47 protein-coding genes (2 of these 47 cut by a window edge) are annotated in these 57,671 nt (G+C 44.3%); 19 read left to right on the top strand and 28 right to left on the bottom strand.

Annotated elements, in window-relative coordinates; all coding sequences use genetic code 11:
* From ACZ5R2_RS23390 to ACZ5R2_RS23365, 6 genes are all read right to left on the bottom strand, one after another.
* A protein-coding gene (locus ACZ5R2_RS23390; protein WP_464900602.1) for a hypothetical protein crosses the window boundary here: on the bottom strand, nt 1–438 show its 5' portion. 354 nt of this gene lie to the left of the window's left edge; the window shows 438 of its 792 coding nt (coding positions 1–438); it begins with the start codon at nt 436–438; its stop codon lies off the left edge, out of view.
* Nucleotides 407–784 (bottom strand): H-NS family histone-like protein, encoded by a 378-nt coding sequence (locus tag ACZ5R2_RS23385; RefSeq protein ID WP_464900601.1) that lies wholly within the window; start codon nt 782–784, stop codon nt 407–409. The genes ACZ5R2_RS23390 and ACZ5R2_RS23385 overlap by 32 nt, the downstream gene beginning before the upstream one ends.
* Nucleotides 785–788: 4 nt before the next feature.
* Nucleotides 789–1,721, bottom strand: a complete 933-nt coding sequence (locus tag ACZ5R2_RS23380; RefSeq protein WP_464900600.1) for an EAL domain-containing protein — start codon at nt 1,719–1,721, stop codon at nt 789–791.
* Nucleotides 1,722–1,881: 160 nt separating this feature from the next.
* Nucleotides 1,882–2,331, bottom strand: a complete 450-nt coding sequence (locus ACZ5R2_RS23375; protein WP_464900599.1) for a hypothetical protein — start codon at nt 2,329–2,331, stop codon at nt 1,882–1,884.
* The gene (locus ACZ5R2_RS23370; protein ID WP_464900598.1) at nt 2,318–3,103 is read right to left on the bottom strand and encodes an OmpA family protein; all 786 of its coding nucleotides are present in this window, start codon (nt 3,101–3,103) and stop codon (nt 2,318–2,320) included. Before ACZ5R2_RS23370 ends, ACZ5R2_RS23375 begins: the two co-directional genes overlap by 14 nt.
* Nucleotides 3,104–3,223: 120 nt before the next feature.
* On the bottom strand, nt 3,224–7,672 hold the full coding sequence (locus tag ACZ5R2_RS23365; protein WP_464900597.1) for a conjugal transfer protein TraG N-terminal domain-containing protein: 4,449 nt from the start codon (nt 7,670–7,672) through the stop codon (nt 3,224–3,226).
* 308 nt (nt 7,673–7,980) lie between these two features.
* Here ACZ5R2_RS23365 and ACZ5R2_RS23360 point away from each other — a divergent pair, with 308 nt between their 5' ends.
* Nucleotides 7,981–9,696 carry a hypothetical protein gene (locus tag ACZ5R2_RS23360; protein WP_464900596.1) on the top strand — a complete coding sequence of 572 codons (1,716 nt, stop codon included), beginning with the start codon at nt 7,981–7,983 and terminating at the stop codon, nt 9,694–9,696.
* An 88-nt stretch (nt 9,697–9,784) separates the two neighbouring features.
* Here ACZ5R2_RS23360 and ACZ5R2_RS23355 read toward each other — a convergent pair whose 3' ends face one another.
* Nucleotides 9,785–11,386: a conjugal transfer protein TraH gene (locus tag ACZ5R2_RS23355; RefSeq protein WP_464900595.1), complete on the bottom strand. Its 1,602-nt coding sequence runs from the start codon at nt 11,384–11,386 to the stop codon at nt 9,785–9,787.
* An 11-nt stretch (nt 11,387–11,397) separates the two neighbouring features.
* Complete coding sequence (traF, locus tag ACZ5R2_RS23350; protein ID WP_464900594.1) at nt 11,398–12,468, bottom strand: conjugal transfer protein TraF; 1,071 nt, start codon at nt 12,466–12,468, stop codon at nt 11,398–11,400.
* Nucleotides 12,469–12,903: 435 nt separating this feature from the next.
* On the opposite strand from traF, the gene ACZ5R2_RS23345 reads away from it, so the two are divergent.
* The 17 genes from ACZ5R2_RS23345 to ACZ5R2_RS23265 all read left to right on the top strand — a co-directional run bounded on the left by ACZ5R2_RS23345 (nt 12,904) and on the right by ACZ5R2_RS23265 (nt 34,012).
* Nucleotides 12,904–13,692 carry a hypothetical protein gene (locus tag ACZ5R2_RS23345; RefSeq protein ID WP_464900593.1) on the top strand — a complete coding sequence of 263 codons (789 nt, stop codon included), beginning with the start codon at nt 12,904–12,906 and terminating at the stop codon, nt 13,690–13,692.
* Nucleotides 13,693–13,719: 27 nt separating this feature from the next.
* Nucleotides 13,720–14,664 (top strand): hypothetical protein, encoded by a 945-nt coding sequence (locus tag ACZ5R2_RS23340; protein WP_464900592.1) that lies wholly within the window; start codon nt 13,720–13,722, stop codon nt 14,662–14,664.
* A 21-nt stretch (nt 14,665–14,685) separates the two neighbouring features.
* Nucleotides 14,686–15,282: a hypothetical protein gene (locus tag ACZ5R2_RS23335; RefSeq protein WP_464919485.1), complete on the top strand. Its 597-nt coding sequence runs from the start codon at nt 14,686–14,688 to the stop codon at nt 15,280–15,282.
* A gap of 3 nt (nt 15,283–15,285) precedes the next feature.
* Entirely contained in the window at nt 15,286–18,684 is a 3,399-nt protein-coding gene (locus ACZ5R2_RS23330) for a TraI domain-containing protein (protein WP_464900590.1), read from the top strand.
* 6 nt (nt 18,685–18,690) lie between these two features.
* Complete coding sequence (gene traD, locus ACZ5R2_RS23325) at nt 18,691–20,613, top strand: conjugative transfer system coupling protein TraD (RefSeq protein WP_464900589.1); 1,923 nt, start codon at nt 18,691–18,693, stop codon at nt 20,611–20,613.
* A 2-nt stretch (nt 20,614–20,615) separates the two neighbouring features.
* On the top strand, nt 20,616–21,272 hold the full coding sequence (locus ACZ5R2_RS23320; protein WP_464900588.1) for an IncC plasmid conjugative DNA transfer DtrJ family protein: 657 nt from the start codon (nt 20,616–20,618) through the stop codon (nt 21,270–21,272).
* A gap of 280 nt (nt 21,273–21,552) precedes the next feature.
* The gene (locus tag ACZ5R2_RS23315; RefSeq protein ID WP_464900587.1) at nt 21,553–21,936 is read left to right on the top strand and encodes a hypothetical protein; all 384 of its coding nucleotides are present in this window, start codon (nt 21,553–21,555) and stop codon (nt 21,934–21,936) included.
* A gap of 68 nt (nt 21,937–22,004) precedes the next feature.
* Nucleotides 22,005–22,307: a type IV conjugative transfer system protein TraL gene (locus tag ACZ5R2_RS23310; RefSeq protein WP_464900586.1), complete on the top strand. Its 303-nt coding sequence runs from the start codon at nt 22,005–22,007 to the stop codon at nt 22,305–22,307.
* Nucleotides 22,308–22,315: 8 nt separating this feature from the next.
* A complete protein-coding gene (locus ACZ5R2_RS23305; protein ID WP_464900585.1) occupies nt 22,316–23,056 on the top strand; it encodes a TraE/TraK family type IV conjugative transfer system protein in 741 nt (246 codons plus the stop codon).
* Between the two features lie 24 nt (nt 23,057–23,080).
* A complete protein-coding gene (locus tag ACZ5R2_RS23300) occupies nt 23,081–24,331 on the top strand; it encodes a hypothetical protein (RefSeq protein ID WP_464900584.1) in 1,251 nt (416 codons plus the stop codon).
* An 8-nt stretch (nt 24,332–24,339) separates the two neighbouring features.
* The gene (locus tag ACZ5R2_RS23295) at nt 24,340–26,007 is read left to right on the top strand and encodes a TraB/VirB10 family protein (RefSeq protein ID WP_464900583.1); all 1,668 of its coding nucleotides are present in this window, start codon (nt 24,340–24,342) and stop codon (nt 26,005–26,007) included.
* Complete coding sequence (locus tag ACZ5R2_RS23290; protein ID WP_464900582.1) at nt 26,007–26,507, top strand: hypothetical protein; 501 nt, start codon at nt 26,007–26,009, stop codon at nt 26,505–26,507. The genes ACZ5R2_RS23295 and ACZ5R2_RS23290 overlap by 1 nt, the downstream gene beginning before the upstream one ends.
* A 2-nt stretch (nt 26,508–26,509) precedes the next feature.
* Nucleotides 26,510–27,346 carry a hypothetical protein gene (locus tag ACZ5R2_RS23285; RefSeq protein WP_464900581.1) on the top strand — a complete coding sequence of 279 codons (837 nt, stop codon included), beginning with the start codon at nt 26,510–26,512 and terminating at the stop codon, nt 27,344–27,346.
* On the top strand, nt 27,343–28,029 hold the full coding sequence (locus ACZ5R2_RS23280; RefSeq protein WP_464900580.1) for a TraV family lipoprotein: 687 nt from the start codon (nt 27,343–27,345) through the stop codon (nt 28,027–28,029). Before ACZ5R2_RS23285 ends, ACZ5R2_RS23280 begins: the two co-directional genes overlap by 4 nt.
* A 225-nt stretch (nt 28,030–28,254) precedes the next feature.
* A complete protein-coding gene (locus ACZ5R2_RS23275) occupies nt 28,255–30,879 on the top strand; it encodes a TraC family protein (RefSeq protein WP_464900579.1) in 2,625 nt (874 codons plus the stop codon).
* A 62-nt stretch (nt 30,880–30,941) separates the two neighbouring features.
* Nucleotides 30,942–31,649 (top strand): HD-GYP domain-containing protein, encoded by a 708-nt coding sequence (locus ACZ5R2_RS23270; protein WP_464900578.1) that lies wholly within the window; start codon nt 30,942–30,944, stop codon nt 31,647–31,649.
* A 794-nt stretch (nt 31,650–32,443) separates the two neighbouring features.
* A complete protein-coding gene (locus ACZ5R2_RS23265; protein ID WP_464900577.1) occupies nt 32,444–34,012 on the top strand; it encodes a ParB/RepB/Spo0J family partition protein in 1,569 nt (522 codons plus the stop codon).
* Between the two features lie 161 nt (nt 34,013–34,173).
* Here the strand turns inward: ACZ5R2_RS23265 and ACZ5R2_RS23260 are convergent, their stop codons facing one another.
* Nucleotides 34,174–35,364 (bottom strand): DNA polymerase III subunit beta, encoded by a 1,191-nt coding sequence (locus ACZ5R2_RS23260; RefSeq protein ID WP_464900576.1) that lies wholly within the window; start codon nt 35,362–35,364, stop codon nt 34,174–34,176.
* Nucleotides 35,365–35,679: 315 nt separating this feature from the next.
* Here ACZ5R2_RS23260 and ACZ5R2_RS23255 point away from each other — a divergent pair, with 315 nt between their 5' ends.
* The gene (locus tag ACZ5R2_RS23255; RefSeq protein WP_464900575.1) at nt 35,680–36,600 is read left to right on the top strand and encodes a hypothetical protein; all 921 of its coding nucleotides are present in this window, start codon (nt 35,680–35,682) and stop codon (nt 36,598–36,600) included.
* Nucleotides 36,601–36,735: 135 nt separating this feature from the next.
* Here the strand turns inward: ACZ5R2_RS23255 and ACZ5R2_RS23250 are convergent, their stop codons facing one another.
* From ACZ5R2_RS23250 to ACZ5R2_RS23160, 19 genes are all read right to left on the bottom strand, one after another.
* Nucleotides 36,736–37,002 carry a hypothetical protein gene (locus tag ACZ5R2_RS23250; RefSeq protein ID WP_464900574.1) on the bottom strand — a complete coding sequence of 89 codons (267 nt, stop codon included), beginning with the start codon at nt 37,000–37,002 and terminating at the stop codon, nt 36,736–36,738.
* A gap of 68 nt (nt 37,003–37,070) precedes the next feature.
* Complete coding sequence (locus tag ACZ5R2_RS23245; RefSeq protein ID WP_464900573.1) at nt 37,071–38,795, bottom strand: DUF6884 domain-containing protein; 1,725 nt, start codon at nt 38,793–38,795, stop codon at nt 37,071–37,073.
* Nucleotides 38,788–39,378, bottom strand: a complete 591-nt coding sequence (locus ACZ5R2_RS23240; RefSeq protein WP_464900572.1) for a hypothetical protein — start codon at nt 39,376–39,378, stop codon at nt 38,788–38,790. The genes ACZ5R2_RS23245 and ACZ5R2_RS23240 overlap by 8 nt, the downstream gene beginning before the upstream one ends.
* Nucleotides 39,379–39,647: 269 nt before the next feature.
* On the bottom strand, nt 39,648–39,929 hold the full coding sequence (locus ACZ5R2_RS23235; protein WP_464900571.1) for a hypothetical protein: 282 nt from the start codon (nt 39,927–39,929) through the stop codon (nt 39,648–39,650).
* Nucleotides 39,930–40,193: 264 nt separating this feature from the next.
* Nucleotides 40,194–41,141, bottom strand: a complete 948-nt coding sequence (locus ACZ5R2_RS23230; protein ID WP_464900570.1) for an IS30 family transposase — start codon at nt 41,139–41,141, stop codon at nt 40,194–40,196.
* Nucleotides 41,142–41,251: 110 nt separating this feature from the next.
* Complete coding sequence (locus ACZ5R2_RS23225) at nt 41,252–41,446, bottom strand: hypothetical protein (protein ID WP_464900569.1); 195 nt, start codon at nt 41,444–41,446, stop codon at nt 41,252–41,254.
* Between the two features lie 53 nt (nt 41,447–41,499).
* Entirely contained in the window at nt 41,500–41,859 is a 360-nt protein-coding gene (locus ACZ5R2_RS23220; protein ID WP_464900568.1) for a hypothetical protein, read from the bottom strand.
* A 207-nt stretch (nt 41,860–42,066) separates the two neighbouring features.
* Nucleotides 42,067–44,175, bottom strand: coding sequence for a replication initiator protein RctB domain-containing protein (locus ACZ5R2_RS23215; RefSeq protein ID WP_464900567.1), 2,109 nt, complete (start codon nt 44,173–44,175; stop codon nt 42,067–42,069).
* Nucleotides 44,176–48,008: 3,833 nt separating this feature from the next.
* Nucleotides 48,009–48,812 (bottom strand): PRTRC system ThiF family protein, encoded by an 804-nt coding sequence (locus tag ACZ5R2_RS23210; RefSeq protein ID WP_464900566.1) that lies wholly within the window; start codon nt 48,810–48,812, stop codon nt 48,009–48,011.
* Between the two features lie 84 nt (nt 48,813–48,896).
* Nucleotides 48,897–50,147: a hypothetical protein gene (locus ACZ5R2_RS23205; protein WP_464900565.1), complete on the bottom strand. Its 1,251-nt coding sequence runs from the start codon at nt 50,145–50,147 to the stop codon at nt 48,897–48,899.
* Entirely contained in the window at nt 50,144–50,923 is a 780-nt protein-coding gene (locus ACZ5R2_RS23200) for a hypothetical protein (RefSeq protein WP_464900564.1), read from the bottom strand. Before ACZ5R2_RS23200 ends, ACZ5R2_RS23205 begins: the two co-directional genes overlap by 4 nt.
* A gap of 114 nt (nt 50,924–51,037) precedes the next feature.
* On the bottom strand, nt 51,038–52,093 hold the full coding sequence (locus ACZ5R2_RS23195) for a hypothetical protein (RefSeq protein WP_464900563.1): 1,056 nt from the start codon (nt 52,091–52,093) through the stop codon (nt 51,038–51,040).
* Between the two features lie 236 nt (nt 52,094–52,329).
* A complete protein-coding gene (locus tag ACZ5R2_RS23190; RefSeq protein ID WP_464900562.1) occupies nt 52,330–52,557 on the bottom strand; it encodes a hypothetical protein in 228 nt (75 codons plus the stop codon).
* Between the two features lie 12 nt (nt 52,558–52,569).
* A complete protein-coding gene (locus tag ACZ5R2_RS23185) occupies nt 52,570–52,791 on the bottom strand; it encodes a PRTRC system protein C (RefSeq protein ID WP_464900561.1) in 222 nt (73 codons plus the stop codon).
* A gap of 13 nt (nt 52,792–52,804) precedes the next feature.
* On the bottom strand, nt 52,805–53,296 hold the full coding sequence (locus ACZ5R2_RS23180) for a hypothetical protein (RefSeq protein WP_464919484.1): 492 nt from the start codon (nt 53,294–53,296) through the stop codon (nt 52,805–52,807).
* A 357-nt stretch (nt 53,297–53,653) separates the two neighbouring features.
* The gene (locus tag ACZ5R2_RS23175) at nt 53,654–54,748 is read right to left on the bottom strand and encodes a hypothetical protein (protein ID WP_464900559.1); all 1,095 of its coding nucleotides are present in this window, start codon (nt 54,746–54,748) and stop codon (nt 53,654–53,656) included.
* Between the two features lie 3 nt (nt 54,749–54,751).
* Nucleotides 54,752–55,978, bottom strand: a complete 1,227-nt coding sequence (locus ACZ5R2_RS23170) for a ParA family protein (RefSeq protein WP_464900558.1) — start codon at nt 55,976–55,978, stop codon at nt 54,752–54,754.
* Between the two features lie 490 nt (nt 55,979–56,468).
* Nucleotides 56,469–57,023: a hypothetical protein gene (locus ACZ5R2_RS23165; RefSeq protein ID WP_464900557.1), complete on the bottom strand. Its 555-nt coding sequence runs from the start codon at nt 57,021–57,023 to the stop codon at nt 56,469–56,471.
* Nucleotides 57,024–57,290: 267 nt separating this feature from the next.
* Nucleotides 57,291–57,671: the final stretch of a ParB/RepB/Spo0J family partition protein gene (locus tag ACZ5R2_RS23160; RefSeq protein ID WP_464900556.1), read on the bottom strand. Its footprint extends 1,443 nt past the window's final position; only the last 381 of its 1,824 coding nucleotides appear in the window; its start codon lies beyond the right edge, outside the window; it ends in the stop codon at nt 57,291–57,293.

The following is a 57,671-nucleotide window of genomic DNA, read 5'->3' as shown; positions in this document are numbered from 1 at the left end:
CGCGTACCAAATAAACTCCTCCAGCCTATCCACAAACAGAATTATGTCGAAGTCTGGCCAACACACAACTGTGATGAGATACGATGCGCCAAGGCCTGCTGGTATCGGCGCTAAACCTATGAACAGCTGACCCACAACCTGGTAAAAAGATGTAGTGTCATAACTGTGCTCAACAATACCAAGTTGGCCATTTTGCTGAGGGTAAAATAGGTCTACTCTATGCACTTGGTGATTGAAAAGCTTACATGCAATGTAATGGCCCATCTCATGAACCCCCACACCAATACCACTGAGAACCAAGACAAAAGGCTTGCAGCCGCGCAGAAGCATAACCCGCCAAAAATAATTTGTGGTCAGCTGAAGGATAACAAAACCAATTACTACGACAGCTAGAGGCGATGCCCAGTTAGGCATTGCTGATAGCGTTTTGAAGTACATCTAACGGTACTCCCAGCTCCTTTGCTTGCTCAAGCAATTGTTGAGCCTTATTTTCTTGTGCCTTACGTAGCTCTTGCTCTTCGACCTCTTGATGGAACTTCGTTTCATAAATGGTCTGAAGTTGGTCGATCACCACTTTGATCTCGGATGAGCTCAAGGCTTTGGTCTGCCTAGTCAATAGTGGCTTGCTGTTGAAAATGGTCTTCTCTGCTGATGAACCACGCTTGAGACTACGTTTCTTCGCTGGTGTAGTAGAGCTTTGCTCTAAGTTTTCCCCAACAACCTGGGCCGTTGACAGCTCAATATCTGTGGTACCTGCTTGCACATTGTTATCTACATTATCCATTCTGCTAAACTCCCATCATCTGCGCTTCGAAATTACGTAGTGGCGTTGGACGGCCAAACAAATAACCCTGACCAATCGAAACGCTATTCTTGGTTAAGAAATCCATTTGCTCCTGATTTTCTATACCTTCCACTACGAGTTGAACACCTGCCATCGCATTAACCCAATCGACCATTGATAGGAGCATTTTAGTCGCAACCAACTTCTTCTCCGGATCATCTGCATAGAAAGCACTATTGATCAAAGAACGGTCGATTTTTATCTCATTTGGACAGAGGTAGGTCAAATAGCCAAGGATTGTGGTACCAGAGCCGAAGTCGTCGAGGCTAATAGTCATACCCAGGTTCTGGAGTTTTACGATATTCTTGTGGGCAGGTGAGTTGTTCTTGATAATGCCGGTCTCAGTAATCTCTAAGCGAAGTCTCGACAAATCAAATTTCCATTCGTCCTGGATACGCGCTATGAAGTCATAGAACAGCTCGCCACTTAATGACTCCGCATGAACATTAACGGAGACAGAGAGCTTATTAGCATTGTCGATTGTCCAGCGCTCTAAAATCTCACACGCTTGCGTGAGCATATAGAAATCAAGTTCAACACCCAAACCAAAGTGACTAATCGCCCCCAAAAACTGGTACGGCTGCAATAGTCCCAACCGGCTATGCTCCCAACGACATAGGAGCTCGACACCTATAGGTGCCTGACCCTTTAGATCATAAATTGCCTGCGAGAATGGAACGAACTCTCGATCGCTCATACCGCGCAGCAGTTCGTCACGCGTCAAATACTGGTCACTTAGGTTGGGTATTACTATCCTGTCCGTCAAGTTACATTGGGCAGTCCTCGTATGGCGAGCCCCGCCGGCGACACTAAAGCTAAAACCAGTGAAAGACTCGCAGTTTCGCTCGAGGAGCGTTTGAACAGATTCAGAAGACATTGCTGTCTCTATTGTGACCGTCACTACTTTCTCTGAAGAGCTGATCACAGATACAATATTTGTCGCCAAAGAGTCTAAATAGCTTATTACCTTATCGAACAAATCCTCGCGAGAGTCTGTCGAAGGCAAAATGCATGTAATGAGGACGACATCGACACCGCTAGCCAATATAGGCTTGCACGATAGCGCGCTGCTTTGCATTTAAATCACCTAATCCAATATTTACATCAGCAAAACGCAAGGTCGAATAATAGCGTTTTGATTTTTTCCCGCTTTCTTTACTCAGTTCTGGTTCGCCTGAGACTTTTAGAATCGTATGGCGAGTAGGAAACAGTGTTTCGTTGAAAAAACGCCAACCATACTGAAGCTCAAATGAGCCATTGCCGAACTTCTTTAACCGCAAACACCGGTTGAGGGGTAACAGGAGCACCGGTACCACAAATATCAAAAGTCCAGACCAGAAAATTGGGTAGTCATTAGCAAGTGCACGGTTAACACCCGACATTGATATGATCAAAGCTACCCACAAGATAAGACTATTTTTAACGCAATATTTATGAATGCATAGTGTATCACTACCAGCCTTATTAACTACGTTAACGTCGCTCATAATTCAACTCTGCTATGCGAAACTCTTGACCAATGCCACTATTCTTGGATCCAGACCAACTTACGTGAATTCGATCACGTGGAACGCCCTGAGCTACTAGAAGATCTACGACTGACTGAGCTCGTCGTCGGCTCAAGTCACGATTGTATCGATCCGCCCCAGTGGCGTCTGCCCGGCCTAAAATCACCAACCTTTGTGTCGGAAAGGCGTCCAGAAACTCCTTTACTCTTCGAACGGTAGTAACCTGAGAAGCCTTTACGTCACTTGAATCAAAGTCGAAGAAAACTTGATCATCACCCGGCATGCCGTCCGACCGACCATCAGACAAAATACTATTAAATTTCTTACGATCATAACTGTCCCTGTGAGAGAAGTTTTGATCGTGAAATTCGTTTACGAACATCGGTGATGTGCAGGTAACGTACTCCCCATCACAATGAGTATAATGCTCACCAAGGGCGACAAAGAGCCAGTCATCATAAGGCCGACTTCGTAGCATAAAGCCGTCATCGTGGTGAGGCTCGAGATGCACTAGCATTGAGCCCTCAACCATCACAAAGCTTGGTGTGAAGTAGATTTTGTCTAGATTACGATAACGTGTAAAAAGGTTTTCGTAACCTGTTAAATTTCTGGGTGGCGCGTAGGCCGTGACTCTATTAATTTGCTCTAAAGCTTCAGCAGAATACCCAATACTGCGGCCAGTCTCATTACAAGCCATTGGGTCATTAGGGTCAGCTGCACAAGCAGTTAGCAAAATTGATGTGAGAGCCATTAGCGCCTGGTGTTTGTTTGGTCGCATAATGTTCATAATTAGTAAAGTTTCGAATTCATAATAACAATACGGCTTGAGAAAAACCACATCCCTCTCAAGCCTTATTAGCGAAAAGTGAAATTAATAGAGCGGATTTACTTTGTGGACTTTAGTGTCAACATTTACGCCTGAATAGGTCTTTATAAATTGCTGCTCAGACGCAGGCAATGCATCTAAGGCATTTGAAGAGCCTTTTTCATAAACATCGGCTATATACTGGTCAGTGAGCTCATTTGATTTCAACGCTTGATCTACCATACGGTCTTTCATATCGTACGTTACAGGTGAACTAAGCCCACCTCCAACGACGGTAGCTTGAGTCCCATTTGAAGATCGTGAGTAAAGCACTTGTGTGTTTCTGTCAGGGTCATTATAGACCATAACATCTCTACCATCCGGGCCTGAAGCATCAACACTCTCAAACATCTCCATGTCTCTTCTGTACTGTTGCACTGTTCTAGCTTGGTCTTCTGACAGCATACTCAAGTCATCAGAACTGCCTCTAATATAGTCATTAACTTGACCTTCAGCTTGAGGTGACAAGTCCCACTTTTCACGTTCTGTACCAAACCCTGCAACTATCGTTGGCATTTCCGAGAAGCTATTCGTTATACCATCTAGTGCTTTGAAGAACTCTCCATCATGTGAGTAAGCCATAAAAGCTTTATCGCGCTCTGACTGCAACCTATCTCTAATCTCATATTTTGAGTCATCTGACAAATCACCATTTGCTGCAAATTCCGACTGTATTTGTGATAGTAGTTTAGTATCACCACCCTGAGTTGAGCCCATTAGCAAAGACGCCAACTGCTTAGATTGCTGGTTCTGCTCCAGTGCATCCGATGCATTTAGGGCTTCATGACCCAAACGTTCAAGTTCATCAAACCGCTCTTGACCTAGCGATTCAATTAGCGAATTCTTATGTTCGTCGTTACCGTTAACAATGTAGTCGTGAGCATTCGCTGCTACTTCCTGTCTAATAGCTCGATCAGATGAAATACCCTCATCATTAGCTATTCCAGTGAGCTCACCATTGATAAAATCATTGAAATCTGAGACTTTAGTAATTGCTTCCAATGCCTCTCCTACCGCTTGTTTGCCCATAAGTTCGACTTGATCCCTGTTACTATGTGAGTGATCTAGCCAATCGCCGATCATCGAATTAGCGGCACCGAAAGGAAGTGCCTTATCAATGTCAGTGCGGATTGCCTTACCACCATCGCGCACCCCATCCTCAATCCTTTCCGCAAGCGCAGCCATATAGGCCTCTTTATCTTCATATCTACCCTTAGGATCATTTCCTTCCGGATCTTGCATCGCTTCACGAAGTTTGGATGTTAAAGTAGATAACTGATCAGCTTTCGGAACATCGCTTAACAACTTATCAACTTCAGCTCTCTGAGCATCCATTCTTTCCCGAGAAACAACACCCTGAGCCATATTCTCCTCGGCTTTTTTCGCAACAGACTGATCGCCAAACGCTACATCATTCTGTGCGCGAAGCCTCATTCGCTCAAACTCATTCTGTGGGTCGTCCCCTATCTCTTCGATAGAACGAGGTTTGTATGCAGAATCTACATCTTCATACGTTAACTGGTTTAGGGCATTTCCAAATGACGCCAATTCTGACTGTTGACCACCATTCTCAAGCGATTTCTCACCCGCACTCTTAAAGAACGCTGAAGCACCTTGTAGTCCGGCAGTACCATTTTCACCATAAAGTCCTGCATTGTTAGCTTGCTTTGTCATTCCGTTAAACGTATCCATCAGTAATTGACCACGGTCACTACGCATTTTTTGATGATCCAGAGGACTTACTGTCCCAACCACAGGCTCTCTTAGAAGGCTATCTAGGTCATCTTCAGTCAGTTGCTTACCTGTTAAAGCAGAAATCGTTTCTGCTTTCGATGATTGTTTCAAAGAGGTAGTGCCATCGGCAGGATTATCTACCGACTTAAATATCCCTGCTTGCTCCAACTCAGCAACCTGAGATTCACTCAGCGTATCATGCAATTTCTGCAATTGCTCACTCGACATGTTTGCCACATCGATGCCTCCATCTCCGAAAACCTCACTACGCTGATCTTCAGATAGAATTGAGCCTACATAAGCATTCGCTCGATTATCAAAGTTACTTTGATCGAGTATCTTCGCTGAATCATAGCCATTCATTGATGCGGCGCGTACTGAACTGTCAATTTGATTAGAGAACGACACACCTTGTTGGCCAGCATTTTGAATTTTCTGTTGGCGCGAGAGAGCCTCTTGGTGCGTTTCGACGGCTTGCTTATGCTCTTGAATTGCTTCAGATTTTGAAACTTGGTCTGTATAAGAATCCTGATCTGTCACTCCAGTAGATACAGACTTAAGTGCCGATACAGTGTTCTGGATACTATTAGAGGTACTTTCACTAATTCCTTCCATTTCTTTCCAAGAAGAGCTTTCCGAATCAGCGTTTCGATATTCTACTTTTCCACCAGCACCAACTTTTACATCTGCTGAGATCGGGCCTTTATCACCAGCTATCTTCCCTACATGTTGTAATATAGAGCCAAAACCACCCATCCCCAACGTAGCAGCTGCTGCTGACAGTTTACCGACGTCACCTGAAATATTTACTGAACCATCAGCACCAAAGGATAAATTTTTACCAAAGTTCTTTACGAACTCGTCTGCTGTAGCCTTGTCCATTTTCATTGCACTTGCAAAAGCGTAGGCGTTGGCATCATTCTCTGTGTATCCTAACGACCTCATCTGGTTAATAACGTGACCTGACGACTGACCTTGGACCTCTTGATACGCATGAGTCTCTGCCCGGGAGACATTTTCAGCCGCTGAAGTAACGCGCTGCTGTGCCGCTACGTCTGCAATAGACTGACTAGTCGACATATCAGCTTTCATGGTGCCAAAGTTAGCATTAGCATCAGCAACCTGGTTAGTACTTGATAGTACGACCCCGCCACCACTACCTGTAAGAGTGGCTGTGTTCAAGCCTTTTGTATGCACGCCGTTTTGACCAGATGCTGAAACATTACCTCCCATATGAGCCTGACTTGCGCCCGCAGACCCTGCAGCACCAGCCATTCCCATTAGAGTGTGTACACCGGCAAAGAGAATGAACATGGCCAATGTCGGAACCATGGCTTGTGCCGTCCCTGCAAATGCAATGAATGACTCCAAATCTGTCCAAGCAGAAGTCTGAGAGGAGACTGAGACTAAATTGTAGCCTGTTTCGCTATTCGCTAATCGAGCAAGGAATCGGTTAAAGTAGACAGATAAGTAGACATCGACAGCTACCTGACACACGGGCATAAGCACTACCCAAACCAAAGCAGTGAAATACTTCGCCGCCATGGACAACCCTTTCACACCGAGCAGCAAAATCACAAAGATTATAAAAGGGCTTACCAGATAAACAAAACCCTCCATAAACGTTACCATTGGTAACATCATTTCCTTGAATCCAGCGCTCTTAGATGCCTCGATGTTTCTACGAGATGTGACTTGATCCAACTGAGCAGAGCACATTTGCATCTCTTCTACTGAAGGAAGAACCGATTGAGAACAGTTACCTTTGATGAGCGTTTCTACAAAAGCATTTTCTTGTAATTGTCCTAACCTCGCGCTACCTGCAACACCCATATCACCCATGTCATGCATAAATTCAAGTACCTTCTCCTTTCGGTCAGCAAGAGTTGAGTCTGAATCTCTCTCGGCTAACGTTGATGCAAGCTGAGTCTCGGCAATTTCTTCTGCGCGTTCTCGAAGTACTGTTTGGATAGCAGCATGAGCTGAATCACAAGAATAATTTCCAACCGCACCGTTTAGCGTCAATTGAATTGACCATGGGGTATGGACTGCGTAAGTGCTCCAAGCATCAAGTGCGTTAGATCCTCGGCCAAGCTCCATTTTTGGCTGGCCATTGATTGCAGCTAACCTGTTGTAACGAAGTACGCAGTCAGCAAAATAGGCACCAATTGCAACATGCAAATTACTTGATGTAGCTCCAGGGTCATCTGAAGTAGGAAGATCACCATTTCTCAGGAACGAATCGTCCTCCCTCGCTTGACGCATTTTTAGGAGAGCGTTAAGGGGGTCAAGACCATACTCTGTGATCAACAGCTTTTGCGATTCAGCGTTACCGAACCCAAAATTTGTTGCTACTACATTATCTCTAAATATATTAGCTAGTTCTTGCCCCATCAAAGACACATAGGATGCAGGTGCAAGGATGCCTATTGGCACTTGACCAGCTATTACACGAGGAGCTTCACCATGTTTTTCAAGTATTGGCGTTGCTGTGGGACTGAAGAATGCCAAATACACGAAAAGGGATACCCAAAAGTTGGTCAACAAACCACTTTTTTGATCCATTATGTATTTGAGAATACAGGCCAATGCATTAAGAAGTAGTGCAATTTTAAAGGCTGTAAATATCGAGCTTGATTGTTTGTTGAAGACATGTCCCAAGCCTGTCAATATGGCTTCAAGAAAAGCCATGTCGCCGCTAATGTAGATATGTAAATCCATTCGTAATCCTGCAACTTGTTCCCGCTTGATTTTTCTCCGCCTTTGCAACCACCGTCACATCTCGTCGGCTCAGAAAGAACTTATCCGTTAAAATCAATTAGTTATATCTAAAAATGAGCATACTAGAGCTAAAGGGTAGCCCATTATAATAGTGCGCCAAAACAGTGTTTTTCAGCGACTTGTTGGAATTCTTCGTTAGTCTATCAGAATTGACTAAAGATTACACTCTGATCATAACTCTCTAAAAAGTTGAAAAGTTATAATGTGTGATAACCTAGTTTTAAAACTGATACTGATAGGGTTTAAGTGTGAAAACAAGAAAAAATAGAATCGCCATTATGCTAAGCAGTGCCCTGCTTTCGTCTTTATGTTTACCTATTGCGACCTCTGTTGCTGCTGCGGTTGAAAAACCTACTGCGATTGTTCGAACACAGGCCCATAGTGTGACTTACATGGCCGGGGAGCGTGAGAGTCTTACTTCAGCACGAATTGGTGCCATGGAGAAATTCAAGCGTGAAATCGTTGACCTGTTGCCTACTTACGTTTCTTCAGTAAAAAAGCTGTCCGGCTCTGAGTATACACAAGAAATTCAATTTCTTGTTGGATCACTTATTGAAATCCATAGTGAAGAATACAAAATCGACACCGAGTCAGGATCTATGAAGGTGCAGTTGACCGCAAAATACCAATTTGATGAAAAAGAGATTGAGCGTAACATTGACAACCTGAAGCAAGATCAGCAGACCAAGAACAAGATATCTGATTTGCTTGCCGAGACTAGAGAGGTTGAAGGTCGGATTGCACATATTCGGCACTTGTACAAGCGTAGCAATTCCGAGGATTTAGCGTCGACTCTAGATAGCCAAATAGAGACCCTAACCGCAATCCAGCACTCCAAACAATTGTCTCTTACTATTATAGACTCAACTGACATCAGAAAACAGGTAGAGTCAGCGAGAAAGAATAAGGTCATAGAAGAACGTGAAGCTGCTATACAAAGTAGACTAGAAGCGGAAGCAAAACATAGACAACGGGTTATTGCGTCTCTATCACAACTCAGTCACCAAGAGTTGGTTGTTAGGGAGGCAGCAGCGGTCTATGCTCTTGCTCACTATGAGTATCTACAACAAGAAATAATGGCTCCAAGAACATTAAAGCTAGTAGAAACAACTAAGACTGGTGCTTCGTTTCAAATCGTTCGTATCGATGGTAAGCCACCATTGACGCAGTGGCAGCACTCTGGAGACAAAGGCCTTGCAAGAGCTTTTGACAACTACCCATATGCAGATTTCACTGATAACCTCTGTTCATATGTGGTTCTTGATCATGTGAACAACACTATTTCGAAATACCGATATGACTTTAAAGGTGCTCGTGAGCTTCTTCCAGTTGATGACTACGAGGTAACCAATCGTCACGATGGTAGGTCTTCTAGTCTGAAAGGTACGATATTGCAAAAGAGTCAGCCTTGGTACGCGCACAGCGCGATGTACACGCCGCCATATTCTGATTTTGAGAGACGAGTACATCCTCGGTATAGCTTAACTGCTGCAATGCCATTTCTTATCTATCACGTAGATGGGGAGCGCCGCGTTCACCATGTTGATTATACCCAAGGTGGAAAATATGAATTCCCTGCTTATGACTATAGAGTAACTATCGGCAACAAAGAAATAACTCAGCCGTTCTTCTTCCATCGCCCAAAAGGGTACTGGAGTAAGTCGGACAGAAGAATAGATCTAGGCTTGGAAGACTGGTGGAAAGAGTTTATTAAGACTAAAGGAACGAGCTATCTACGACAGAAAAACGATCTTGTTTTCTGGACAACCAAAGACCACAATAACCCTGGAGAAGAGTATGCAAACAACCGTAATGCCATGCAACGGCACATGCTTGACCCTGAGACACCACCCTACATTCACTGTAACGATGAAATTATCACTGCTCCGAAAGAAATATTTCTTACTAATGAGCAGTTAGAAAAAACGGACCAAATTAAGATCGATATCGTAAGAAGAAATTAGTTCATTACATAGTAGAATTTGGCTAGTCATCTTCAGGCATATATCATAGAAAATGACTAGCCACTAATCAGGCTAGTAACAACTCCTTTTACTCATTGCTCTTGCTTTCAATATTATTCCGACGCTGAGTTTGAAACCGTGCTCGAGTACGGTTCTCGAGTGACTTAAGTACCGCTTCATACTGAACTATCATACCTGTTGGGATTCTTGGGTTAGTATAGAGTGACTGAATCGCGATCGATGTATTAAAGAAACTACCATCTTCAATAGCTTGAACCACTTGCTTCAAACGCTCGTAGGCAACATTGAAGGCTGCACCGCAGCTAAAATCTTGACCATGAATTGAGTTTATATATTCGCCCTTTTCATTTAGTTTATACAAATCAAAAGAGTATTTCTGACCCATTATCGATACTAAATAACTTTGTGTTGGTGTCAAAGGCTCCGTGCTCAGACTCAACATCTTATAAAATAGACTATTGCTATAGGCTGTATTGATACCATTTAACTCACACACCTTATTCACATCTGGAAGGTTAGTATCCTCCGTTAAACTCCCCTCACCAAAAAAGTCTTGATATATCTGTGAGACGACAGCTCTTACTGAACCACTAGTAGAGACAGGGTTACTGACATCGAACTTACAATAGTGTCTTTCTGCTCCACCTGTGCCGTCTAACTCCGTGCTTATTATGGTATTACACTTTGGTAAGTCAAATTTGTCTAACCGCTTCCCATCTTTATCTGTTTCACCATGGATGAGTGAGAACATATCCCACTCCATCTTATCAGCTACAGAAACTAAACCACAGAATACACCCTCTTCCTGCTCGTTCTCCATATCAGCGCAAGATTTGCCTTGACTTAACAAGCGCCACATCGTTGCTTTAGCTACGGAGTTATTGGATGGACTATCGATATCGTATGTTCCATTCTCTACAAGCCAAGGCAAAAGATACATTGGAGCATAAGTGTTATATGCGATCACGAACCCAACATCAGACTGAGAATGCATAAAGTTAGCATCTTCTTTAGCTAGGTCGTCTTTAGCGTCAGCTCCTTTCTTTTTCTTCAGTAGCTCTAACCAACTCCCGTATTGAGGCACTTCTCCATCGGCACCAACGAGTAACGGGTTATTAGTAAGTTTATCAGAAACCTTATTCATCGCCGAATTAGAATTCCATTTTTTTGCGTTTTCAGGATCGTACCAAGACTCCATGACTTCTAGGGCCTGGGAACAACTCGTCTTCGCCATTTTGTTTATCGCATCGACTGTATTTTGAATCGACGTCATTATGCTGTTACACGAAGCACAGACCGAATTTAGAGCAAGCTTAAAAGCGTAGACCGTGGCAGCAGATGCTATATTCCTACCTGCTTGGATTAGCTCATCACGACCAGCAAATGACAACGAACCCGCAAAAAAATCTATACCACCACAAGAAACTGACGCACTTGGAGCCCTAAAGCTGATTGCCTGAATAGGCCGCTGTTTGAAACGCAGAGAAGCTGCACCTCCTGCAAAAACATGACGTCCTGTATTGCTCGTATATGTCGACCCACTAGAGTGAGTGAAACTTCCATAAATACCATCCGTTATTTGTCTCAGCGTAAGGGCCGCCTCTGCTGGAGTTATTGATACAATTCCAATTGAAAGGCCAACTACCATCGCTAGTTTTTTTATTCGCACTTGTACATCCCCTAAAAGTCAGAAAGTTCTTGTTTTCTACCATTGGAGGGAGTAGGTAGACGGTCAGAAATAATTGAGTCTTCAGCATTAAGATAACGCTCATTGAAGACATTACGAAGTTTGTCAGCGAGGTAGTCTGGATTATCGTATAGCTCTTGCTCATTAACAACCAAGTCGCTTCCATCTGTTGGTATTAAGTAGACATCACGAACCGCCTGGGTAAGCTGAAATTCCTGCTCAGTAATTACACCAGTTTCATGCATAGCTAGAAATGATGTCAGCAGCAAATCTTCTGAGGTTATATACCCTTTTGATATTACGCCTGCCTCATATGTTTCTTTATTGAAGAGATAAAACGTAGGTGTTACCTCTACCGGCATCATACTTGTGAGCGTACCATCGTCATAGATAGTAATCTCTTCTAAATCTGGAGCATTAGGTAATGGAAAACCATCAAGCGAAACCGGCAATATATCTAGTTTGTATAGTTTAGAAAGACGACGAATGTGATCGACCATTGCGATACAGTACTCACAACGACTTTCGAAGAAGAAGAAGATACCAACTTTACTGTACGTTGCCTCGAGTAACTTTCTTCGATTTTCCATAAGCTGAGCTTTATGTACCTGCAACTCCTGGTTATTATCAGGCCTGCGTAACTTCTCATTCAATGCTAACTCATTACGATAAACACGCTCAAAAGTCTTAGCAAACAGTGACGCTCTGTCTACAGCGATACGTTGCGCATAGTGATACCTCCGAACATTCTCATAGGTAGGTTCATCTTGTGCTGCGTCGAGCAGCAAGGGGAGATTTTCACGCAGCCATGCAGACGTGATTTTTACTTCTACTGGCGCCACTTCTTCCTGTTCATCTACAGGTTTCTGTGGCACAAAAACTTGCGGCTCCGGCTCTTCACTTTCTTCAATCTCAACCACAACTGGATCGCGGTAAAAATACCAACCATCCGGTTCGTAGGTCTGATTAAATCCGTAGCCACTATTGGCTAGCGAAACGCTAGGCATGGTACCTAACAAAAGTGCAATTCCAGGAACCAGCGAACGCATGAGTGTGCGCAACATCGGCTAGTCCTTTAGTTTTGAATATGAGGTTTCATGCTTATTTTAACACCAATTTTAAGCTGATCATAGGTTCAGTTATTTAAAAAAGTGATGACCAGAAATGGTTAAAGAACGAGCAAATAAAGGGTGGTTCTGTGATATATGTTTGACATAATAGATGACAAACAAGAATAGTTACCATTATGTAAAACATTTATTTGTTTCCCATAAAGGGACAACAATCTTTTGTTTGCCCTTAGAACCCATATATAAATTTATTCATCCAAAATCCTTTTAACCAACTCCTGCTCAATAATTAGATTTTGAACCGTTGCCACTGCCCCGCTTCTTTGCTAGTCTGATCTCGAAACCACAAAAACCAAGCTTTTTGCCATTGACGGCGATAATAGGCTTCGCGCCGTTGAGCGCACACCAAAGTAGACATTAGGGAATGAGATGGCTCGTAGTAAGCAGATGCCTGAGCAAGTGGTGGTCCTAACTGATCCAATTGATTTTTATAAGTCATTTCAGGATTACCAGTCAGAGACCAGTAACTTTGAGCGCAGTTTGATTGATCAAATACAGTTGGAATGCAAAAGCTATTGGACAGAACTTCTGGCTGAGTGCGAACGCAAAAAGTCTTCTGTGGTTACTGCAAAAGATCAACAGCAAAGACTGCTAAGATCTATGTTTATTTACTTCAATCCAAAATTCCAAAAATGCACCAGAAACGGCAAAACAAATTATTACGTTTACTGGGCTAAAGGCACTTATGGATTCTACAAAAAAGATCGAAACATTAAGCGAATGACCGAGCAGGTTTCGCCAAAAAATAAAGCTACTACAATGACCGTTGCCACATACGAGTTCAGTCAGTTTGATCTCCCACCAGAAGCAGAGTGGCAGAGAGAATATATTGAGAAGTATGAGCAACGTTTTTTTGTACTTAGACAAATCTTAAAGTTCGTCCAACTCAACGGATCTACATTGGCTGCGGCCAGTGCCGCCTTTGACACAACAGAGTCTGATATTGATCTTATGTCTGGCCTAGATACGTTAAATGAGCCCAGCAGTAAGCATCAGCAGCTTTCTGAAATTGCTTCGATCCTTACGGATAATAACAATGATCCAGATAAGCTCACTCCCGATCAAGTTAAGCTGCTCTTTAGCGTCGATGATGACGAACTTGAAGCAAACGGCATTAAGCCATTTGTTAAAAAAGTCTACACCGGTATTTCTTACTAACCTATCCAACCAAAACACGGAGTAATCATGTCAGTAACTGAAGTAGAAACTGAGGCTGTAGTTACACAATCTGTTGATGAGATAACAAGCCAAACTAGTGACAATAGTGAATCCCCTATCGTAAGTGAAGTTGATCTCAAATCAGATAACGCTGATGTTGAGGCCGACCAATCTGCCGATAACGATACTGCTCAAGCTGCCGATAGCGATACTATTCAACCCCCTGAGCAAACAACGGTACAAACACCAACCAGATCAAACAATAGAAACCCGCGTCGTAACAACCAACAACGAAACACTGGCTATGTGCCAGAGCATGTAACGCTACGTCGTAAATTGGCTCAGCAATCAACAATGAACAGCAGTGGTCAAATGGGTCCGTACGTTAAATACGATCTCCCGATAAAATCGGAAAGTATGCGCCTTCTACTAGCCAACTCTCTACAAGAGTGGATGGAAGCTGTGGCCGATACAGTTCCTATGTTCAACTATATCCAGCGTCACGAACCAAGCGCCAAACTACTTAACGACTTTTTGATCGAATTGAAGACCTCGTCTACCAACGAAGTGACTGAGCAGTCAGAGGCATTGGACATCTTTATTGAGTCACACCCTGATTGCCAAGAGCGCTTACAACTGATCGAGATACCTGAGAATGGTGAAGTCGCAGAGCTTGTTTTTCAGCAACCCCACTTTTGGTCAATCATCGACCTGATCAAGAAGTACGATAATGAGCTTTGCCGCGTTGAGTGCTTGAGAATGATCGGGATTATTGATGAGGAATTAGAGCAATACCGTAAGTCGATGATCAACAAGACGCGTGCAACGGTCCAAGCGTTCACCGGTATCACTCGTTTGCGTAACAATAGACGTCAGCGTACTGCCAATACTCCACCACTCGATCCGCAGCGTTTTGAGCGTTTGAAGCAGCGATACTATCGTGAAATGAATATAGCTCAAGAGACAGCCTAGATATGGTGATGTGAGTTAGCGATGAGTCGACACAAGGTCAGTGTAAAAAAAGTCAGGATACGTAGTCATTATTTGACGCGCTACATGGACCGGCATCTTAGCCGGATGAGTGGTGCCGATAATAAAGTCGCGGTCTTGACTGATCTTGTTGAACACCATCGCTATTCACAACGACTAATCGGAAACGCGACTCAGTCTATCAAAGAAATTGTTCGGAACAACATCGCCTGGGCCAACGCCGAGCTTGAGTATCTGGAGGGCGCGCTTGTTCGATTTCCCGGGCAAATCTGCATTCCAAAGGTAAAGCCACGCTCCATCAGGTACCAGTCCAAGGTCTTTCATATGTACCTTGTTCTCATTGCTGAATTTGATGAACTGTTCGTAAAAATCGAGTCGCTTCAGATGCTGACTTGCAGCAACAGCGAACTGCTCGCTTTGCGTGAAGACATACACCAGTGCTTCAAGCTTTTTATGGATATGCTTTATCAGTTTGAGCACAGCATCAAGGTCAAAGATGAACGAGCATTCATGGCAACATCAAAAGTAGAGCAACGTATTGAATCGATTGAAAGCTCCCTAGTAACGATCCCAAGATCACGCCCACTCACCGCGAGATAGAAAATGACAGTTAGCAGTACTCCGGATACTAAAGTGCCGGTTTTTAACGCACCTAGCACTGAGGTGGACAGTTATACTCACGAGACATCACTAGAGCGGAGTGGTATTACACCTCGATCATGTTTCGATGTTATGGACCAACCTGAGATGCTCGAGTATCTCTATCGCTTAAGAGCCATCGTTGGCGTTCCTGAGTCAAAAGAAGTAGACAAGATAAACAACGACTTCTTGATCGAAAATGCCAAAGAAGGTACTGAGCAAAAGCGACTCACACACGCTCAGTTTATCGATTTTGCCAATGGAAAAACTATCGCATCACCTCGATCGAGCTTTTGGTCAAAACTGTTTGGGCTATTCCGAAAGCAAGGAGTCGAAGAACATGATGATGTGTCTGAATTTACCAGGTTAGTGCTTGCTGATGAGTGGCCAGTTAAATCACTTCCATTACCGCCGCTCGACAAGACGCTTAGTAAATCAGAAAGAGATAAGTACTACAATTTCGACACTCTTTATCGACAACCAATACTTCGGTTTATCGATTTTGTTGGAGCGCTCCCTGCTTCCGAGAGTAACCACCACAATTGGCCGGAGGGGCTCCTCAAGCACTCATTAGAGGTGGCCGAGGTAGCACTAAAAACTGCAAAGACACAAACTCTTCCTACCGAAACTTGGAATGATATCGAAGCTGCCAGAAAAGTAAGATGGCAATATGCTACGTTTGTTATTGGACTTATGCACGACATCGGTAAATCGATGACCGACATGTCTATCTATTGCCAGTCTGATAACGGTACTCTCACTACATGGAACCCTACCCTATCTAGCCTCCACCAGCACATTAATGATAATCGCGTGGGTAAATACTTTGTGGAGATGAACTCCAAGGCTAAATACGTTGGGAACGGCTCGCGCTATGGAAGGCATGAAGGCGTTGCAGCAATGATGCTAAACAAGATCCTCACGCCCGAAGCCATTCACTTTTTAAGTTCGTCCCCTGACACTGGTTTTGGCCTGGTCGAAGAGATAAACAAGATCCTATCGGGAGGCAAAGGAGCTGCTTACCTTAAAACAGCACTTGCTGAGGGTGAGAACACAAGTGTGCATATCTCTTTCAAGAAGGTTAGGAGCGGTTACCACCATAAAGATCGTAATGCCAGTATCGCTGAACTCGTTGTTAATCAACTCTTTGAACTGCGACGTGACCCAAAGATGGCTGGCCACACATTCATTCTTGGTGGAGATGTCTTTATTCGCTTCCCAGAGGCCATACAAATGGCTCAGAGCGCGATTACCAGACGATCGCCGACAATGTATCACCTGAGTAACTTACACCCTGTGCAGGTCTTAGAGGAGCTTGCAGCCGCACGCTTTATCAAGATGCCAGGTAACAACATTCTGACCATGTCACTTCAGTTGACTAAGGGCAAATACAAAGCGTCAGACAATGAAATTGTAATGGAGCGGATTGGAGGCTCTTTCAAAGTCGCCATGCTCGAGCATCCTTCTTTGATGTTTGGTCGCCACCAACCTCAAACACACAACACTGGTGTACTGCGCCTCGATAACCTAAACGCTATTGAGTTCCTGAACGAATACGATGTTCGCGAGCTAGTGATCAATAAAACGGAGCCACCGAAAGATGAGGCGGAGAAAGACGCTGTCGGCAAAGAGCTTGGACTCTCTGAGAGGCTAAATGTTGTTGATCGTACAGTCGAGGAGTCAGATGGTGCCGATGGTCACCAACGGCCAGACTTTGGTGCATCGGATATCACCATATCAGTTAACGAGAACAATCAGATCAAATCGGTAGAGAGACAGGAGCGCGTTGAACCCAATCAAGATCAAGGTAGCTCCCCCACGATAAAGCAAACAATCTCTAGTGATAAACAAACTGGCCAAAGAGCCGAACGGCGCAAACCATCTCAAGCTAAACCGGTAAATAATCAGTCACCACCTCAAATGAGTGAAGATGACCTATTCAATCTCGCGGGTGTGCCTGGTGTTACTGCCGATGAAGAAAAAGGCTCACCAGAAGGTCTTGTTGACCAGGTGTACACTCCGGTGGCAGCAGAATTTGGCGCTGAAGCGATATCCAAAGCGAATGTGCTTCGTGTTTGGGCCACTTTAGCCAGTATCAATAAAGTCAAACTCAAGAAAAAGAAGATCCCGAACTCAGTAGTTAAAGACGACAAAGTCATCAGCCTCTGCAAGCAAGAGCGAATTGAGCCTGACTCTCTTATCAGTGGTGGCCACATATCTAAGAAGAACGATGCTTTCATCGTTATCACTGATGAGTTCGCTAGCTTAATAGAGTCAAACATCACTGAGGCCGCCCCGGCAGCTGTAGGCGCACCTGCCGACCATGGCAGTCAAAAACGGGAAACTCGCCAGCAGGAACCGATAGTTACCCAACAGGATGCACCTTGCAAAGACAGCACCGAAACACTGAATTCCGAGGAAAATACACCGCCACTAAGCTCAGAAGTGTCGCTACCTGAACACTATACCGAAGACTCTGATAGCGAATACTACGACTATCTTGCTCAAACCGGCAATTTTGATACCTGCAGTCAAGGAGGACCAAGCACTGAGTCTGCAGCCGGGTCTGATGATAACCAAGAGCCTGTGATGGATAACACAGTAGCTGAACTTTCGCTGCGTGATCGGATCATTGAGCACATTGATAATACGACTCAATCAATGGCAACCGTGCGCAAGAAACTTGATGCCGGCGAACAAGTACCAAAGATCGCCGTCAATCAATGGCTCAATCAGTTCCCTGAGCAGATAACGCTTCAAACGTTGCATGATCAAGGTCTGATCGTAAGAGAGAAAGACAAATTTGTAGTGCTTGATCTGCCATTTGGTGATAATAATGTTCAAACAGCGGACCGAGCAAATGTAACCTCTTCGGAAGCTGAACCACCAGCTAGCAGTAATGCTAGTTTGGAGGAAGAAAAACGACGAAACAGTGTTTCGTCAGAATTAGTTGAAAATGAACCTGCGAAGAAGCAACCCAAGACAAGCAATAGTATTGTTGAGGCTCCACTAGGTAGTCCGGTGCGTGATCTCATCGATGCGCTGGATATGATGCAGTTCAAGGCAGAGTACGTTGATTCACAGAACAAGCTAGTTTCTCCATATGCCGCTTGCTTCAAACTTTTGGCAAATGAGTTGAGCACTACATTAGTTAAGGCATCACCTACTGATAAAGGTCACCTGGTCAAGAAAACGCATTTCACTAGGGCGGTATGGTCAAAGTATAAGTCCATGGAAGACGACTTAGCATCAATTAACAACGGTGTTAAGCCTAAGCGCGCTGAAATAGAGTATTTGAGCAATGCGCTTTGGCTCCTCTACGCAGATTCATTCAAAGACAAAGTTATTACAATTCAAAGGTAGAGATTAATGCGTGACTTTAACGATACTCGCGACCTTTTCAGGCCCGAGTTCGAACTCAATATCGGTTCCGGTTACTTAGCCGCCACTATTGCATCCGCTGTGACTGGTGGTGTGACGCTTGGTACCGCTCCATTTGTCGTTTCGGCGATCACTGCAGGTATGTCTCTGCACTGGTACCGAAAGTCTATTGACCGGATAAAACTCAAATCGAGGCTGATCAATAATTACTTCCTGTTTCAGACCCTGAGCGAGCTAAGGAAGAATAACCTTGAGCACCAAGACAAAGTCTATATCGGTAAGGGCTTCGAGTGGGGGGCCGAACACGCCGCACTGTATCATCGCCTTGCGTCAATGAGTACTGACATGTCTGAGGTCAACCTCCCGTCTATCTTCCGTAAATCGGGAGAAAAGGATACACGTATCCTGGGTGGCAAAGCCTATATTCATGGTTTGGGTGACGAAATTGATCAGTATGTCGATATAAACACGTTCTATGGCCACTCTGTCATCTTCGGTCTGCCGGGTACCGGCAAAACCACTCTGCTAAACATGCTTTCAACCGGTACGCTCAATCGCGGCTCGTTTAATGTCATCGTCGATCCGAAACCAGATGCAGACTGGATTAAGCGTATGAGAGAAGAGTGCGCGATTATGGGTGTGCCTTTCTATTATTTCTCAGTAGCCAACTCATCAGAGTCTATTTGCATCGATGTGCTCAAAGACTACGAGGACCTCACTGATATACCAACTCGGATACTCGACACCACCGCGGCCAGTGCCGCCGATGACAACGACTCTTTCCGTCAGTTTACTTGGAAATGTATCAACCAAATAGTTCAAGCACTCGAATACTGTGGTATCGAGATACAGTTAACATCAATCAGTAGTTACATGCGCCACAACTACATGAAACTCGCGCAACTGTCGCTGGAACGCTTCTACCTGGACTTCTATGAAGGTAAACCTGATCGCGTTGATGCCGCCAAGCGCAAGATGAAGAGCGAGAACTTTCCTGATGAGCCCGCGGGCGGCCTTAACGGTATGATTGAATTCTATCTCAATGAAGACAAGATACCTGAGCACCGGCGCAAAAAGGCGGTTGATAACATCATCGGATACGTACAGCACCCGAAAGAGCACCGTGACAAAATGTTGGCTTCAACCGACCCGCTATTTGACCAGCTTACTGCCCCGCCGCTCGATAAGCTGTTGTCACCTCGCTTAGAGGACGTCATGGGCGACGGAACCGAAGGCGGCATTTTGAACCTCTCTGAAATGTTGGAATCTGGTGGGTGCCTGTACATCGCATTGAACTCGATGGGTAACAGCAAGATGGCCGGTAACCTATCTAAGTTGCTCATTTCAGCAATATCATCAGCAGCCTCTAAACGCTACTCACGCGATGAGGGTGTGGGCCGTCGTGTGGCTCTATTTACGGACGAGGCCCACGCAGCACTAAATGAGAAGCTAATCAACATGTTAGCAGTAGGACGCGGCGCTTCGTTTGAGGTTTTTTTAAGCACCCAAACTGTGCCAGATCTTGTTGCAAAAACCGATCAAGCTACTGCAGACCGGGTCCTTGGTCTAGCAAGTAACTTGTTTGCACTTCGTGTAACCGATCCCCAGACCAAAGAGTTTGTGGCATCTAACTTTGGCATGATCGATGTCGACTCCCTCTCCTACGCCAAAGGCGATAGAGCTGGTGGTTCAAGTCAGCTCTTTGGAGACGCGGCCACCACCTACACCGAAACGATTAGCAAAGAGCAAAAAGAGATGTTCCCGTCAACCGCCCAAGGCGATATGCCGAACCTACAGTGTATAGCGCGGATGCAGAACGGTAAAAAATACAAGTTACGCATCCCTATATTGACCAACACTCCACCCAAGAAGAAATTTTTCCGAATACCAAGCTTTGTGGGAGGTAATTAACCATGGTTATTTCTCCCGAGAGCGAAAGCAAAGAATATACACTCAAACATCGAGCTCAAGTTACGCTGCTACTGATTGTATTTGGCTACGTTCTTCTTGTTGCTGACTACCCAACCTACGCGCAGAAGGTGTATGCGGAGATCCAGGATAATGTCAGCCTTATTGGTGACGAGAACGCACATGGCGTCATCAATCGTGCCAAGCATATCTACGCCTTGCTCGAACGAATGCTGCCGCCTATCGACGGTGATAGCCTCAAGGGTGCTCAGGGCAACAGTTTTAATGTAGGCGGTGATAGCCTAGATTGGCTCAGAGTTTCACCATACGACCTATGGCACAAATTCCTGCTGTTGATGTACCAGATATTCTTCCGCTTCTCGCTTCTTCTATGGTGGGGCGGTGCACTATTGCCGTTAACCATCGCGCTTATTTTTCAGGGTTACAACGAACGGAAGATAAAGATGTACGAGTTCCAAGTATCGAGTGCTGTTAAGCAAAATATCTGGATTAGGATGAGTGCGTTCTTTTCTTTTATGCTCAGCCTATACTTGATTTTGCCGTATGCCGCGGGTTTTGGGGTTCTATATCCCCCGGTCGCGATGGTGATGTCGGCTATTATTGCCAAGAATATCATTACTCACATTACGAAAACTCTTTGATACTGAGCCGTTTTTTCCAACAAAGAGATAAATTTAATACTATATTTTCCAACAAGGTGTGTTTATAATGAGCTTGATCGGTTTTTGGGTCGAGCTCATTAATCCACCATAGTTAACTGAACCTCTTCACAAAACTCGTTACGTATTCACCATTCCTCGAATCCGGGCGAGCATTCGATCAAGCTTGTTTTAAGCGTCGTTGGCACATTTTCGTATTTTTTACACCGCGAGTTGGTGTGCCTTCTCACACTCAAAATTTATCAAAATTAAGGGAATAACAATGAATATTATGAGCAATGCAGTTGAGTTCACTCAAGAGCAAAAACGTTTGATGACCATGGCACTAGTTGGAGTACTTTTCTTCCTAGTTTCACATTACGCGTTTGCTACCGCTGGTGGTTCAGATCTCGATGCAGCTTTTCAGGACTTCTGGGACGACCTAATCTCAATCGCTGAGGGTTACGGTGGCCGTATCATGATGATCTTGATGGTTGTTGCGGGTATCTACTTTGCTATCGGTAACCCGAACTTTATTGCATTCGCAGCATGTGTCGTTTGTATCCTTGTACTCGCCAACGTTTCTAGCATCATTGATTCGGCGATGGGTGCTTCTTTCGATGCTCTACCACAAATCTCTCAGATGCTATCTGTAATGCAGATGTAATCTGATTTTTTGTGATGGCAGGATGCCCACCAGGGTTTGAGCGTCATCCTATATTCATGGAATAGAATATGCACCAACAACTCCAACCAAATCAAGATCGAATCCCAATGCGTGTTAACGACCCAAAAATGGTCGGACCTTTTTCAGTTGAAGAGGTGGCACCGCTAGCCGTATCAGTTCTGATCGGCACGCTTATCGGCATAACCAACTACGCTCTAATCTTTGGTGTAATGCTCACCGTAGTTCAGGTCAAACTTGCTAAAAACTTCCCATCGGGCTTCGTTCTTCACTACCTCTGGTATCAAGGCTTTATTCCTTTGAAAGCAAGTAAATACCTTCTTGATCCAATCCGTCGTAAATATTATCAGTAGAGTTTCTTATGTTTAATCTTGGTGCTAAAAAAGCTGATCAGATATCTGGTCAGAGTGATGCTGCACATCACAATGATGATCTTACGCAGTTTGAGAAAATCCGCGCAAAGATCCTTGATACGGTCCCCGTCCTCAAGAACTACAATGGCGCTCTGGCTACTTCCAGTAAGCTTGGCACCATCTGCATACTGCAGACTCTTGTTATCTTGATGCTTGTTCAACACGTAGCTAATCGACCGATTACTCAGGTGGTTACGCCACCAAACTTTACTGAAGAGATCAGCATGAAGGGTGGTATCGCGTCCGAGAGTTACCAGACTGCATGGGCCATGTTCGTCGCTGACCAAATCGGTAATATCAACGCACAGCGTGCCGAGTTCACCAAAGGCGTTATTCGTCGAATGATCCCAGCAGCTCACTGGACTGAAGTTGATTCATTGATGACCCAGCAACTTCACCGACTAAAGCTCAAAAAAATTGAGGAGCGTTTTATCTCGAATGGCGTGACGTACGACCCTCGCTCAAGCCTGGTTTGGATCACCGGCGAAAAAGAGACAACCAACGTACGTACGGGCCAACCTAGCTCAGAGCTTTGGACATTTGAAATCAAGATCATAGCTGAGAACGGTTCACCACAGATCGTCCATCTACAACAGTATCCTGGCAAACCTACGATGCGTCGTCGTTCAAACGAGATTGCAGAGAAAGGTGGCAACTTCGAAAACACATTAGAAGCTCCAAGTGAGTAGGTCCAAGAGAGTTAGAAAAGCATTATGAAAAAAACACTACTTTCGACATTAATACTATTGGCTAGTTCTTCGGTAGCTCAAGCAAATCCTGAGAGCTTTTTGCCAGAAAACTTAACGGCACCTATCTCTGCAGGTAATTCGGCCAAAAAAGAGATCACCAAAGCTGAGTATGATGCACTTGACCAACTGATCTTAGAGCGAACAGCGCATAACCTACCAGTCGGCAACGAAGCCTTAAGAACCGGTGAGTTTCCCGAAATAGACCAGCAAGGCCGTCTGCGTAAAGCAGCTAGTAACATCAACCACAATGTTCAGCCAATGAAAGCGGATGATTACTCTCCGGTACCCTCAGGCAACAATGTTATTGATCCTTATCCGCAGTATTCATACACACCCGATCGCCAAGCTCAATCTCAGCAAGAAGCTGCCGATCCGATAGCATCCAAAGCGCGCGAGATTTACACTCCGACACCCGTGATACATGCCAAGCCTAATGATCCAGTGACAATGACAGTCGGCCACGGCCAATCAAACCGAATTGCGTTTAACTTTGACAACCTTGACATCCGTACTGCCAATACGGATGCGCCGATGCTAATTGATGGTGGCTTCCTCTATATAACACCGGTATCAGCAACCGAGCCTATCGCATTGATGGTTGGTGAACGTGGTCTACCAGAAAGCGCGGTTAACGTATTACTTTTGCCTGATGCTGTTCCACCAGTGATGGGCGAAGTTCATATCATGCTGTCACGTGACCTTAAGGCCAAACGCCAAAAGATTATCGATGATCATGAAGCAGAATTGAAAGTGGCTGAAGCCGAGCTGCACGAAATCAACAAGGCGCTTGAGCGTGGTGAAAGCCAGTTGCATACCAACTCTGATGCATACCAAGAGCGTATAGCAAACCTTCTTGTCGAAGTGGCCAAAGAGAATATCCCACAAGGATTTTCGTTAAAACTGTACGGCGAGGTCCCAGAGTCAGAACGCTACCCGTGTGACACAAGCAAGCTTGTCATGTTCCACGAGACCGTTATGCAGCTTGAGTCCTCACGCGAGATCATCGACATAGTTCGAGTTACTAACGATATCAATGGCTTAAGGTCGGTTGAGGATGAATACTGCATCTCACCAGGCGTATTTGCCGCTGCTACCTTCGAAAAATCGCATCTCGCTCCGGGTGAGAGCACTGAGATGTATGTGTTGCGTGATAAGCAATACACGAAACGTCTATTGCATGAGCGCAGCAACAAGCGCCCATCCGTTAAGAAGTAGGTGTCAAAATGCGCAATAAATTTACAGATAAACTCAAAGAACGTGTGACCAAACTCTTCGAGGCCGGTGCTGAAAAAGACCATGATCCTAATAGCTTTTGGGCTGATCCGAAAAAGCGAAAAGGTCTAATAATAGGTATCGGTGCCGTTTTCGTCATCTTTGCCGCGGGCTTTATGCCAGAGACTTCTGATCGCCTGCCGCGCAGCCAAAGAAACTACAGCTATGACTTTGGTATCCACGATCTTACTGAGGGCGAGAAAAACGCCCGTCCTGCTCAGATCTTTAGTGACCGTGGTGCTGACAAACTTGATATCCAATCGAGTCAGCAACTTCTCTCTGCCATGGAAGATGAAATGCGCGTCAAAGAGTCTGAGCTAGAGCGAGAGCGCAAGAACTTGAATGAGCGCGAAGAGCTTATGAACCAAGAGCTCGATAAACTCCACATGAGCAACCGTGAAGAGCTACGCTCATTGCGTCAAGAGACTGAAAAAAGCTTGATCGATCAGGAGATAGAGCACAAAGAGACTACTCGCGAAATCATCAATGCCTTGCTCAATGGCGAAGATCCAGGTGCTATCGATCCCGCTTTCAAGCTTAATGATGAGCAAAAAGCTGCATTCGCTGCTACTCAGGGGTATATGGGCTCTCGAACTGATCCAAACACTTTTGCTGATGTTGCGGTGATCGACCCAACTGGCCAGAACCGTGGTCAACACCAACAAACCATTCAAGGTACTCGACGTAATGTCGTGCGACCGGGTATCGGAGGCCAAGGTGGTATTCGAGTGCTGAACGACTCTGGTAACTACCGTGTTTCTACTGGCCAAACACTCGACATGAATAACCACAACTCTGTTTCTACACTGGCCAAGCAGCAACAAGGTAGCAACACACTGGCCGTTCCACGTGACGTCTTTGCAGAGCTTGAGGAAGCTAGATCGCAGTTACGAGAAAAGCGCCAATTGGAATGGAGAGCTCAAGAGCAAGAGGAAACCGTTCGTCGCGAAGAGAAAGAACGCGCTGAAAACACAGTGCCTCTTACTGCTGGCTCCATTCTTTCAGGTACATTGATGAATGGTATGTACGTACCGACCGGTAGCTCTGCAAACAACGAGCCAATTCCTGGCATATTTCGTATCAAGCGCGAAGCTCTAATGCCGAACTACAACGTTAGTGCAGAAGTGGTTGAATGTGTCATCGTCGCAGCTGCAAAACCAGCCATTGAGAGTATCCGCGTTAACTTCCGAGCTAGTGCGATCACCTGTATTAGAGAAGATGGTACAGCTACCGAGGATAAGATCATGGCCGTGTCTAGTGGACCTGATGGTACGACCGGCGTTCCGGCAACTCTGATCAGTCGAAATAGCGACATGCTGATGAAAACTGCCACTGCAGGTTTCCTAGAGGGTTTAACCGATATTTTCTCTCAGACCTCTCTTGAAATTAACAGTGATGATGGCGTCTACGCTATCAGTGGCTCCGATCTAGCAAGATTGACAGGTAGTGCCGCGCTCGGAGGAGCCGGTGATGCAATGCAACGTCTTGCTGACTATTTCATGGACATCGCTGACAAGATGCAACCGACACTCAAAGTTTCTGCTGGTATCGAAGTTGATTTCTTAGTCACCTCACTGTCTGTTCTTGATTTCAATAAAGAAAGTGTGAAGGTACGATAATGGCTGAACAAAAAGAAAATAACGAAGTTAATCAATCTGTTGAGCCTGGCACTAGCCCACCTCAAGAGCGTAAACCATCGCGAATAAGCCAATTTTTTGTGGCCATTAGTGAGCGACCTTTTCTTGCAGTAATGACTGTTGTTCTTTTGATTGTCATCGGAATTTTCTACAGAAAAGATGTCTATTTGGAAGATAACCTTGTTTACGCTTTCGAACGCATCGAAGAGCTTGAGAAACAGTTAGAGAATAGTAACGACCTTTCAGGCTACACCAGAGTCGCGGTTATTGCATTTGAACCAACAATTAAATCTTGGCAAAAGTACGACCCTACTGGTCAGCAAATCCGCGTGCTTCTGGACCGGACCATTAGAGCCTACAACGAGGCAGGTTATGTGATCATAGATTCTGACTCGGTTGTTGGCGGCCTAGGTGGAGCAAAATTCATCAATCTTTCACCATCAGAGTTTCTTGATGAAGACGGAAATATGAAGGCTAACTAAATATGAAATTACTTAAACTTTCAGCTTTGGTTGCAAGCGCCGTGCTTAGTTTTAACGCTAGTGCTGATACAGATCCACTACTCGACTCTATTCGAAATTCACAGCAAGGACAGCTTGCAGAGTTTTTGGGACCGGGTGCTGACTTAGCACAGTGGACCGCAAACTTGCCGCCACCAGCTGGCCTGATTGCTATCAAGCTCAAAACCAATCAGTTTATGATCATGGATATGCAGATGCGTTATGCATTTTACGCTAACAGCATTTTTGACATAGCCAATAATCGCCAAGTGATTGAGGCTGACGACTTCAATAAAATGTGGCATATCAACGGCGACAGCATCATCGAGTCTGACCTACCTATCTTTAACTTCGGTGTGGACAAACTAAGAGCTGATTTTACGGTGATGCTGATGGCAGCTGACAGTGATGCTACAAAAGCGACGATTGGGTTCATCAAAGAGCACATGTCTGATTACCGCATCGACGTGCTCTTGATTGGCTCTGAGAATCGGGAGAGCCTCACTGCCGCCGCCAATCTATATTGTGCTGAAGACCGCGTGGCAGCTAAAGAGCGTCTTCTGAACCTTGAGTTTCCTGTAGCAAACGATCCGTCTACTCACCTTAAGCAAATCCTAACATGTAGCCCAGAGAGCATATTGCACGCTATTCAAGTGGCCGGAATGTATGGAGTGAAGCGCCTACCATTTAGCTACAACGCGAACGGAGCGTGGATCTACGGCTTACCTGATGACATCCCAGAATTTGTAAAAGCAACTGAAATGAATCGCGCACACATCCAGATGGTTGGCGACATTGTTAATGAGGTTAATGGAAAATGAACTTTCGTAAACTAACTCTTGCAGCAGCATCTGTTGCATCACTAACGCTATCTGGCTGTTCGGTATTTACTGTCGGCGAAGAGCCACCTGAGTGTGCGGTCAACACCGGCGGTGTTGACTGTGTTAGCGCGAGACAAGTATGGGCTGCAACCGACACATACTCAAACCTAGAGGGTTTAACTGCCGACGAAGTACGCCGCGAAGCAGCAAAAAATGATCCAGGCTCTGATAAGAGTAATACCGCAACAGGAACTGGCATAGCAGCAATGAACCTTGGTGGAGGCGCTGTAACACCGCCCCCTTCTGCCGAGGAAAGGGCGGAAGCTTACGGACGCTTCCAAGAAGAGAGGCTTCATTTACCTAGCCCAGATCCACTTGCAGTACGCGAAACACCAAAGATCCTTCGTATTACCGTTGCTCCGTACACTAACGAAAATGATCACTTAGTTATGCCCTCTCAGCTGTTCGCAGAGGTTGAGCAGAGAACATGGACAATCGGTACGCAAGCTACAAAACACACTAACCGAATCACCCCTACAAATATTCGTTCACAATCAGCGAGTACATCACAGCTAAGCAGTGACACACCACGTGATGCGGGTGGCATGGGCATCGATGTCCGCCAACAGCCAAAAGAGTTTGATTTTGAGGGAATTATCCCGAACGTCAATCAGCCAAAGTAATTTAAACGAGGGCAGATTAGCTCTGCCCTTCTCACCTGCCATGTCGAGGATATACGGCCTTTAAGCAATACGCTCCCCATCTGATGTAATCAACGGCATAGGCAAGATGCCTAGACCCTTGTATTAGCCACACCAGTGCGGGCAAACCTGGTCCTCGCAAAAAATAAGCAGACTCAGAGATTTTTTATCGGAAGACGATCAGTAGGATAAAGAGGAACCACGGATATGGGTATAAATTCCAGACCGGATCTTTACGGTGATACACTACCATACCTAAGCTACATTCCTGAAATGGAGAGCTTTTTGATGGATGGTGGAGGCCTGATGGCAGCTTTTGTCTGTCAACCGCTAACCGGTGTTAATAGCGATGTACAGAACGCGCTAGAGGATCTATTTAAAAATGATTTCCCTACGGACATGTTCGTTCAGATTAGCATGTTCGCATCACCCGACATCAAACCAATTCTAGACAACTTCGAGGCCATTCGCGGTCAGCGTAGTCCACAGCGCGATACATCCGATCTACTTGACTCTGTAGCAACGGAATATCTCCATTTCCTTGATAAAAAAACTATGGAGCCGCTGACTGAACAAGGTCAAATGCTGATCCGAAATTTTGAGGTTTGGGTGACCTTAACGCTCCCAACCAAAGAATTGCAGCCAAGTGCGCGTGAGATTAAAACCTTCATGGCCAAGCGAACGGCTCTAAAGGGTACACTAGAAGCTATCCACCTGCATCCTACTGAGATGAACGGAGAAATGTTCCTTCATCGTATGCAAGTCTTGCACAACTGGAGCCCCAACTCTGGCTGGCGGAAGCGCCCAATGCGCTTTAATGCGTCACAGCCTCTACGCAACCAGGTGCTTGATAAAGGCTCTAAAGTGCAGGTATACCAAGAAGGTATTGAGCTCGGGAACACCGAAGACAAAAGCCTTCCAAAAGATGGCAAGTTTGTTCGACTACTGTCTGTACTCAAATATCCGGATGTGATGACCTTTGGCCAACTCTATTCGTTGGTCGTCGACTGGCAGAAAGGTCAAGCCGGCATACGCGTACCTTTCCTGATGTCACTAAATATCCACTACCCTGATCAAATAAAGCGTAGAGATCAGTTCTTGAAAGATAGAACCTACGTCAACCACATGGCGTCAACGCCATTCGCCAAGCACATCGAACGTATTTTGTGGCAAAAGCAGGACTACGACGAGTTTAACAACGCTATCGAACGGTCCGGCGCGCAGTTCACTAACTCGTACCTGCAAATCGCTCTTTTCTGTGACGATCGTGCTCATGGTGATGATGTCGCGCAAGCGGTCAAGTCACACGGTGCTCGTACCTTCTGGACGCTGACCGATGATCGATATTTCTGTGGTCCTCTATTCAAAGCGGCACTGCCGGGGGGCCAGTCACTAGAAAATATGCGACTGCTCCAACGCTATGACTGTTTCCCTTCAAACGTTCTCAAACATCTTTGCCCGATCGTGAGCGCGTGGAAAGGAAACGGTGCAAATGATCCAGTTTTTCCGATGGTTACGCGAGAAGGTCAGCTGTTCATGTGGGACCCTTTCGTAAGTGATGGCAACTTCAACATTGCGGTGGCTGCTGCCAGTGGAAGCGGAAAGAGTTTCTGGGCTAATGCCTTGCTGACTCACCTACTCAGCTCGGGAGAGCGAGACAATCGACGACTTGTGTACCACGATGAACAAACTAAACCGGTGCACGCGCTTCAGAAGCATGACGCATCACGAGTCTTTATCATTGACGTTGGTCGCTCGTATATGAAACTGGCTGAGATCATGGGTTCTGGTGCACAGTTCATCCTGTTCGACGACAACTTCCAATACAGTCTTAACCCGTTCCGCTCAATAACGGAGTTCGAAGGTGCTGAAGGCCAGTCCGATATGCTTATCAGTCTGATCAGCTATATGTGTGCTCCTGAATCTACACTTACGCAGTTCCAGAGCTCAGAAGTCGCCAACATCGTAACGGCAGTGTGGAAGAAGTACGGGAACGAGGGCAGTATCGACCGCGTTGCTGAAATGTGCGAAGAAAGTAAAGATCCGCGTATCAACGATTTGGCACGCCAGCTCAAACAGTGGTGTAAGGGCGGCCAGTACGGTAACTACTTCCGAGACGATCGCCCGCCAATTGATTACCACGGCAACTTCATCGTATTTGAGCTTGAGGAGCTAAAGAGTAAAAAAGTCCTACAAAGGGCTGTACTGCTTCAATGTATCAGTAGTATCCAATACGAGATGTTCTTGACCGGCAAGGATAAAAAGAAGCTGTTCATTTTAGATGAGGCGTGGGAATTTCTTTCGGATGACGACGGCGGCTCTCATTTTATACGTGCCTTCCTAGAAGCCGGTTGGCGTCGATTCCGGAAAACCCGAGCTGCCGGTGTCGCCATCTCGCAGTCGGTCAATGACTATTACAAATCGTCAGTTGGCGAGGCAATCATCGCGAACAGTCAGTGGAAAGTGCTGTTACGACAGGAGCCAGAGCAGATTGACCAACTCCAGTCTTCCGGGAAATACTCCGGTGATGAGCAGGACTTCATGCTGCTTAAATCGCTTCACACCAAGAAAGGTGAATATTCGGAGATCTTCATCCGGGGGTCATCCGGTGCACAGGTCGTGAGACTCTATGTAAGCCGTAAGATGCAGCTACTATTTACAACAGATCCTAAAGAGCTCAACCAGATAGACAAATACAAGCAGTCTGGCCACAGCATCGCAGATGCAATTGAGCAGGTGCTTGTTGAGGAAGGCCATCGCAAGAGCAAGAGTGGCAACAAAAATCGCAATGCACATTCGCCTGATGATATTTTAGAGTCCATCACTCTCTAACCACCTACGGGCGTGACCGGTGTGTCACGCCTTAGATTGAAACATTAAACAGGATTAACGCAATGAATATACTATTCGGCGAACCGATGCCTGAAGCTACATCAAAGCAGGTAGACCAGGTTGAGGACACGCTGATCGAGATGTTGGTATCGTTGTGCTCAATGATCGAAACTCCACTCGTGGATACTGTCTACAGCCACAATCTTCGATGCGGCGAAATAGCCTCCATATTGTTAGCCAACATTGACGTAAGAGAACTGTCGGAAGAAGACCGCGCATTGTTGCAAAGTAACCCCAAGGTCATTAAGTACATGGTGGCAGCGTGCCAAATGCATGACATTGGAAAAGCTCAAACACCGAGTCACTTACTCATGCAGCCGTCTCGCTTGACCGATGCTGAAATGAATATGATCAAAGAGCACACCACTCACCCTACTACGATGATGTTCGACAAAATCTCTCGCAGAGATAATCTCTTTGTCACCATCGTAGAGGACTGTGTTCGATATCATCACGAAACGTACAATGGCGTTAACGGATACCCGGAAGGTATAGTTGGTGACAATATCCCACTCGTGGCTAGAGTTATGGCATTGATCGACACGCTAGATAACCTGGTTAGGAAAACCGTTTACTCTGAGCCAATGACATTTGATAAAGCCAAAGCTATTGTTGTTTCTAACTCAGGTGTCAGGTTTGATCCCAAAATTGTAAATGCACTTCTCAAAGCAGAAGAAAGTGTACGCACTGTTTTCGATAAGTTTCAGTAATCTGACAGGCAAAGAGAGTGTGATTTTTATCCCAAAGTTGTCTCATAGTTAGGAATTATTTCAAATTGTTTAACGAGACAACTTTCCTTTTCTTAGCCTGTCTTCATTTAAGAAAAATCAAAGTCTAAAACTTTGACGTCGTGCCAGAAAATTTAATGTACTTTTCTGAATTGATAGTAATTTGACAGACTACGATTGAAAGTTGCCGCTGCTTTTGTTGCAATATGGCTACTGAATAAATAGATAAAGCGTACTGTAATCTCCAGTTCAGACACATTTTGCAAGAGTTTATGCTTCAAGTTGAGTATAAAAAAAAGATTCATTCTATGATATGCTTTGCTCTAATTAGTAAGTTTACTATCAGTTACAGAGAAACCACTGATTTGGTTTTAGCATAATCATAAAGAAAAGAAACTATAAGTACTTTGATATTTGGTCGTTTAATTAGCAATGGACGTTTGCGATTGAATGGCACATTTGACACAAAGCTTACTTTGATCCGAACTTTGGATAACTTGTTAGATAATTGTATCCTGCTATAGTGATATCTGTAGTGTTGTGGCTTTTTCGCAACTTGTTGTTCTTTTTGGGAACTTATGTGTTACAGATTGGGTCGAAAAGAAACCAGTGACTTTAACACGCACGCAGCATACATACTAAAAACAGATATATCTCATTCTGCGAAACAGTGTTTCGTTGATATACCAATCATTTACATACCTCTCGTGAGCGAATGGAATTCAGCCAGGTATGGATGCTTGATGAACGAGTAACAGACAATTAGGAACTGTTAAATGAATACACACGTACCAAATGGCCAACGGACCTCTGCTGGTGGCCATAGAACTGCGAGTCATTTCAACAAAAGAGATGGGAATCGGGCTCCCAAGAACTCTGAGCCGAAGCGCGGCTTAGATAACTCGAATAAAGATGTCTTTGCTGATCTGGCACGCGAGGCGAATTCATCCGTTGCACTAAGGTTTTTCCAAGGATCGAGTTCTGAGCAGCCGATGACGGTAGGTTTTTCACTAAAAACACTATCACCAGAAGAAGTAGCAACCCACGTTCGTATCTCGCCGTTTAATCCTCGACATGCTGACGAGGGTGCTAAAGATATCATGCCTCTTGCCAAGGATATTCGAAAAAACGGCCAAATTGAGCCTGTATGGGCCCACGAGCGCGATGGTAAGTACTATGTGCTGAATGGCTCACGTCGAACGTTTGCGACGCAATACCTTGGCGCACCGCTCGTCCTCCTGATCACTAAAGCTCGACTTAAAGACTCGCAGCTAAAGATCATTGCAGAAAGCCTTGCCAACACTAAAGAACTGTCTCTGGTTGAGAAAGGCGCTATTTTTGCGAATATGATGGCCGCTAAACCAGACATGAAGCTCGATGACATTGCTGCAGCAAAATCGGTAAGTCGAACTTTGGTCAGTTTGGCACTTAAAGCTCATTTTTTACCAGACTATTTGAAAAATCCATTTAACTCACCAACGAGCATAGGGAAGCCAACTATCCTTAAGCTCAACGAGATCCATGAAACAGTCCGCGCTGCGAAAGAATCTGAAAACGACAATAAGCCTGAGGATTGTAAGCTCTCTGAAGCCGCTACACTTTTCCAGATTGAAGTATCAAGAATTAACGGAGATGATATCAAAGTTGATTTTGAAGAGAGAGAAAGAGCCAAACTTAAAAAAACTCATGATCGAAAAGTAGATAAACTTAGAAAGGCTTATGAGACTAAAGTCGCTAGAATCAAGAAACAGGCTGAGGAAAACAATACTTCTCTGCCGACTATTAGAGACTTTTGTCCTATCAAGGACGCCCCGGCATTTAGTTATGAAGGGATTAGCGAAACAAAGCTAAACAGTTTGGTACTAAAGAAGATCGTAAGTACTTTTAATAAATCGACTCTTTCTAATTTACTTAACCAAACTCAAGAAGAACCAAATGCTTCTAACTCAGAGAGTTCTGATGCTATTACCGAGAATGATCTCGATGCCGATGTTATTGATATCCGAACCTCTCGGATTGTTGCGGGTCATAAGTTTGATGGTAAAGTGAGTACGTTCAGCGTTAAAAACCTCTCTAAACCGGCCAAAGATGTAATGGTAGATGTTCATCGTGGGGCTGTCAAAAGCTTTACGGATGCTAGATCGAAAATGTCAGAGGAAGAAAAAGCTGTCTACAAAGATTTCCTTAAGCTGATCGGTAATGTTGAATACGGTAAAGATATGACATCAAAAGAGAAAGGCAGATATGCCAATATCTTTATGAACATATTACAAGAGGCTCGTGAATCTGAAAATGAGGAACAAGTTGGTAAAACTGATCAAATTGATAAGCAAATGGTGCAATAGCCGCGCCATTTAGATCTAAAGAACAGGTTTCGTTTACTTACTACCGAAGATTCAATTGTAATTGAAAAAGGGACTGCCGTTAGGTTAGTCCCTTTTTTAGTTTATATGCTCAAACCACGAGAGCTTATCTTTGCGAAACAGTGTTTCGTAGAACTCTCTGATCAACGCATCGGTATCATCATAATAAAGTAATTTTCACCCGTGAGTTGCTGAGTTGGCGAAAGCAGCAGAGTTAGTTGCTCTGGTGCTGACGCTTGTCTTTGCTTCATTACGCCCAAGACTAAAGAGACCTGCTCGGTATGTATAGAACTTGCGCACCGTGTCAATGAGCGATAGTTCATAGCCGTTGATGCTGAGACTGGTATTTGGGCTTGGAACACCTCTACTTCATCTGTTGCGACAGGCGCATTCTCCTTTCCAAGTGCCGTTGTGATCGTATTGTCGGTGTTAAAGCTCAACTCAATTCGCGGTATCTGCTTTTTTCCATCACTACTACGCTTTTCAAACGCCTCTGAGCCACGCGAGATCACCGCTGCAAGCTCTGACTTTGCTACCACTGCACCGCCACGGGTTTCAGTCGGCAGTACTGGTGCAATATCTGGATACTGATCACTGTAGAGTTTGGACTGGTAACGCAAAGATGACACTGTTAAAGCCATTGCTTGGCGCGATACCTCAAGCAGCGCTGTATTTGTCTCTACGTGCATTGATAAAAGCGTCTGAACGCTCTCACAAGGGATGGTAAAGCTAATATCTTGCTCAAGTGGTGTTATCCCATCAATAGCTTGTTTAAAAACTGTCAGCTTGTGTGTGTCGGTGGAAACAAAGGTCATCTGGCGATCTTTGATCGTCACGTTGATACCGTTCAGATAGGCTTTGGCATCCTGAGTCGGCATAGTAGTGAGGCACATTTTAAGACCTCTCTGGAACTTAGCAATATCTACGTTGAACACCTCGCGCTCTCCCATCACAGTGCTCGGTTGGGGGTATTTACTTGCCTCACCTACTTCTCTCACCGTGATCTTAGAACGACCACATGAAACCAATAGTCGGGTCGACTTCTCATCCTTGCGAAGAACTAACTTGAGTGGCTTATCTCCAAAGGTCTTAACAATTCCAACGATGCGTTTTGCATCTACTGTGAAAGCACCTTCTTGCAAAACGTCCACTTCTTCGCTCGGTACTATGCGCTCAAAACTTCCAACTAATCCCGTCCCTATAATTGCTATGCCACCTTTACGCACGCCTATAGCTACATGCTCTGTGTGCTCTTTATCGGATCTTTTGGTTAGGCTTGCAGGATGTGATAGGTAAAAGGCAAAAACCGATGCTCGTTTGAACACAATTTCCATTAGTTACACCGTTTTAGTTGGAGAGTTAGATAGGTTAATTTTACCGAACTGCACCCCAAAACAAGTGATCGAGTATTTGGTTGAACAAATGCAATCAGAGGACAATTGAAGGAAATGCTGTTACATCAAAAGTCGCTTAACCTAATATTGGATTGAGAAAGCTACTTTATGTCGACTCGATCGTTTATAGTGGTATGTGGTCGCTAGCTATTGATATTGCTGGTTTCAGCTAGTGGTTGATCTCAATTAGATGAGACTTGAACTAAGGGAACTGTTGATATAATGACTACAAGCAAAGAGATTAAGGAAAAGCTAATGTATCAGCAAAGTTACAGCAATGTCGAGACCTTCAACCCTGCGTTCACATCAGTAAATACGTTGTCAGGTGATGGCAGTGACTATACACAACTAACTACAGCCAACAGCATCCGCTCTCTGATTTCTAACACTAAATCTCCAGTGATTAAGTCGTTTATCAAACGGTTGTTTGACAAGCATCATACTAACGTTGCCAAAATCAACGATGAACTTGAGGCGCTTGTCAGCACCTACAAGAAATTTAATATCAACAGCAGTACTAAGAATAATGTGCGCGATCAGGTCTTAGCAACTATCGAACGTCTGATGGTCACGGATGCTAAGGTATTAGTGCAAGTCACTAAATTGGTTGATGCGATCAAGACTAACTGTGGCTTACCTATGGACTTTTTCCTTACTCGACCAACATACCTATATGATGGACAGATCAGAAGGGCTGATGATTTAAGAGAGGCTGTGTGGGCAGCACTAACGCACTTTGTTGTTAGCTCGGCTGAAAACAATGAACAAGCAGAGTCAGAGGCGGTTGCTATTGTTGCCCGAAGATTTAAAGTCCCTTCGCACGCTAAAGTCAATTCGTATGCACAGGCGCACCTATCTGCTGCTAAGTCTAGAGACTTTGACCCTATGACTACTACAGATGTCTTTGACATTGTACAGAGCACCCGATCTGATATTTTCAGTTTTGGGATCTTACGTGCAAGAAGTTCTTTTCTCGAAGACGACTTTGAGAACTATCATCACTGCGAACAAATGGGACTACATAACAACGGTTCTTTTACTCCATCTTTGGATTTTGGTAACGGTGGGTTTGAACACTCTAGTTCAACAACGGATATAGGCTGTACTTTTGACGATTCATTCTCATCGACCTCATATTCTAGTTTTGACGATTCTAGTTCTTTTAGTGACTTTTAAAATACTATCCCCTTACTATCATACTTATCTTGGGTGAGTGCTCGACTGGCGGGCTACTCACCTTTTCTTCTCGATCCCTTATTTGAATACTCATGTTGATATTGCAAATAACCCTTTTATATCGTGCAGGTCTAATTAATCTAAATTTCGGTGAAGCTCAGTCAGCCTCTCAATAAAGACCTCAACCCCATACTTAGTGCTGGCACTGTAATCAAAATACACATTTTCACCTCCAATACTAAACTTGATCTCGAGATCAGATTTACTTGCCACACCTGAGCACGAATCTCTATCAAACACCACCTTGAACCCTCTGCTAATAAGTGCAGAAAGGTTGTTTGAAACTGTTGTGATATGCGATTGCTCCAACTCAAGCAACACTTTCTTTGTTACCAATTCCATACAGCACCCTCACAAGAATAATTAAGATGTAGGTCACCTTGATAATGAACTTGCATGACCCACGAACGCTAAACCGCCATCTCCAACTGATAGCAATCATTGATCGGCTTACTCAGTTCGGTGCCTTCAAACAGGCTTGCAATCACGCTAAACCTTTTTTCAGCGGTCGACATGGCAACAGTCGTCAAATATGAGCGAAAGGTGTCTAGGTAGTAAAGGCAATAAAGTTTTAGCCCTCGGAACAACACACGATCTGCTAGTGGACTAAAGGACACTAGCTCCCAAGCCTTTTCAATAGCCTCCTCTTCATCGGCGAAAGCTGCATAGTCCATTGCTAAGCCATGACCTGCCATTACATAATTCCACACTTCATACCATTGCTCGGGATCGCTTGAAAGCAGATCGTAGAAGCGCTCAGTCACAATACCCGCGCGCTCACTGTCGCCAGACTCAAGTTCATAGTCGTGGGATAGAAATACGTCTGATCGCATTACATCCGCCACCGGCGCCACCTTACGCTGCATATCTCGATACTTTTCATCAAGCTCTACGGCTTTTACCTGACCCACGGAACCGACCCCAAAAAGCGCAGGGGTTCTATTGGCATCCATCGTGCACTCTAGCCCGTACATCCGAGCGAGAGAAAAACGAATGTGCTTGTGGCTGTATGAGACCTCGCTCAACCCCAAGTAGTGAACTCTTGCGAATAATGGGTGGTCTCCCGACTTCAACTGAAAAAGCCGCTCGATAAACTCTGAGGGAAGTCGCAGATCAATAGAAGGTCGTGTTTTCGAAGCCGGTTTTTTCAAACACGGTACGCCAAGCACCAATTTTACGTGGTTATTTAACATCAGCGCGCAATCGTGAGCATGTTCTTCAATAGAGATGTTCTCATTATCAGACGGTTTATGGATAGGTAATATCATCTCGATTCCCATATCCATCAGATCAATAATGAGCTGCCTGTGCATTGCAACGATTCTTTGCGCCTCAGCATAGCTGTCAATGGAATCGGGGATAACGCAACAAATTTGCTGCCGAGCATTCTTGCTTACCATCTCAGCAATCGCTTTATACTCGTCAAACACCCAGCGTTCATCGATGCCTTGATCTTGTCCTGAATTAAGCAACTTGATCAAACCGTTATCTATAAATAGTCGGGTTCCACTATTTGATTCGATGCCATTTAACACACGGCGCAAGAAAGAGAGCTTTGTGGTGTTGACGTTGGCGAGGCTGATACCTATCGACTGCCCTGCTGCCAAGTAACCTAGTTCACCATCATTTGATACACCTGAACGGTAAGGTAAAGGTCGGAACTGGCTGTCAGCGCGCTTGAGCACTTTAGAGATGCGCCCTTTAAGTTGCCCGATACCACAGTGGTTACGGCTCTCATAGACGGAATCAAAGCGCTTGAGGGCGCTTTTGGGGAAGCAAGTTAGGTACTTGTCCCAGGCAACCATGTACTGTCTTGATAGCATCACGTACAGCTCCCCATCGAGATCTCGTAACTGGTCAAACGACTGGCGGTGTGTCGACGAAACTAAGCTATCCACATCTTGATCTGCCATTTGAAGGTCGTAGTTATCAATCAAATCATCAGCAGCTACGATGCCATATTTGGCAGACAGAATAAGCACATTTAGCTTAACCGCGGGCGAGTTACGCAATCGCTCAATATGAGAGCGGATCGACCGAAAAATTGCACTGTCATAGAGGTCGATGGCAGCTAAACAGCTACCATCAATTTTTGCTCCAGAGCAGTTCACTAGAAGGTTGACTGTCCTAAACACCGCAAGCCTCCAAAGGATTGTTCTGACGGAGCACTACTGGTGAAAAGCTGAACACTTGGTCAATCTCACGCGCCACCTGTGATGGGCACGAATCAAGCTGAAGCTTTGCTGCGGTAAGAAGACGCTGCGAGCACTGAAGCGGCAGTGTTACAAAGCGAATTGCACGAATCTTCTTAGTCGTTCTGCAAGTGAGGAAAATAGGCAGACCTACTCGCGAATTCTCATCAAATGACATTGATACATCACGGAGGTGTTCAGGGTAGACGTGAACGTTCATAGGTAGGTCGAAATACAGCTCGTCTGGCCCCATAAAATTAACCATCAAGCAGATCCCATTAGACTTTGTAACGGCGACACTCGCGAACATTGGTGCTGACTCTACGGTTTCTACCATCTTCGCGTCGACATTAGATGCAACGATGTTTAGCTCGTTAGAGTTGACCGTGAACATACTTAGCATAGCGCCATCCTCCACAAAAGCGGCATTCAGCTCATCGAAGCATGGGTGAATTTGATCACGGATATATGGAACCTGAATTGGAGCAGTAGCAGAGTTAGAATGAACAGCAGTAGAAGTTGTCATAGCGTCGCCTTAGTAGTGAGTGATATTGGATAGGCTTTAATAATAACGCTCGGCGATTCGAAACAAGTGATCAGTCATTTGGATAAGAAAGCAGGAAAAAATACAGAATTCCGTTCACAGGTTGCAGGTCGCAGGTATCAATGACCGGAAAAAGTAAGTTTAGTTTGATCCCATATTTGACCAGCTCCATAAAGATCGAAAAAAGCGTTGAGCAAACCTGGGGGCATGCTCAAAGCTATTATATCTAAGTTGTGATTAAGCAACGAAAGCTACTGTGCCATAACCTCTAGCACCACATCACGAAACAGGCTGAGTGCAAGTTCTGGCTCATCTGATACCTCCGCAAACGCCTCTTCAATACTTACCGGATCTATACAATAGTCCTTATCATTCTGAATAAGAACATCGTCACCGATAATCAGGAAGAAGTGACCATATTTATCAGAAGCCTTGTTGGTGTTATGAACAAAAAGCTTAATAACGTTGTTGTCATTAGAAATTTTTGCCACTCGATACATAGTATGTTCTTCATTAGAGAAATTCAGTTCCATGAGATATTAATTCCTTATAAAATTTCCTGATGATATTTGAATAGCTGATCAAGTTATGGTTACGTTTTACAACTCCACCATTTTAGATTCAACGACGAACTCAGCCTTTCGCCACTCATTATAAGATGGCGATAAATACCACCACTGCGAACCATCAAAATGATATCGAAGGCCATTACCTTTGTGTCTGTGAGTCTGCTTCATAACCTGATCCCAATGTTAGTTAGACCCGAATTCAACTGCGAAGTGCGACACTCTCCAATATCAAGCAGCCAAAGCCATTTTGTTAAATACAATGGCTGGCTGTTTGAAGCCTAAACACTTTCTTGGTCGATAATTTATCCGCGATAAAGCGAACTCTATATCAATGTCCGTCACTGTCAACAGGTCGGTTCCTTTCTTCACATATTGCCTTAAAAGGCCGTTCGCATTTTCATTAGCACCTCGCTCCCAAGAGCTATAGGGATGAGCAAAGTACACATCTGCCTCCAACTTTTTTGCGATAGTTTCATGACCTGCAAACTCTCGCCCGTTGTCTGCGGTGATGGTATGCACATGCTCCTTGTAAGGCATCAGTAGCTCTATTGTGGCCTGGGTAACGTCATCGGCTGACTTCGATGGTACTTTCTTTACCAAGTAAAACCGTGTTTTGCGCTCTAAAATAGTTACCATTGCGCCTGTGCCATGCTTCCCGAGAACAGTGTCAATTTCCCAGTCACCAAACCGCTCTCTGCTGTCTACGATGCTTGGCCTATCATCAATCGAAACGGCATTCTTTATCGCCGGAGCTTTCTCTTTTTTACCACGACGATACCGCTTATGACCTTGCCTCAAGTGGCGATATAGCTTGCCACCCGAGCGTTTGTCCCGAGCAACAAAGCGATAAATCCACTCATGGCTGACAGCTGCGCCGGCTTTCGTTAAGACGTTGGATATCTGCTCTGGACTCCAATCTGCCTCTAGAAGAAGACGAATAAAGTCAACACGCTCCTTTGGTATTCGGTACTTAAGCGCAGCTCTTCGTCTGGTGATGGACGCCATCTGTGCCGTGCTTGGACAGTAATGATTGCTCTTACGCCCTCTTTTTAGCTCTCGATAAACCGTTGAGCGATGGCACTGAACTGTTTTAGCGATTTCAGAAACTGAAATTCCCCGTTCCAAAAGAGCAGAAATCTGGTATCTTCTGCCCTCGGTCAACTGCTGATAATTCATGGTAGTACTGCTTGTTTCTTTGGCGAGAAGAGCGTACCACTTTCAGCAGTTGGCTTCCTCTTCTACACCATCCCATGAATGTCGCACTTATTATCTGAAATCGGGGATAATCAACGTGTACTTGCGCCTGCTGTCTTGGCAATAGCAGCAAGTGAGTGACAGCAACCCCAACCACTGTACAACGCAGCAACTAGTGCTACTGTTCTTGCTGCGACGTTAACGTCTAGAGCCATCACGGTGAAAGCCACAGCTAAGCCTAGTAGTGATAGATTTAAAGATAATAAACATTGCAGCTTCTTTCTCATCTCCTGTTCCATCATGCTTAAACCTCTGGTTGGAAAATGGAAAAATCGACTTGTTATTTTAAGTCACTATAGTGTTGCTCAGCGGCAGTTGGGTTAAACAAAGCAACAGCATTGATTATGCCTTCTTTAAAATGGTCTTTTGCGCGCAAGGCTTCATCCCGAGAGCTAGTTATGCATTCGAAGCATTCGACAGGCTTGGCGCAAACCACTCCTTCACCGCTATTTTCAGAGAGATAGTTCATTGTCCCACTCTTATCAACTAACACGCAGTTGCCGAATTTAGTGCTACCCTCTTCAGTATTAAGGATAACGCAGGCGGTTATTTGCTCGTTCTCATCAATTTGCATACCAGATAGCTCACTCTTCATGGCAGAGTCAGTCAACATTGTTAAATATTGGAATTGGCTCATCATTAGTCTTACCTGTCCTTTCAATTGCCGTCCTATTTAAATTTTACGGGAAGGCATCACGAAACAAGTGATCGAAATGTAGGAATTTACAAGGGATGTTGAAGTAGAACTGGCAGAGTGGGCAACTGATCGAAATAAGATGATGTTACCCACCCGGACAACATCATCAGTTTATTGAAATTTTGATCGATATGAAAAGTAGGAAAAGTTCTAGGCATTATCCTTGGAAAAGCGAGGATCATACTCTTGAAAAATCTTCAGCAATCTATCCATAACCTCTGATGATAGATTTTTAAAACCGGTGTCAATATTGTTCACGATTTCAGACAATATAACGGCATTTCGGTTTAGTCGTATGATCAGTTTTATGCGGTTCTCGTCAAGAGGCATGTTGTAATCAGTTAAAGCATATAAGTTATTTAAGTCATCTAATGAGATAATACGGCCATCAGATTCTAGATGGTTAATCATCTCGAAGTTGTCATCAATAACGAATTTAACCACATTTTTAATAACCTCGTTATCATTGGCAATACCGCCAACCAATTCAGCTCGATCGACATTCGTCATATAGTTGCTTTGAATGAAGGTAGTGCCACAGGGTAAAGTGTAGGTGACATGAAACTTAAAGCGTTCAATCGTAATTCCGTGTTTTTTAAGAATGGTCTTGTGAACAGCCTTAAAATCAAGAGCATGAGTATTTGGAAATGCGACGGGGGCTCTATCACCGAACTCAATGTCATAATCGAGCTTGTTCTTACACAGCGCTATCATGAGATCAGTATGCTCAATGACTGAAATTTCGCAAGTTTTTGGATTCACTTCGCACTCGTACCCGAAAAGGAAGAAGCGTAACGGTTCTGCTCTATCCTCAGAGATATGGGCGTAGCAAACATCAGATTGATGCTTTGGTTTATTCAAATCATTAACTTGGCGACGAAAATAAGTCCACTTATCACTAAAGCTAGGTCTTTTTGAAGTGCCAAGTAACATATCGAAACTGAGGAAGTCGAAAGTTCGCTTCTTACCTGTGCTACCACCATTATAAGGGTCCATGCCAAACTCGGTGTCTATAGGAACACGCTTGTTTTTCGCATTTCTTGAGCCAAATAGGTTTCTTAGCCGAGCATATAGAAAAAACATGCTCGAATTTGTTGAGAGTAAGTCTGTTGGATAGACGAATAACTCAGGGTCATATATGACAGATTCAAATAGTGTCTTATCTAAGGTAATGTAATAGCATGTGTCTGAGCTATCAATAATGTCAAAGCGTGGAGCGTCTGGGTTTACAACAGAATCAACTTCTTCACGGGTATCTGAGATGGTAGTTAAAGTTAGAAATCGAAATTCTTCAGAGGCCCAACCGGACTTCAGAAAGCCAAAGTTATATTCTTTGTATGCTAGTGTATCGAACGTAGTATCCGTAATAGCAGCAAGACAGTTCTTTAACCAAGCGTATTGGTTATGGCCCTTTCCCTTCCCCATAACTTCGAGCACATAATCTAAACGAATAGGGGTGACATTAATTGGTTTTTCATCTTTAGAGGAATAGGAACTAAAGTGGTGACGATGGTATGCAGAAACAAGTGCGGTAATAGCATGCACTACCATTAGGTCGTCAGAGTCCATCGTTTTGCCACGCGTTCTGACAGCGACAGGAACAAAATGTTTATTATTATGATCGTCATAAACTTGTACTTTAGCTAAAAAATCCTCATCTTTGCGCTTCAACTCGGCAACAGTTAGCTTGGTTTTTGGTCTAGTTGGCGCTTTTAATACAGCACTAAAGTCCAAACCATTTTTAACAGTCACCCCCGTAGCAGTTGGCTTACCACCACGTCGTGGCGGAACAGGTAGCTGGCCTTTTTCTAGAAGGACGGAGTTAAGTTTACGTGCGGAGACCTTTTTCGAAGGCTTAGCACTTCTGCCCTTTGATGGTGGTGAACCGATGCCTTGTAACGACTCAATGACTACACGATTATGATATGAGCCATCATTAAACTGAAACACTACGGGCAAAAGAGCACTTTTACTCCTCAATGTCGTCAACAAGCCCTCTAACACTTTCTTAGTCATGCTCAAAGACTCAACCAAGGTATCACGAGATACTGTATGCTGTGCATCTAACAAGGGACGAGAGACTTCGAGGAGATGAGCAATTTTCTCGTGCTGTCGTGCTGTAAAGCAATCACGAGCAAACGCATCAATGGTCAAATCCGGAGACACATGCAATCTACTTCCTTCCTTGGCCGTGGCATAACTAACAAATTTTGCATCTCCAAGCTCAAGAGGATATGAAAGTTCTGTAATAAGGTCCATTTGTAACCGTCAAAGTCGTGTAAATCTATGTTGTACTCACCCCATTTTAGAGATATATCAAAAAAAAACCAGAAAAAAATGATCATTGCTTCTAATAACTGATCTATTGATCTTTATATTGATCTTATTCTTCTTTCTATTTAATACATTCAACTTACTTCTTCTATCTTGTAGTACCCAATTGTTAAACTCTATTATGTATAATTTGTATTATATCATGAACTTAGGCGGGGAAGGTTTGATTTCTACGTAACTGGCGTTACGGTGTTTTTTTCTCAAACCACTCTAAAAATAACTAACCTTACAAGGTGAATTGCTCACCTTACTAAAAATGGCGCTCTATTTACGATTAAAATTCCTCACCCTACGATTACCAGTCGGAAAGATGATCAAGGGTACCACGAAAGCATGATCATAAGAATGCTGGAACTATGATCATGGTAGATTCACAGCTTATCCACAGCATTGTTGTTGCTTGTGTGAGTAAAACAGATCGGTGATCTATTGGACCGAGATCAGCCGGGTTCTGATACATGGTTGACCGGGGAAATTATTGACCGTTTGTGCCCATTTTGTGGTTAGCAAAAGCTATTTGTGCATTTTGACTATGTGCATTGAATCGGTCTCAAAGAGTGGCACATTACATGTAGATTCGTGCTCTTACCACGTGATCCTCAGCACTAGTAGCGCATACGACACGCGAGCAAAGTGGTGGTAAGGTTTAGTCCAAATATGCTTAGTTTTACTGCTAGTGGCCCTGTGACACTGCTCCAGTGATGGTGCTATCGACCATGGTTATCTATTGGGAACATATGTTTTGTGAAGGTTGTTTGAGGCAAGGCCCAAGGTAGCGCAGGCCTCTTTGGACTTTACCGGCCTACATACCCCATATCCATTAACCAAGTATGCTGATCCTAAATGCCAGAACGAAAAGCGGTGAATTCGGGTAAGAGAGAGGAAAACTGCCTCTTCCTTCCCAGTGTTTTAAATGCTGCAGCTGAGCGTGCCCCACGCCCCGACATTCAATCTCACTAATTATAGTGATCACTTTCTCTTCTAGGTGAGGGTAAGGTAAGGATATACCGCCGCTCTACGCACGGTTGTACCATTACTCATGGCCACTTGATCGTACATGCTTTTACGAAAAGATGCAGAGCCGGGGTAACGGTGAGGAAAATCGACCCTCTCTAAGCTACTTGAAGGTACACTAACCAAGCTGCGGCCATTCAGTTACATTGGTTTACGACAAGTGCCGAAACTGGGGTGAGGGTTAGGATCATCCCCCTGCCCTCACGCATTGGTGGGAGGCTCTTACCGCTCATAGCACGATCATTCAGCCCCATAGTTTTACGATAAGTGCCGAAACTGAGGTGAGGGTGAGCCTCATTCCCCTGGCCTCCATGCATTGATGGGAGGCTCTTACCGCTCATAGCTCGATCATTCAGCCCCATAGCTTTACGATAAGTGCCGTAACTGGGGTGAGGGTGAGGCTCATTCACCTGGCCTCCATGCATTGATGGGAGGCTCTTACCGCTCATAGCTCGGTCATTCAGCCCCATAGCTTTACGATAAGTGCCGTAACTGGGGTGAGGGTGAGGATCATCCCCCTGCCCTCGACGTAAAGGTGGGAGGCTCTTACCGCTCACAGCCCGTTCATTCACCCACATAGTTTTACAAGGACTAACATAAACGGGGTAAGGGTGTGGGAAATCGACCCTCTCAGGGCTACTTTAAGGTAGAACAACCAAGCTGCGGGCACCAAGTTACATAGTTTTACGACAAGTGCCGGAACTGGGGTGAGGGTGAGGCTCATCCCCCTGCCCTCGACGCAAAGGTGGGAGGCTCTTACCGCTCACAGCCCGTTCATTCACCCACATAGTTTTACGATAACTAACATAAACGGGGTAAGGGTGTGGAAAATCTACCCTCTCAGGGCTACTTTAAGGTAGAACAACCAAGCTCCGGGCACCAAGTTACATAGTTTTACGACAAGTGCCGGAACTGGGGTGAGGGTGAGGCTCATTCCCCAGGCCTCGACGCAAAGGTGGGAGGCTCTTACCGCTCATAGCTCGATCATTCAGCCCCATAGCTTTACGATAAGTGCCGAAACTGGGGTTAGGGTGAGGCTCATCCCCCTGCCCTCGACGCAAAGGTGGGAGGCTCTTACCGCTCACAGCCCGGTCATTCACCCACATAGTTTTACGATAACTAACATAAACGGGGTAAGGGTGTGGCAAATCGACCCTCTCAGGGCTACTTTAAGGTAGAACAACCAAGCTGTGGGCACCAAGTTACATAGTTTTACGACAAGTGCCGGAACTGGGGTGAGGGTGAGGCTCATTCCCCTGGCTTCCATGCATTGATGGGAGGCTCTTACCGCTCATAGCTCGATCATTCAGCCCCATAGCTTTACGATAAGTGCCGAAACTGGGGTTAGGGTGAGGATCATCCCCCTGCCCTCACGCATTGGTAGGAGGCTCTTACCGCACATAGCTCAATCATTCAGCCACATAGCTTTACAATAAGTGCCGAAACTGGGGTTAGGTTGAGGATTATTCCCCTGCCTCCACGCATTGGTGGGAGGCTCTTTCCGCTCATAGCCCGATCATTCAACTACATGGCTTTACGATATCTACCAAAAACGGGGTAAGGGTGAAGAAAACCAACCAGCTCAGCGCTACTTGAAGGTACACCAACCATGCTGCGGCCACTCAGTTACATAATTTTACGACAAGCACCAGAACTGGAGGGAGGCTCTTACCGCTCATAGGCGGATCATTCAACCACATAGCTTTACGATAAGTGCCGGAACCGGGGTTAGGGTGAGGACTATTCCCCTGCCCCCACGCATTGGTGTGAGGCTCTTTCCGCTCATAGCCCGATCATTCAGGCACATAGTTTTACGATAAGTTCCAGGGTCGGGGTGAGTGCAAGGGTAAGCCACCGCTTTACGCGCGATTGTTCCGATACTCATACCCACTGGCAAGGTATTTAAGCGCACATGGCTTCACGAAAGGAGGAAGTGTTGGGGTGAGGGAAATCGTTCCTCTTCTCTCCGCGCGATTGGTAAGTTACACCGACCATTAATCCGCACACACAAACGTAAAGTGCAGAATTCTGCAGCAAGGCGAGTTTTCATAAACTTGATTAAGGACCTGGTTGGCCTTAAATCCGTGTAATTCTATGGCAGTAGGAATTGAGAAAAATTGGTGTAAAACTGTGTAGCTAACGACAGTATGAAGGAGAGAGATCTACACTCAGAATAGACTAAGGGGGCATTTCGTGTAAATTTGTGTTACTTACATCATGCATGAATTTTTGTGTAAATCTGTGTTAGATCACATTGGCCCACAAAACTGTGTAATTCTGTGTTGCTATAGTCTAGCACGAATTTAGTGTAAATCTGTGGTTGATCACACTAATCCACAAATTGGTGTAAAACTGTGTTACCAGCTCATAGTGAAATTTCTGTGTAAACCTGTGTTTGAACGGTACGATTTCAGTCCTACCATGGGTAGCTTTGATCAGAAATATGAAAACGACAAAATTCACGATTCATAATTGAGGTTACACATAATCATTACCTGTTGTGAGGGCTTACCTGATCGATGATTAAGGTTAACTACCTCTGTGCAGGTATTTTGCAGCTTACACTTCGATGAAATTCAAGATCAATCTAAACGATCAAATGGAAATGATCAACTAAAATTTCACCAAACCCCGCTAGGTGGCTTTAAGTTATTGATATTAAGGTGTTAATGGTTTAAGTAACAGTGTTTCGTTGAAATAAAAAAAAGAGCGCGATGCGCTCCGATTGAGTATGATCTTATCGACTATGCCGCTTTACTATCAGGGTTAAAACCATACATTTGCCAAACGAATGGATCGACTGCTATTGGCTCTGTAACGCATTCAAGCAGGTCAAATCTAAACCCATGATTCTTAATCTTACCTCTGCGGATTAATGGAAAAATAAGCATCGCAAAAGCGTTGGTAGCCAAAACGTCATTCACACCGAATGACTGCTTTGTGATCGCTTCATCTGTCGAGCAGCTAGGTTTTGATACCTCAGCATCGTTAGCAACTGAATCAGACCATGAAGACCCAAAAATGTCGTGAGGGCTAACGAGCTTGAACTCATCGCTGTATCCATAGAGTGAGCCTAGAAACGCCTGACCTACGGTTGAGGCATTGCCAAGGTCTAGCCATAAAGCCTTTGGCTTTCTACGGTGATTAATGTCCTTTATTCCGTGAGCTATTTCTAGCCTTGCTTTGGCGCTATCTACTGTGGTGATCAGCAAATCAATCTCAACGGCATCTATACCGTTGAACTTCTCTGTAGAGAATGACCAATTGACGTTACCGAACTGATTGAAGCGATTAACTAGTAGACGTGATTTATAATGACCTTCGTCACAGCTATTCCAGTATGGCTGTCTACCAATGTTAGCTCCCGACACCTTCTTTGGGTCATATATAGTTACATCCAGACCGTATCCACCGAGCTTTTTTAACACGGTGTTGAGCTTAAAGAGAAGTGTCGCGCAACTGCCGCCAGTTCCCCCTGCCCCAACGAGAGCTACCTTCACTCGCCTATTTAGACCTAACAGTGACTCTGGACAGATGATTTCGTTCATAATTTATTTCCTAGAAATATTGGAGTAGGTTTCATTCTATTTGATTAGGCCACAACACAAGTGATCGTGTATTCTGGAGAGTAATTAGCAGTCTTGGGCTTTTCGTAAAGCAGAAATAACAGCATTAGCAGCAGCAGCTTGTCTTATAAACAGCAGAGTATCGCTAGGATTTTTCAGCTCTGTATAATTACTGCCTACTTCCATGATCTGACGATTTATGCTTTCGTACATGGAAGTGAACATATCATCTGAATCAATCACAATGTTTACACATTGACTTACTCTAATGCCCATTTCTTCTTCCTCGTAATCAGGAATTGTTGCGAATACATCTATTAAGAGGTGCTTGTAAGTAGAGATAAATTTGTGGTAAATCTGATCAGCTTTTGTTTTCGGCTTTGGTAAGCGGTTTAAAAGCAATTCAAGTCGTTCTGATGTTGACTCGGCCTTTAGATCGTAAAAGCCTGAGCAGTCGGGGTCTTGCTCTTTAGCAGCTAGGTACTGAGAAAAGTCATCAATCATCTGGCGCATTTCGTAAGCCTCTTGAACTTCGAGTTGCTTGAATAGTTCGACTTGATATTTTTCAACCATGATTTGGTACTCGCTCGGACTTGTTGGTTGAATTGTACGAATGCATTTTACCCAATGGGAGAAGAACAAATCCCCATCAACATCAAAATCGTTTTGATAACAGTCATCGAGATACTTCCAAGCATCTGTCATCTTTGAACGATCCAAGGATAGCTTGCTGTCACTTGGAGATAGTTGTTCTTCGAGATAGATGCAGTCGTACTCAAGTTGGTCAGAACCTAAATCAATAAAACCATAATGAGATAAACAATCAATAACTGAACGTATATGACCTCTAATACGAGGTGAAAATCTTGCGGTTTTTATTGTTTTGACAGTATGGCAATCGTTTGGGAAAAAAGTGTTTCCAGACGTGTTGACGTAGCTGCTAAAGTGATTGTCTTTGTGAGGCGTAAAGGAGACCAACTCCTCTCCGAAACCTTCAAGCATAGAATCAAACTCTTTGCTATAAAACTGATTCACGCTTAAATCCAGTAATCTGATTAGACGGGCAGTCTTAAGGCTTTCACTTGGGTCTGTGGCCAATAAGGTATCTGCAAGCCATGGACGACTTGTGTGCCCCTCGTAGGCCGCCTCTAGCAGCAAACTCATGTACTCGCCTGAATCAGTGTTATCAGCAAGATTATACTTCGCTAGTGATAGGTGCTTACTCGCTACGCGCATATTTCTAGCAACAACCTCTAATTCAGCACCAATACCTTGAAAAATTGGTAGATTGGATAGGTCAGTACTCGGTAGTATCATCTTTGCACCTTCAATTCTTTAAGTGCCTGACCTAATGTTTTGAATTTTCCAGTAAGCAGTTCCTCATCAGGGAATTCAGTTTTCCCTTCTAAGCTGTTCCAAAAATTTATGGCGGGTTGTAACTGCGAGGAATTAACCTCAAAGGTTTTCAATGAGGCAAATTTATAACCAGTGTAGTTAGAGTTGAACAAAGCCGCTTGCATCACAGGAATTGTCTCCACACCAATTTCATTGCTTGGTGGGTACTCAGCACTACCGATGCAGAGCGACATGTCAGCGTACATGTTGGCAAGGGGCGCGTGGAACAGTTGAGTGCCAAGGTCGGGACGTTCAATACAGTTTTTGAAAGCGAAGACACAGAGCTTACGTTGGTTTTTCAGCGCAACAAAAATCAATTTAGGGTGCGGAACTTTAGCCGTAGCAGTTGTTTTTCCATTACCTTTATAGGTTCTATACCACTGCTGCGATATCACTGGTTTCTCCGTATACCAAACAGTCGCGTAGTCGTTATCTAGGAGAAGGTTACTTGGCAAGAGGCTAAACGAATCCTCCTTCTTTACTTTAGTTTCAGACGCAATATTCTTTTGAGAGACAGATTGAATGAGCTTTGCAGATTCGATCAAACCTTTGTCATCTAACCAGATCCCATCAAGCATTTCACCCGAACTCGTAATGTCGTGTTTTGTTATGCCAAAATTAGTGACCACAAGTGCATAGTGGTATTTTAGTTTGCAGTCAGTAGTTTTCGGTGGTGCAAAGGGGTTCGTGTAGTCCATGATGTAGCCACTGGTGAAGTTGAAGTTATGGCTATTATGGCAATAAGCTCTCTAAAACAATTGATCGGTATTTCAGTGGAGGTGACACCTAACACTTGCTCTAAATGGACATAATCATGGTTTCAGGATCTGAGCTAAGTCAGTGGCAAAGGCAGAGACAACACCAAGGTTATTACAGACTGATCTTGCATACTCTGGTTGTTCAAGTGCGTTAAAGTGCTCTCCTTGAAAATTGTCCATAGCTGACGCTAAAGATTCAAGCAAGGGAAGATGACCGTAATCTTCATCAATGAAATAAAATAGATTCGAGGTTGAATAGCTTTCTTCTTCGTAGATTAATCCAAATTTGTTGACTGAACCAATCAATAGGTCTGAGTTACAGGTGATAAGATTAGCCACGTCACGCTCTTTGTCATTGAGGTCATCCATGGCCGCGACTTTGCTAACAATCAACTCCATCATTTGCCCATTGCTCAGACCAACAGATTTCCGTGTTTTAGATAGCTCACTATGAATGGTATCAAAGGCTAAGTATTCTTTTGCAAATAGAACGCCAACCTCGATATGAGAGCAGTCATAGTCTGCACCTTCACTAAGCAGTTCGTAGTCACTCAGCAGTATGCCATTCAAAGACCATACCTCATGATTTTTATCGTTGCGCAGGACGCTGTCTATGACAGACATTAAGTCAATCTGGTCGAGGCAGTGTGGCTCACTAATATTCAAGAGCTGATCAACTATTTTGCCTAGTACTTTGCTATCAATCGTCCCAGCATCAGTGTTTGGTATGTCGGGGTAGTCTGGATAGATTGACTCAATATGGAAGATGAGATTAACGTTGTCGATTATGCTTGACGCATAGCCACAGTCGGACAAAAGCGCGACAAACTCTCTTAGGCACTTGGCTAGTTCTAGTCGTAGATGGGTCACATTGAATACAAAAAAGTCACCCTGATCACATCCTAGGCGAACAGCAGGATTCTCGATGGCTTGATATTGTTCTTCGTCAACAAACTTGGCTTGATTTGTATAGGTACAATCGACTAGTGGCGCGAACAGTGGAGTAGACAAAGCCTCAACCGAACAATGTTCGTACCTCTGAGCAGAGCGAAAACCATCATCGAATGACTGCTGTAGTTTCCTTGAAACTAGTAGAGCAACGTAATCCATAAGCTTAAACCTCAGATTCGGGTTGCTACTAGTAAGGAGTAGGTTTTCGATCCGCTCAGACACTACAGGTGAGCAGGATTCTCTGATCAAGTGTAAATGTGAGCGAAAGTGCGCAAGCACTTGTTCTTGACCAAGGTCATAGTAACCCACGCGAGCTAAGAGATCGGTGTGCGCTAAGGCTGCTCTTATTCCAAGAGGACGAAAACAGCCAAGCGAATTTAGGTTTTGAAGCTTGATCATAGTAAAGGTGGAATTTGTGGTGAGTTGGCACACACAAATGTTTTGGCTTGTACGTTCTTGAAAGGCTGCATGTGTGTTAGGTTTGCCGAGTTCGACAGCAGAGCGCATGGCACTTTTCTGTCAGTGTAGGTCTTGATTTCGCTTTCCAGTTGTTCACGGTAATTTTTCTTACCGTGAACTTGGGTCAGTCGATTGAGGTAGGCATCAATGGACTCTTTAGACATTAGACCCCTCCCCTAGCCATTAACTGATGCAGGTGGCATGACATAAGTGAATAGTATGCACGTTTCTCCTGCCACTTCGCCAATAACTCCATCAGAATTGAACAATGTCGTGCTGCGCAGCGTTGGATACTGCTTGCAGTGTACCTCATGCACTTCACTGATACTCATAGTAGGACTCGGATCGTCAAGTACGAGTGAACCAATTTGAAATTTACGAATTAGTTGGTTTAGCATCTGCGTGACTCCTTTATACGGTAAACTGATCGAGGCTAAATAGGTCATCCATACTGCAAGACTCGGTGGACGCAGCTTTAGCCGTTGGCGTAGGTTGCTGTACGGGCGTCTGAGAGTCTTTCTCAGCATCTTTAGGCTTAGGTTTAGTCGATGCCTTCTTGGTTGTCTTATTCGATGGCTGAGAGGCTTTAGCGCGTTTGTTAGCGACTTTTTCAGACGCACTGGCGGCAGTGATATCTTGCGCAGTCATAGTAAGTTCTTCAAGAAGGTGAGCGAGTTCAACAGATGCTTGTTCTTCCAATTCTGCACCACTTTCAGCGGAGCTAAAAAGGGGATAAGTAAAGCATTCTCTTAGTTGCTTCACACGGTCATTATCAGTAGCCGTGGCTTGTGATGTATCGAACATGGCGACTAACTGTGGCTTGCCGTTACGAATTTGGATTTTCATGGTGCAATCTGACAACTCGCTTGATTTGAGAGCGTTTACGATTTGTTGGACAATCATCTGTGTACCTTTGGTGTTATCGTTGATGTGTGTCTATCGTATAAGGTGGCGCAGCTAAACAAGTGATCATGTTTTAGGTAGAGTTAGCCAGATTTTCCGCTAAGTCATAATGCGTGATCTGCTGTTAACTAGAGATTCTAAGGTTGTGGGTATCTATTCAAAGAAAGTAAGTTGATCTTGAAATAGGGTGTTCAGTTTACTGGAATTCCCCCATTACAACCTTGTAACGCAATCAGAAAGTGGGTGTAAGTCGCTGAAAATTAAAGACATAAACCTTGAGGTGGTATCCCCCAAGAAATCGCTGAAAACAATGCCGCCCTATGCCTTTAGAGCGGCTCAATATACAACGTGAAGAAATTAGTTCTTCCAAAGCTTTTTGAACTCATCCGGCCCTTTCGCGTAGGCTTGCATGAGTTGATCTAGAGCATTAACTAACTCTTTTGGGGCATCCCTGGTTTCGAATACTTCATTGCGGTGCTTACCACGTATGACACTTTTACGTTGCAGTCGATATGAGACTTGATCACTATTTTTTAGATAGTCATGAGTTGTAGTGCTATCTCCACTTTTAGGTGACGCTTGCTTCTTTTTGTCTCCAACAAAAGACTTAATATTTTTGGTGATCATTTTAGCTTGTACAACTTCGTCGTAATCACCATCCTCGTCCTCAGCGACCGCAATATCGAGAGAGTCTGCAAGTTCTTTGGGGTTCATGCCAAGTTTCTCAGCTTCATCTTGCAGTTGAACGAGTGCAGTAATATCAGAGTGAGATAGAACCGAATAATCATCGAACAGAGAGAGCAAATCGACTGAAACCCTCGCAGCTTTCATCGCTCTAGACACTTTGGCCGTAGAGCATTCAAATCGGTCAGCAACTGCTTTTTGGCTACCTAGCTGCTTCTCAAGTTCGATACATTCCAAACCAAACTCGTATGAGGACTCTTCTTTACCAGTCTGTAGGTCACGGCGAATATCAACCATGTCATCTACAGTAATATCAAATTCATATTCGGCCGGATCACATACTAGGACCCAAAAATCTAGCTCTGCTTGAATACAGCCTTTCCGTCTGCGTGAGCCATCAATAACCTCATAAAGGCCATCAGACATCTTAAAGGCATAAGCTGGGTGAAGTTGCTTACGTCTCTTCAAACCTGCCACTAGTGGTTTTAAGCTAAGCTCAGTCAACAAAGCCTGAGGCCGGTTGTTAGTCACACTATTGACGCGAGTTCGTTCTTCGATTTTAGCATGAGGAATCCACTTCGACTTGAATGTGATTTCACCACCACTAACTTTGAAAGATACGCAAAAATCGTTAGTTTGATTTGTTTCTGTATTAACAACCTGTTCATTTTGAACGGGTGCATCTTGTTGGGCAGTGACATCATTTTGCTTAGCTTGACGCTCTCTTGCGCGTCTAGCTTTCTTTTGTTCTAACGTTTCTTGACTCATGGCTTACACACCCTTCTGGTAATCAATTAGTTCTTCAAATATTTCTTCTACCCAGTCGCTTGCTTCGGATAGAGCGCGCTTAAATGTTGTCTCTGAGCCTAAGTATTTGTTCTTGTCCATGGTAAAAATAGTACAGCCATACTCCACAGATCGTTCGTAGGCTTCTTCGTCCTTAAGGCTACACTTCAAGACATGCTCTTTGCCGAAAACATATTTGAGGTCATCTTTTACAGTAGTGACAATAGTATTACGGTGTTTTTTACCGGCCATGTGCGTACTGTCTCGCGTTACAAAACCTTTTATAAATGAAAGCTGCTTAAGGTCATATCCATCATTTTTAACCATGTCATTGATTACGCTGGTCATACCGCTGATAAACGTCATAGATGATTGGAATGAGTAGTAAGTAGGTGGAACAGGAACAAAGATACCGTCACTTGCTCCAATTGCATTCTTCATAACTTCATCCATGTGGGGGCCACAGTCCAAAAAGATAAAATCATAGTCATACTGAAGAGGTTCAACAATACGCTTTCTAATAAGGTCATTTGGATTATGCTGATCAATAATGCCTGGTTCACGAAGCTGCGCGATATTAAATGCATCATCTGTGTTGCAGGCAATGATGTCTAGATTCAGCTGATCGGTTTTAACAACGGCCTCTTCTAGTAGCTCTTCCCGAGTGTAGTCCTCAATCATACAGTCAATCGAAGACAAGGTGCTGCCCTTCTTAAGTTTAGGACACGCGAACTCTGTCGTGGTAGCCTGAGGGTCTAAATCAACAATAAGGATGCGAAGTTGCTTGAGGATCAGTTTGGGGTGCATGAGCCCACCACTTGCAGCTATAGCAGTCGCTAGTGATTTCCCGACACCACCCTTTAAGTTCTGGAATATTGAGACGAACGCGCGTTTCTCAAATGCTCGATGAGGCTTAACACCAAAGTCTTCGGCAATCTCGAAAAGGTTTTCACGGCTGAGGGCATAAGGTGCTTTCTCACCAGTACCTTTTCGAGCGATAACAAGATTCTGTTCCTTCTCCATTTTTTTTATTCGAGTCGTCAATACACTGTCAGTTACGTTGACTCTTGCCAAAGCAAGATAGTGTTCGAGTGTGCGTTTAGTGTATGTAGAGATTTTGTTTTCTGTTTGAAACTCAAACTGTATTTCGGCGCGGTCTTCATGCATATCACTGGCAGCATTGCTCATTGATTCAAGACGATTCATGTCCATCGTATATATTCTCCGTAACCTGAACTGTTGATTATGATAGATACTATCTAGCATTCTTGACGTTTAGTCAATAACTAAATAAAACGTCAAGATCACTATGATACGTAAAGTTCTGAATGTATTATCAGGCTGACGGGGACTTGATGGATGTTGTCACTGAGATACGATTGTAAATAAAGAACAACAACCACTATTTAGCATTAAAATTACACCTAGAATTTCAAGTTTCTTGGGGGATGATTATAAAGGATTTTTATTTATATATATCAGTGGGTTAAGTGCGAAATTTAGTGGCGTTACAAGGTTGTAATGGGGGATGTTGTAAGTGTAGTCTCTGCACTTAAAAAAGGAAATTTGATTAGTATTAGCATAGACTGAATCAATTTTGTTCATGAGTTAAGTGCTGAGAGCTTTAACTGATAACCTCTTTGATCATGTTACCAATTAAAGCTACACACTTGCAGTGAAGTGAGGGAATGTGTGATTTATATCAAAAACGGTAGTGCTGCCCTAACCCATTCGCGGCAAGAAGATTATCAGTGAGGTAGTTGATTCGGTCATGGTAGCTGTCTCGAACTAGCTCATAAGCCTTGGATAGCTTATATGAAGTGGATTGACTTAGGTCGGCTGTATCCGCCCCTACACTCAGGTCAACGGTGGTGTGAACAACGATAAACAATTCTGAGTTATCCCAATGTGCAGAAGTAGAGGTAGCTTCGATCCGATATCCAAGTGGGTACTGAACGCTAAGGATAGCATCTTGTAGTGAGCTGGCATTGGATATTTCACTCGCGATGGACTGGCGCTGATCTGCAAGCATATAGACCTCAAATTGCGCTATTGAACTGCTATCAGACGATGCTAGGTTTACAAATGTGCGCTTGAGCAGAGCTTTATCTAGATCCAACACAGATACACTCAGATTATCCATAAGGTGCTGTGCGTGAGGACTTGAGCTTTCACGTACCAAATTATCATTTGCTTTCACTGTATCACATGAAGTCACTGATGCTGCTATTGCTATCAATGCCGTGGCATATCTCATAATGAAGTCCTCGCTTGTAGGGTTTACGGTTCTATAGGAATGATACATCTAAGGGTTTTAATACAAGTGATCGGTATGTTTGTAGAGTTGGCGTTACTGAAATTACGATTAAACAGTACGCTGTTGATCGTAGCTTTAAATAAGCCAAGGAGACCTCTCCTACTAGTCGGTGATCAGGATGCAGGTAGAATTAGTGAAGCATGAAAAAAAAAGCCAGTTCTTTATAGAACTGGCTGCCAAGTGGCAATGTCTCAAACAAGTTTTTCGCTAGTCGGGCTTCACGTAGTCGACGGTAAGCTCTAGATAATTACGTGGTGCATAATCAGACCAGTCAAAAGCAAAGGCAAGCATGGTGACGATAAGGACATCGACTTTTCCGTTCATCAGTTTTGCGAAGGTGGCAGTGCCATTAGTCTTGTCATACTCAGCCTCGAACCCAGACTCATTTGCGATGATTGCAATCTGCTGCTTTGTCAGCATTTCGAACAGCTCCTTGCTTGGTTTCCACGCTGCGATCATTTTAAGCTCTCGTTCCGCAGTATCAGGCATGAAGTGCTCAAGCGATTTTCTAAATACCTTGTTGGCAACAAAGTCCGTATGGTCTCTGGCATCTGAATCGAGCTTAATTTCTTGCTTTGCGAATGCGAC

The organism is Vibrio sabulosilitoris (genome assembly GCF_055391395.1).
The sequence above is the reverse complement of the archived record's forward strand: the minus strand, read 5'-3'. Positions and strand labels throughout refer to the sequence as shown.

Excerpts from the sequence above, each read along its gene's own strand:
- ACZ5R2_RS23385 (WP_464900601.1), bottom strand. The coding sequence starts at position 784 with ATGGATAATGTAGATAACAATGTGCAAGCAGGTACCACAGATATTGAG.
- ACZ5R2_RS23380 (WP_464900600.1), bottom strand. The coding sequence starts at position 1,721 with ATGTCTTCTGAATCTGTTCAAACGCTCCTCGAGCGAAACTGCGAGTCT.
- ACZ5R2_RS23375 (WP_464900599.1), bottom strand. The coding sequence starts at position 2,331 with ATGAGCGACGTTAACGTAGTTAATAAGGCTGGTAGTGATACACTATGC.
- ACZ5R2_RS23370 (WP_464900598.1), bottom strand. The coding sequence starts at position 3,103 with ATGGCTCTCACATCAATTTTGCTAACTGCTTGTGCAGCTGACCCTAAT.
- ACZ5R2_RS23365 (WP_464900597.1), bottom strand. The coding sequence starts at position 7,672 with ATGGATTTACATATCTACATTAGCGGCGACATGGCTTTTCTTGAAGCC.
- traF (WP_464900594.1), bottom strand. The coding sequence starts at position 12,468 with ATGTTGCGCACACTCATGCGTTCGCTGGTTCCTGGAATTGCACTTTTG.
- ACZ5R2_RS23345 (WP_464900593.1), top strand. The coding sequence starts at position 12,904 with ATGGCTCGTAGTAAGCAGATGCCTGAGCAAGTGGTGGTCCTAACTGAT.
- ACZ5R2_RS23340 (WP_464900592.1), top strand. The coding sequence starts at position 13,720 with ATGTCAGTAACTGAAGTAGAAACTGAGGCTGTAGTTACACAATCTGTT.
- ACZ5R2_RS23335 (WP_464919485.1), top strand. The coding sequence starts at position 14,686 with ATGAGTCGACACAAGGTCAGTGTAAAAAAAGTCAGGATACGTAGTCAT.
- ACZ5R2_RS23330 (WP_464900590.1), top strand. The coding sequence starts at position 15,286 with ATGACAGTTAGCAGTACTCCGGATACTAAAGTGCCGGTTTTTAACGCA.
- traD (WP_464900589.1), top strand. The coding sequence starts at position 18,691 with ATGCGTGACTTTAACGATACTCGCGACCTTTTCAGGCCCGAGTTCGAA.
- ACZ5R2_RS23320 (WP_464900588.1), top strand. The coding sequence starts at position 20,616 with ATGGTTATTTCTCCCGAGAGCGAAAGCAAAGAATATACACTCAAACAT.
- ACZ5R2_RS23315 (WP_464900587.1), top strand. The coding sequence starts at position 21,553 with ATGAATATTATGAGCAATGCAGTTGAGTTCACTCAAGAGCAAAAACGT.
- ACZ5R2_RS23310 (WP_464900586.1), top strand. The coding sequence starts at position 22,005 with ATGCACCAACAACTCCAACCAAATCAAGATCGAATCCCAATGCGTGTT.
- ACZ5R2_RS23305 (WP_464900585.1), top strand. The coding sequence starts at position 22,316 with ATGTTTAATCTTGGTGCTAAAAAAGCTGATCAGATATCTGGTCAGAGT.
- ACZ5R2_RS23300 (WP_464900584.1), top strand. The coding sequence starts at position 23,081 with ATGAAAAAAACACTACTTTCGACATTAATACTATTGGCTAGTTCTTCG.
- ACZ5R2_RS23295 (WP_464900583.1), top strand. The coding sequence starts at position 24,340 with ATGCGCAATAAATTTACAGATAAACTCAAAGAACGTGTGACCAAACTC.
- ACZ5R2_RS23290 (WP_464900582.1), top strand. The coding sequence starts at position 26,007 with ATGGCTGAACAAAAAGAAAATAACGAAGTTAATCAATCTGTTGAGCCT.
- ACZ5R2_RS23285 (WP_464900581.1), top strand. The coding sequence starts at position 26,510 with ATGAAATTACTTAAACTTTCAGCTTTGGTTGCAAGCGCCGTGCTTAGT.
- ACZ5R2_RS23280 (WP_464900580.1), top strand. The coding sequence starts at position 27,343 with ATGAACTTTCGTAAACTAACTCTTGCAGCAGCATCTGTTGCATCACTA.
- ACZ5R2_RS23275 (WP_464900579.1), top strand. The coding sequence starts at position 28,255 with ATGGGTATAAATTCCAGACCGGATCTTTACGGTGATACACTACCATAC.
- ACZ5R2_RS23270 (WP_464900578.1), top strand. The coding sequence starts at position 30,942 with ATGAATATACTATTCGGCGAACCGATGCCTGAAGCTACATCAAAGCAG.
- ACZ5R2_RS23265 (WP_464900577.1), top strand. The coding sequence starts at position 32,444 with ATGAATACACACGTACCAAATGGCCAACGGACCTCTGCTGGTGGCCAT.
- ACZ5R2_RS23260 (WP_464900576.1), bottom strand. The coding sequence starts at position 35,364 with ATGGAAATTGTGTTCAAACGAGCATCGGTTTTTGCCTTTTACCTATCA.
- ACZ5R2_RS23255 (WP_464900575.1), top strand. The coding sequence starts at position 35,680 with ATGTATCAGCAAAGTTACAGCAATGTCGAGACCTTCAACCCTGCGTTC.
- ACZ5R2_RS23250 (WP_464900574.1), bottom strand. The coding sequence starts at position 37,002 with ATGGAATTGGTAACAAAGAAAGTGTTGCTTGAGTTGGAGCAATCGCAT.
- ACZ5R2_RS23240 (WP_464900572.1), bottom strand. The coding sequence starts at position 39,378 with ATGACAACTTCTACTGCTGTTCATTCTAACTCTGCTACTGCTCCAATT.
- ACZ5R2_RS23235 (WP_464900571.1), bottom strand. The coding sequence starts at position 39,929 with ATGGAACTGAATTTCTCTAATGAAGAACATACTATGTATCGAGTGGCA.
- ACZ5R2_RS23230 (WP_464900570.1), bottom strand. The coding sequence starts at position 41,141 with ATGAATTATCAGCAGTTGACCGAGGGCAGAAGATACCAGATTTCTGCT.
- ACZ5R2_RS23225 (WP_464900569.1), bottom strand. The coding sequence starts at position 41,446 with ATGAGAAAGAAGCTGCAATGTTTATTATCTTTAAATCTATCACTACTA.
- ACZ5R2_RS23220 (WP_464900568.1), bottom strand. The coding sequence starts at position 41,859 with ATGATGAGCCAATTCCAATATTTAACAATGTTGACTGACTCTGCCATG.
- ACZ5R2_RS23215 (WP_464900567.1), bottom strand. The coding sequence starts at position 44,175 with ATGGACCTTATTACAGAACTTTCATATCCTCTTGAGCTTGGAGATGCA.
- ACZ5R2_RS23210 (WP_464900566.1), bottom strand. The coding sequence starts at position 48,812 with ATGAACGAAATCATCTGTCCAGAGTCACTGTTAGGTCTAAATAGGCGA.
- ACZ5R2_RS23205 (WP_464900565.1), bottom strand. The coding sequence starts at position 50,147 with ATGATACTACCGAGTACTGACCTATCCAATCTACCAATTTTTCAAGGT.
- ACZ5R2_RS23200 (WP_464900564.1), bottom strand. The coding sequence starts at position 50,923 with ATGGACTACACGAACCCCTTTGCACCACCGAAAACTACTGACTGCAAA.
- ACZ5R2_RS23195 (WP_464900563.1), bottom strand. The coding sequence starts at position 52,093 with ATGGATTACGTTGCTCTACTAGTTTCAAGGAAACTACAGCAGTCATTC.
- ACZ5R2_RS23190 (WP_464900562.1), bottom strand. The coding sequence starts at position 52,557 with ATGTCTAAAGAGTCCATTGATGCCTACCTCAATCGACTGACCCAAGTT.
- ACZ5R2_RS23185 (WP_464900561.1), bottom strand. The coding sequence starts at position 52,791 with ATGCTAAACCAACTAATTCGTAAATTTCAAATTGGTTCACTCGTACTT.
- ACZ5R2_RS23180 (WP_464919484.1), bottom strand. The coding sequence starts at position 53,296 with ATGATTGTCCAACAAATCGTAAACGCTCTCAAATCAAGCGAGTTGTCA.
- ACZ5R2_RS23175 (WP_464900559.1), bottom strand. The coding sequence starts at position 54,748 with ATGAGTCAAGAAACGTTAGAACAAAAGAAAGCTAGACGCGCAAGAGAG.
- ACZ5R2_RS23170 (WP_464900558.1), bottom strand. The coding sequence starts at position 55,978 with ATGGACATGAATCGTCTTGAATCAATGAGCAATGCTGCCAGTGATATG.
- ACZ5R2_RS23165 (WP_464900557.1), bottom strand. The coding sequence starts at position 57,023 with ATGAGATATGCCACGGCATTGATAGCAATAGCAGCATCAGTGACTTCA.